This is a genomic window from Vibrio hepatarius, assembly GCF_018860525.1.
Lineage (GTDB): Bacteria > Pseudomonadota > Gammaproteobacteria > Enterobacterales > Vibrionaceae > Vibrio > Vibrio hepatarius_B.
Genome location: NZ_JAHKPM010000006.1, coordinates 1 through 56204 on the forward strand (window position 1 = coordinate 1; position 56204 = coordinate 56204).

67 protein-coding genes and 1 pseudogene (1 of these 68 running past the window's edge) are annotated in these 56204 nt (G+C 42.9%); 12 read left to right on the top strand and 56 right to left on the bottom strand.

The window, feature by feature from the left end; translation table 11 throughout:
* Window positions 1-544 precede the first annotated feature (544 nt).
* The 7 genes from KO511_RS00765 to dusA form a co-directional block, all read right to left on the bottom strand.
* Window positions 545-1315 carry a phosphoadenylyl-sulfate reductase gene (locus KO511_RS00765; protein WP_215985616.1) on the bottom strand — a complete coding sequence of 257 codons (771 nt, stop codon included), beginning with the start codon at window positions 1313-1315 and terminating at the stop codon, window positions 545-547.
* On the bottom strand, window positions 1308-3044 hold the full coding sequence (gene cysI, locus KO511_RS00770) for an assimilatory sulfite reductase (NADPH) hemoprotein subunit (protein WP_215985617.1): 1737 nt from the start codon (window positions 3042-3044) through the stop codon (window positions 1308-1310). Before cysI ends, KO511_RS00765 begins: the two co-directional genes overlap by 8 nt.
* A complete protein-coding gene (locus KO511_RS00775; RefSeq protein ID WP_252724199.1) occupies window positions 3044-4891 on the bottom strand; it encodes an assimilatory sulfite reductase (NADPH) flavoprotein subunit in 1848 nt (615 codons plus the stop codon). Before KO511_RS00775 ends, cysI begins: the two co-directional genes overlap by 1 nt.
* A 126-nt stretch (window positions 4892-5017) precedes the next feature.
* Complete coding sequence (locus KO511_RS00780; protein ID WP_125322373.1) at window positions 5018-5248, bottom strand: hypothetical protein; 231 nt, start codon at window positions 5246-5248, stop codon at window positions 5018-5020.
* 151 nt (window positions 5249-5399) lie between these two features.
* Complete coding sequence (locus tag KO511_RS00785; protein ID WP_215985619.1) at window positions 5400-6074, bottom strand: TIGR04219 family outer membrane beta-barrel protein; 675 nt, start codon at window positions 6072-6074, stop codon at window positions 5400-5402.
* A 90-nt stretch (window positions 6075-6164) separates the two neighbouring features.
* Window positions 6165-6374, bottom strand: a complete 210-nt coding sequence (gene pspG / locus KO511_RS00790) for an envelope stress response protein PspG (RefSeq protein ID WP_215985620.1) — start codon at window positions 6372-6374, stop codon at window positions 6165-6167.
* Between the two features lie 169 nt (window positions 6375-6543).
* The gene (gene dusA / locus KO511_RS00795; protein ID WP_215985621.1) at window positions 6544-7548 is read right to left on the bottom strand and encodes a tRNA dihydrouridine(20/20a) synthase DusA; all 1005 of its coding nucleotides are present in this window, start codon (window positions 7546-7548) and stop codon (window positions 6544-6546) included.
* Window positions 7549-7652: 104 nt separating this feature from the next.
* On the opposite strand from dusA, the gene KO511_RS00800 reads away from it, so the two are divergent.
* The gene (locus tag KO511_RS00800; RefSeq protein ID WP_215985622.1) at window positions 7653-8717 is read left to right on the top strand and encodes a site-specific integrase; all 1065 of its coding nucleotides are present in this window, start codon (window positions 7653-7655) and stop codon (window positions 8715-8717) included.
* A 47-nt stretch (window positions 8718-8764) separates the two neighbouring features.
* Here the strand turns inward: KO511_RS00800 and KO511_RS00805 are convergent, their stop codons facing one another.
* Entirely contained in the window at window positions 8765-9895 is a 1131-nt protein-coding gene (locus KO511_RS00805) for a hypothetical protein (RefSeq protein WP_215985623.1), read from the bottom strand.
* On the bottom strand, window positions 9896-10495 hold the full coding sequence (locus KO511_RS00810; RefSeq protein WP_061040022.1) for a hypothetical protein: 600 nt from the start codon (window positions 10493-10495) through the stop codon (window positions 9896-9898).
* A 248-nt stretch (window positions 10496-10743) separates the two neighbouring features.
* On the opposite strand from KO511_RS00810, the gene KO511_RS00815 reads away from it, so the two are divergent.
* Window positions 10744-11568 (top strand): transposase, encoded by an 825-nt coding sequence (locus KO511_RS00815; RefSeq protein WP_252724200.1) that lies wholly within the window; start codon window positions 10744-10746, stop codon window positions 11566-11568.
* Between the two features lie 81 nt (window positions 11569-11649).
* Window positions 11650-11982 carry a hypothetical protein gene (locus KO511_RS00820; protein ID WP_215985624.1) on the top strand — a complete coding sequence of 111 codons (333 nt, stop codon included), beginning with the start codon at window positions 11650-11652 and terminating at the stop codon, window positions 11980-11982.
* Here KO511_RS00820 and KO511_RS00825 read toward each other — a convergent pair.
* Together KO511_RS00825 and KO511_RS00830 are read right to left on the bottom strand one after the other, a co-directional pair.
* Window positions 11979-12350, bottom strand: a pseudogene (locus KO511_RS00825) (phage portal protein); the annotation flags it as partial. The gene KO511_RS00820 and the pseudogene KO511_RS00825 overlap by 4 nt on opposite strands.
* Before the next feature lie 142 nt (window positions 12351-12492).
* A complete protein-coding gene (locus tag KO511_RS00830) occupies window positions 12493-15282 on the bottom strand; it encodes a hypothetical protein (RefSeq protein ID WP_215985625.1) in 2790 nt (929 codons plus the stop codon).
* A 915-nt stretch (window positions 15283-16197) separates the two neighbouring features.
* Between KO511_RS00830 and KO511_RS00835 the strand changes: the two genes are divergently transcribed.
* The 3 genes from KO511_RS00835 (at window position 16198) to KO511_RS00845 (ending at window position 17881) form a co-directional block, all read left to right on the top strand.
* Window positions 16198-16602, top strand: a complete 405-nt coding sequence (locus KO511_RS00835) for a hypothetical protein (protein WP_215985626.1) — start codon at window positions 16198-16200, stop codon at window positions 16600-16602.
* Window positions 16603-16945: 343 nt separating this feature from the next.
* Complete coding sequence (gene zur / locus KO511_RS00840; RefSeq protein WP_215985627.1) at window positions 16946-17404, top strand: zinc uptake transcriptional repressor Zur; 459 nt, start codon at window positions 16946-16948, stop codon at window positions 17402-17404.
* A gap of 15 nt (window positions 17405-17419) precedes the next feature.
* The gene (locus tag KO511_RS00845) at window positions 17420-17881 is read left to right on the top strand and encodes a chemotaxis protein CheX (RefSeq protein WP_215985700.1); all 462 of its coding nucleotides are present in this window, start codon (window positions 17420-17422) and stop codon (window positions 17879-17881) included.
* A 44-nt stretch (window positions 17882-17925) separates the two neighbouring features.
* On the opposite strand, the gene cysC is transcribed toward KO511_RS00845, so the two are convergent.
* Genes cysC through cobA form a run of 5 tightly spaced genes read right to left on the bottom strand, consistent with a single transcriptional unit; the run spans window position 17926 to window position 23559 of the window.
* Window positions 17926-18543: an adenylyl-sulfate kinase gene (gene cysC, locus KO511_RS00850; RefSeq protein WP_215985628.1), complete on the bottom strand. Its 618-nt coding sequence runs from the start codon at window positions 18541-18543 to the stop codon at window positions 17926-17928.
* 11 nt (window positions 18544-18554) lie between these two features.
* On the bottom strand, window positions 18555-20279 hold the full coding sequence (locus tag KO511_RS00855) for an SLC13 family permease (protein WP_215985701.1): 1725 nt from the start codon (window positions 20277-20279) through the stop codon (window positions 18555-18557).
* A 21-nt stretch (window positions 20280-20300) separates the two neighbouring features.
* The gene (gene cysN / locus KO511_RS00860; RefSeq protein ID WP_215985629.1) at window positions 20301-21713 is read right to left on the bottom strand and encodes a sulfate adenylyltransferase subunit CysN; all 1413 of its coding nucleotides are present in this window, start codon (window positions 21711-21713) and stop codon (window positions 20301-20303) included.
* 19 nt (window positions 21714-21732) lie between these two features.
* Entirely contained in the window at window positions 21733-22665 is a 933-nt protein-coding gene (gene cysD, locus KO511_RS00865; protein ID WP_215985702.1) for a sulfate adenylyltransferase subunit CysD, read from the bottom strand.
* A gap of 30 nt (window positions 22666-22695) precedes the next feature.
* A complete protein-coding gene (gene cobA, locus KO511_RS00870) occupies window positions 22696-23559 on the bottom strand; it encodes a uroporphyrinogen-III C-methyltransferase (RefSeq protein WP_215985703.1) in 864 nt (287 codons plus the stop codon).
* 262 nt (window positions 23560-23821) lie between these two features.
* Between cobA and cpdB the strand changes: the two genes are divergently transcribed.
* From cpdB to KO511_RS00890, 4 genes are all read left to right on the top strand, one after another.
* Window positions 23822-25783, top strand: a complete 1962-nt coding sequence (gene cpdB, locus KO511_RS00875; RefSeq protein WP_215985630.1) for a 2',3'-cyclic-nucleotide 2'-phosphodiesterase — start codon at window positions 23822-23824, stop codon at window positions 25781-25783.
* A 103-nt stretch (window positions 25784-25886) separates the two neighbouring features.
* On the top strand, window positions 25887-26456 hold the full coding sequence (locus KO511_RS00880) for a Crp/Fnr family transcriptional regulator (RefSeq protein WP_215985631.1): 570 nt from the start codon (window positions 25887-25889) through the stop codon (window positions 26454-26456).
* 72 nt (window positions 26457-26528) lie between these two features.
* A complete protein-coding gene (locus KO511_RS00885) occupies window positions 26529-26987 on the top strand; it encodes a GNAT family N-acetyltransferase (protein WP_215985632.1) in 459 nt (152 codons plus the stop codon).
* Window positions 26988-26992: 5 nt separating this feature from the next.
* On the top strand, window positions 26993-27835 hold the full coding sequence (locus tag KO511_RS00890; RefSeq protein ID WP_215985704.1) for a DMT family transporter: 843 nt from the start codon (window positions 26993-26995) through the stop codon (window positions 27833-27835).
* 44 nt (window positions 27836-27879) lie between these two features.
* Here KO511_RS00890 and KO511_RS00895 read toward each other — a convergent pair whose 3' ends face one another.
* Window positions 27880-28455: a LysM-like peptidoglycan-binding domain-containing protein gene (locus KO511_RS00895; protein WP_215985633.1), complete on the bottom strand. Its 576-nt coding sequence runs from the start codon at window positions 28453-28455 to the stop codon at window positions 27880-27882.
* A 235-nt stretch (window positions 28456-28690) separates the two neighbouring features.
* Here KO511_RS00895 and KO511_RS00900 point away from each other — a divergent pair, with 235 nt between their 5' ends.
* Entirely contained in the window at window positions 28691-29311 is a 621-nt protein-coding gene (locus KO511_RS00900; protein WP_215985634.1) for an FKBP-type peptidyl-prolyl cis-trans isomerase, read from the top strand.
* A gap of 104 nt (window positions 29312-29415) precedes the next feature.
* Here the strand turns inward: KO511_RS00900 and rplQ are convergent, their stop codons facing one another.
* The 39 genes from rplQ to kefG all read right to left on the bottom strand — a co-directional run bounded on the left by rplQ (window position 29416) and on the right by kefG (window position 55157).
* Window positions 29416-29796, bottom strand: coding sequence for a 50S ribosomal protein L17 (gene rplQ, locus KO511_RS00905; protein WP_005383141.1), 381 nt, complete (start codon window positions 29794-29796; stop codon window positions 29416-29418).
* Between the two features lie 26 nt (window positions 29797-29822).
* Window positions 29823-30815 (bottom strand): DNA-directed RNA polymerase subunit alpha, encoded by a 993-nt coding sequence (locus KO511_RS00910; protein WP_215985635.1) that lies wholly within the window; start codon window positions 30813-30815, stop codon window positions 29823-29825.
* 23 nt (window positions 30816-30838) lie between these two features.
* The gene (gene rpsD, locus KO511_RS00915; RefSeq protein WP_215985636.1) at window positions 30839-31459 is read right to left on the bottom strand and encodes a 30S ribosomal protein S4; all 621 of its coding nucleotides are present in this window, start codon (window positions 31457-31459) and stop codon (window positions 30839-30841) included.
* Between the two features lie 27 nt (window positions 31460-31486).
* Window positions 31487-31876, bottom strand: coding sequence for a 30S ribosomal protein S11 (gene rpsK, locus KO511_RS00920; protein WP_001118870.1), 390 nt, complete (start codon window positions 31874-31876; stop codon window positions 31487-31489).
* An 18-nt stretch (window positions 31877-31894) separates the two neighbouring features.
* A complete protein-coding gene (gene rpsM / locus KO511_RS00925; RefSeq protein WP_053309509.1) occupies window positions 31895-32251 on the bottom strand; it encodes a 30S ribosomal protein S13 in 357 nt (118 codons plus the stop codon).
* A 149-nt stretch (window positions 32252-32400) separates the two neighbouring features.
* On the bottom strand, window positions 32401-32514 hold the full coding sequence (rpmJ, locus tag KO511_RS00930; RefSeq protein ID WP_000868186.1) for a 50S ribosomal protein L36: 114 nt from the start codon (window positions 32512-32514) through the stop codon (window positions 32401-32403).
* Window positions 32515-32541: 27 nt separating this feature from the next.
* Window positions 32542-33876, bottom strand: a complete 1335-nt coding sequence (gene secY / locus KO511_RS00935; protein WP_125320732.1) for a preprotein translocase subunit SecY — start codon at window positions 33874-33876, stop codon at window positions 32542-32544.
* Window positions 33877-33896: 20 nt separating this feature from the next.
* Window positions 33897-34331: a 50S ribosomal protein L15 gene (gene rplO / locus KO511_RS00940; protein ID WP_125320733.1), complete on the bottom strand. Its 435-nt coding sequence runs from the start codon at window positions 34329-34331 to the stop codon at window positions 33897-33899.
* A gap of 5 nt (window positions 34332-34336) precedes the next feature.
* Window positions 34337-34513, bottom strand: a complete 177-nt coding sequence (gene rpmD, locus KO511_RS00945) for a 50S ribosomal protein L30 (RefSeq protein WP_125320734.1) — start codon at window positions 34511-34513, stop codon at window positions 34337-34339.
* A gap of 7 nt (window positions 34514-34520) precedes the next feature.
* Window positions 34521-35024, bottom strand: coding sequence for a 30S ribosomal protein S5 (rpsE, locus tag KO511_RS00950; RefSeq protein WP_125320735.1), 504 nt, complete (start codon window positions 35022-35024; stop codon window positions 34521-34523).
* 14 nt (window positions 35025-35038) lie between these two features.
* Window positions 35039-35392 carry a 50S ribosomal protein L18 gene (gene rplR, locus KO511_RS00955; protein ID WP_215985637.1) on the bottom strand — a complete coding sequence of 118 codons (354 nt, stop codon included), beginning with the start codon at window positions 35390-35392 and terminating at the stop codon, window positions 35039-35041.
* Window positions 35393-35401: 9 nt separating this feature from the next.
* Window positions 35402-35935: a 50S ribosomal protein L6 gene (rplF, locus tag KO511_RS00960; RefSeq protein ID WP_215985638.1), complete on the bottom strand. Its 534-nt coding sequence runs from the start codon at window positions 35933-35935 to the stop codon at window positions 35402-35404.
* 12 nt (window positions 35936-35947) lie between these two features.
* A complete protein-coding gene (rpsH, locus tag KO511_RS00965; protein WP_215985639.1) occupies window positions 35948-36340 on the bottom strand; it encodes a 30S ribosomal protein S8 in 393 nt (130 codons plus the stop codon).
* A gap of 29 nt (window positions 36341-36369) precedes the next feature.
* Window positions 36370-36675 carry a 30S ribosomal protein S14 gene (gene rpsN, locus KO511_RS00970; protein ID WP_215985640.1) on the bottom strand — a complete coding sequence of 102 codons (306 nt, stop codon included), beginning with the start codon at window positions 36673-36675 and terminating at the stop codon, window positions 36370-36372.
* A 17-nt stretch (window positions 36676-36692) separates the two neighbouring features.
* Window positions 36693-37232 carry a 50S ribosomal protein L5 gene (gene rplE / locus KO511_RS00975; protein ID WP_215985641.1) on the bottom strand — a complete coding sequence of 180 codons (540 nt, stop codon included), beginning with the start codon at window positions 37230-37232 and terminating at the stop codon, window positions 36693-36695.
* 22 nt (window positions 37233-37254) lie between these two features.
* Complete coding sequence (gene rplX, locus KO511_RS00980) at window positions 37255-37572, bottom strand: 50S ribosomal protein L24 (RefSeq protein WP_171360120.1); 318 nt, start codon at window positions 37570-37572, stop codon at window positions 37255-37257.
* Window positions 37573-37585: 13 nt separating this feature from the next.
* Window positions 37586-37957: a 50S ribosomal protein L14 gene (gene rplN, locus KO511_RS00985; RefSeq protein ID WP_004410450.1), complete on the bottom strand. Its 372-nt coding sequence runs from the start codon at window positions 37955-37957 to the stop codon at window positions 37586-37588.
* 162 nt (window positions 37958-38119) lie between these two features.
* Window positions 38120-38374 carry a 30S ribosomal protein S17 gene (rpsQ, locus tag KO511_RS00990; RefSeq protein WP_125320742.1) on the bottom strand — a complete coding sequence of 85 codons (255 nt, stop codon included), beginning with the start codon at window positions 38372-38374 and terminating at the stop codon, window positions 38120-38122.
* Window positions 38374-38565 carry a 50S ribosomal protein L29 gene (rpmC, locus tag KO511_RS00995; RefSeq protein ID WP_125320743.1) on the bottom strand — a complete coding sequence of 64 codons (192 nt, stop codon included), beginning with the start codon at window positions 38563-38565 and terminating at the stop codon, window positions 38374-38376. Before rpmC ends, rpsQ begins: the two co-directional genes overlap by 1 nt.
* Window positions 38565-38975, bottom strand: coding sequence for a 50S ribosomal protein L16 (gene rplP, locus KO511_RS01000; RefSeq protein ID WP_114787360.1), 411 nt, complete (start codon window positions 38973-38975; stop codon window positions 38565-38567). Before rplP ends, rpmC begins: the two co-directional genes overlap by 1 nt.
* Before the next feature lie 11 nt (window positions 38976-38986).
* Complete coding sequence (rpsC, locus tag KO511_RS01005; protein WP_005471060.1) at window positions 38987-39685, bottom strand: 30S ribosomal protein S3; 699 nt, start codon at window positions 39683-39685, stop codon at window positions 38987-38989.
* 17 nt (window positions 39686-39702) lie between these two features.
* Complete coding sequence (rplV, locus tag KO511_RS01010; protein WP_125320773.1) at window positions 39703-40035, bottom strand: 50S ribosomal protein L22; 333 nt, start codon at window positions 40033-40035, stop codon at window positions 39703-39705.
* Window positions 40036-40045: 10 nt separating this feature from the next.
* Window positions 40046-40324: a 30S ribosomal protein S19 gene (rpsS, locus tag KO511_RS01015; RefSeq protein ID WP_042485188.1), complete on the bottom strand. Its 279-nt coding sequence runs from the start codon at window positions 40322-40324 to the stop codon at window positions 40046-40048.
* A 21-nt stretch (window positions 40325-40345) separates the two neighbouring features.
* On the bottom strand, window positions 40346-41170 hold the full coding sequence (gene rplB / locus KO511_RS01020) for a 50S ribosomal protein L2 (protein WP_215985642.1): 825 nt from the start codon (window positions 41168-41170) through the stop codon (window positions 40346-40348).
* 16 nt (window positions 41171-41186) lie between these two features.
* Complete coding sequence (gene rplW / locus KO511_RS01025) at window positions 41187-41489, bottom strand: 50S ribosomal protein L23 (protein ID WP_125320744.1); 303 nt, start codon at window positions 41487-41489, stop codon at window positions 41187-41189.
* Window positions 41486-42088 (bottom strand): 50S ribosomal protein L4, encoded by a 603-nt coding sequence (gene rplD / locus KO511_RS01030; RefSeq protein ID WP_215985643.1) that lies wholly within the window; start codon window positions 42086-42088, stop codon window positions 41486-41488. Before rplD ends, rplW begins: the two co-directional genes overlap by 4 nt.
* A gap of 17 nt (window positions 42089-42105) precedes the next feature.
* Window positions 42106-42735, bottom strand: a complete 630-nt coding sequence (gene rplC, locus KO511_RS01035; protein ID WP_215985644.1) for a 50S ribosomal protein L3 — start codon at window positions 42733-42735, stop codon at window positions 42106-42108.
* A gap of 14 nt (window positions 42736-42749) precedes the next feature.
* On the bottom strand, window positions 42750-43061 hold the full coding sequence (gene rpsJ / locus KO511_RS01040) for a 30S ribosomal protein S10 (protein ID WP_001181007.1): 312 nt from the start codon (window positions 43059-43061) through the stop codon (window positions 42750-42752).
* Between the two features lie 456 nt (window positions 43062-43517).
* Window positions 43518-44255, bottom strand: coding sequence for a 23S rRNA (guanosine(2251)-2'-O)-methyltransferase RlmB (gene rlmB / locus KO511_RS01045; protein WP_215985645.1), 738 nt, complete (start codon window positions 44253-44255; stop codon window positions 43518-43520).
* A 15-nt stretch (window positions 44256-44270) separates the two neighbouring features.
* Complete coding sequence (gene rnr, locus KO511_RS01050) at window positions 44271-46733, bottom strand: ribonuclease R (RefSeq protein ID WP_215985646.1); 2463 nt, start codon at window positions 46731-46733, stop codon at window positions 44271-44273.
* 295 nt (window positions 46734-47028) lie between these two features.
* Window positions 47029-47772 (bottom strand): methyl-accepting chemotaxis protein, encoded by a 744-nt coding sequence (locus KO511_RS01055; RefSeq protein ID WP_215985647.1) that lies wholly within the window; start codon window positions 47770-47772, stop codon window positions 47029-47031.
* Window positions 47773-47812: 40 nt separating this feature from the next.
* Window positions 47813-48103, bottom strand: a complete 291-nt coding sequence (locus KO511_RS01060) for a hypothetical protein (protein ID WP_215985648.1) — start codon at window positions 48101-48103, stop codon at window positions 47813-47815.
* Window positions 48104-48455: 352 nt separating this feature from the next.
* On the bottom strand, window positions 48456-49094 hold the full coding sequence (gene motX, locus KO511_RS01065) for a flagellar protein MotX (RefSeq protein WP_215985705.1): 639 nt from the start codon (window positions 49092-49094) through the stop codon (window positions 48456-48458).
* Between the two features lie 240 nt (window positions 49095-49334).
* Window positions 49335-50651, bottom strand: coding sequence for an adenylosuccinate synthase (locus tag KO511_RS01070; RefSeq protein WP_215985649.1), 1317 nt, complete (start codon window positions 50649-50651; stop codon window positions 49335-49337).
* A 133-nt stretch (window positions 50652-50784) separates the two neighbouring features.
* Window positions 50785-51726 carry an isoaspartyl peptidase/L-asparaginase family protein gene (locus KO511_RS01075; RefSeq protein WP_215985650.1) on the bottom strand — a complete coding sequence of 314 codons (942 nt, stop codon included), beginning with the start codon at window positions 51724-51726 and terminating at the stop codon, window positions 50785-50787.
* A gap of 125 nt (window positions 51727-51851) precedes the next feature.
* Window positions 51852-52397 carry a peptidylprolyl isomerase gene (gene slyD / locus KO511_RS01080; protein ID WP_215985651.1) on the bottom strand — a complete coding sequence of 182 codons (546 nt, stop codon included), beginning with the start codon at window positions 52395-52397 and terminating at the stop codon, window positions 51852-51854.
* Between the two features lie 94 nt (window positions 52398-52491).
* Window positions 52492-52686: a YheV family putative zinc ribbon protein gene (locus tag KO511_RS01085; protein WP_125320754.1), complete on the bottom strand. Its 195-nt coding sequence runs from the start codon at window positions 52684-52686 to the stop codon at window positions 52492-52494.
* Between the two features lie 76 nt (window positions 52687-52762).
* Window positions 52763-54559, bottom strand: a complete 1797-nt coding sequence (gene kefB, locus KO511_RS01090; RefSeq protein WP_215985653.1) for a glutathione-regulated potassium-efflux system protein KefB — start codon at window positions 54557-54559, stop codon at window positions 52763-52765.
* Window positions 54549-55157 (bottom strand): glutathione-regulated potassium-efflux system ancillary protein KefG, encoded by a 609-nt coding sequence (kefG, locus tag KO511_RS01095; protein ID WP_215985654.1) that lies wholly within the window; start codon window positions 55155-55157, stop codon window positions 54549-54551. Before kefG ends, kefB begins: the two co-directional genes overlap by 11 nt.
* A 170-nt stretch (window positions 55158-55327) precedes the next feature.
* Here kefG and KO511_RS01100 point away from each other — a divergent pair, with 170 nt between their 5' ends.
* Window positions 55328-56204, top strand: partial view of an ABC transporter ATP-binding protein gene (locus KO511_RS01100; RefSeq protein ID WP_215985655.1) — the start only. The gene runs 1046 nt beyond the window's last position; the window shows 877 of its 1923 coding nt (coding positions 1-877); its start codon is at window positions 55328-55330; the stop codon falls past the right edge of the window.

Here is a 56204-nt window from a genome sequence, read left to right on the forward strand (position 1 = left end):
AATAGGAACAGAACGATAATGAATTGACTGTGCCAAATAATGCCTTTCTACAAGAGAAAGTCGTTATTTGTATTGGTCACTCAGTTCATTGATACCTAAAGTGATTCAATAGAATCATTTTTGGATTATCATCAACGAGTGCCCACACAGATTGATAGGTTTATATTGTTAAAGAGCAATTCTTCTTTGGTTTAGTTAACTCTCAAAGAAGAGGCGGCTATTCTAGCGATATAAAATATAGTGTCAAACACTTTTTTAAATTATTTTATATTTCTTTTTTTGCCTATCGACATTGCTAATTGAGCTTGTGAGCCCTTGCCCTGTCGACGAGGAAGCATTATAGAGATCGCTATCACATTAGCAAGAGGTAAATTAAAAAAAACGCAAAAACAATGGTTAAGCGCCTAATATTCATTCAAACTTCTATTTATTCAAGTTTACCCATAGAATTTCAAGCTGATATTCACAGAGTTATCCACAATTTCAGCTGCGGCACATAAAAAAGACCGCCGTAGCAGCCTTTCATTCATATATAAATACTTACTTATATGCCTGAACCGTCACTCTCATCATAATGAAGACCACATTCCCGCTTAAGACCAAAAAATCGAGTCTGTTCTTCGCTCATTCCAGGCGACCATTTCTGAGTGGTATGTGTATCCCCAACAGATAGATAACCTTCATCTCTCAAAGGGTGGTACTCCAAATGATACTGCTCTAGGTAATAGTGCACATCTTTATTCGTCCAATCGATAATAGGTAGAAACTTAAAAACCCCATTTTGGACAGATAATATTGGTAAGTGCGCACGTGAGTGTGATTGTTCACGGCGCAACCCTGAAAACCATACTTTAACATTTAGATCATTGAGTGCTCGACGCATAGGTTCAACCTTATTAATGCGGTTATACTTTTCAATACCTTCCAGCCCTTGTTCCCACAATTTACCGTAGCGAGCTTCTTGCCAAGCTGTACCTTGCTGCGAACGGTATATCTTGAGATTGAGACTTAACTTATCAGTCAGCTCATCGATAAATTGATAGGTTTCAGCAAATAAATAGCCAGTATCGGTGAGTATTACTGGGATATTGGGTTTTATTTGGGTAACAAGATGCAGCATTACTGCCGCTTGGACACCAAAACTCGATGAAACCACATGCGCGCCTTCAAGATGCTCCAAAGCCCAACTTACCCTTTCCTGAGCAGTTTGCTTTTCGAGTTGAACGTTTATTTTCGCCAACTTCAGCGTTTGCTCAGTTTTTGTTGCACTGAGCAAATAATCCAAATCTGGTTTTTCAATGACCGAATCATTCATAAAAATCTCTCTTAGACACTATGACTTCATTGATAATGCCTGCACGAATCGTAAAATCTCCGAAATGCTCACCTTCTTCGCGCTCATTCGACCAGCGCCCAACTAGATGATCGATATCTTCTAAAATCTGTTTTTCTGTGATGTTTTCTTTGTACATCTTAGGTACTCGCGTTCCACCACGATTTCCTCCTAAGTGCAAATTATATCGACCTGGCGCCTTACCCACTAAACCAATCTCTGCCAGCATAGCTCGGCCACATCCATTCGGACATCCTGTAACACGTAAGATAATGTTGTCTTGATCAGGCAATTCATGTTTCTCAAGTATATTTTCTACATCAGTAACAAATTGGGGTAGGAAACGCTCTGCTTCTGCCATTGCTAAAGGGCAAGTTGGAAATGCCACACACGCCATGGAGTTCTTACGTTGCTCACTAACCGTTTTATCCATCAAACCATGTGTCTGTGCAATTTGCTCAATTTGGGCTTTATCTTTATTCGATATGCCTGCAACAATAAGATTTTGGTTGGCCGTCATACGAAAATCGCCTTGGTGAACCTTAGCAATCTCTGCCACACCTGATTTGAGCGGCTTATTTGGATAGTCCTGTAGGCGACCATTTTCGATAAAGAGCGTCAAGTGGTGCTTACCATCAATGCCTTCAGCCCAGCCGATTCGATCCCCTCGTTCGGTAAATTCGTAAGGTCGACTCTTTTCAAACTGCACTCTGGCACGCTTTTCTACTTCTGCCTTAAATACATCACTGCCAACGCGATCTAGCGTGTATTTAGTTTTGGCATTTTTACGATTTGATCGGTTCCCCCAATCTCGCTGAGTCGTCACTACCGCAGTAGCAACATCAAGGGTTTTGTCTAGTGGAATATAACCAAAGTCATCGGCTCGCCTAGGATAAGTCGATGTATCGCCATGCGTCATGGCCAAACCGCCGCCCACAAGAACATTAAAGCCCACCAGCTTGCCTGATTTAGCTATAGCAACAAAATTTAGGTCATTGGCATGAACATCTACATCATTTTGTGGCGGTATGACGACTGTCGTTTTAAACTTTCGGGGTAAATAATGATTACCTAAAATTGGCTCATCGTCTTCCGTTGTTTCTACCTTTTCCCCATCAAGCCAGATTTCTGCATAAGCTTTGGTCTTGGGTAATAGATGCTCACTGATCTTTTTAGCCCATTGATAAGCCTGTTGGTGAAGTTCTGATTCTACCGGATTAGTAGTACATAACACATTGCGGTTCACATCCCCCGCTGTAGCAATAGAATCAATACCGATACTATTTAACGTCTGGTGCATAAGTTTAATATTGGGTTTCAATACACCATGAAATTGAAACGTCTGACGTGTGGTTAAGCGAATACTGCCATACAGAGAATGTTCCGTCGCAAACTTATCGATCGCTAGCCACTGTAGCGGCGAAATAATCCCCCCAGGCATACGCGCCCGAAGCATCACATTATGCAAAGGCTCGAGTTTTTGTTTTACGCGTTCATTACGAATATCACGATCATCTTGCTGATACATACCGTGGAACCGGATAAGTTGGAAGTTATCTGCCGTAAAACCACCAGTGATCGGATCTTGCAGATCCTGCTCTATCGTACCACGCAGAAAATTACTCTCTTTTTTTAAACGTTCATTGTCCGCCAATGGGCCAAGCGCTTCCCCTAATAAAGGTTGAGTATTATTGATTATTGAAGTGCTCATTAGTAGACATCCTTTTGATAACGTTTTTCTTTGCGTAGCTGATTAATAAATTCTTCGGCATCATCTCGAGATCGTTTGCCATGTTGTTCGACGACATGGATCAAGGCTTGATGAACATCTTTTGCCATACGTAAGGCATCACCACAAACATAGATATAAGCGCCTTGCTCAAGCCAGCGCCACACTTCTTCACCTTTATCCAAAATACGATGTTGAACGTATACTTTTTCACCCTGATCGCGACTAAATGCCACATCAAGACGGTTGAGCACGCCAGACTTAAGATACTTTTGCCACTCAGCTTGGTAGAGAAAATCTTGAGTAAATGTGCGATCGCCAAAAAATAGCCAATTCTTACCTTGCGCATCACGAGCATCACGCTCTTGAATAAAGCTGCGAAACGGAGCAATACCTGTCCCGGGCCCTATCATAATAATGGGAGTACTATCATCTGCTGGAAGCTTGAAGTTGTTATTACTCTCAACAAACACTTTTACCTCGGCGCCTTCATCAAGTCGACAACTGAGAAAACTCGATGCGCCACCAAAACGTTGCTCACCTCCTTGCTGATATTCAACCAAACCCACCGTTAAGTGCACCTCTTCATCCACCTCACTTTGACTCGATGCAATCGAATATAAACGTGGCGTAAGACGACGCAGCATGCTCACCAATTCTTGCGCTGATAATTGAGTTTTCTTCTCATCGAGCACATCAACAATCTGGGTCTGGTTGGCGTACTCACGTAGCTTGTCTTTATTTTCTGCCAGTTTGAGTAATTTTTTACTCCCTGAAAGCTCGGCAAACTTAGTGACAAATTGTGGATTAGCCGCGGTGACTTCGAACTGGCTCACCAATGCGCTATGAATAGATAGGCTTTTGCCATCAAGCTCGATGCTTTCAACTCCAGATAGTGACACCTTGGACAATATGGCATTGGCTAAGTCAGAGCTATTTTCAAACCACACACCAAGTGCATCTCCCGGCTGGTAACTTAAACTCGAACCCTCTAAATCAATCTCAATATGACGTACATCCTTGCCAGATTCGCGACCTGTTATTTTCTGATTTGTCAGTAAGGTGGCAGGGTAAGGATGTTTTTTATTGTAAGGCGATGGTGAGGACTGACCAATTGGCAACTGCACGACTTGAGCTTCGCTGTTGGTCAATGCTAGGTCTTGTTTTACCTGCTCTAATGCTTTCTGGCTCCAGTTGACTGCGTCGGCTTCGTAATCAACGTCACAATCAATGCGCTCGATAAATGACTTAGCGCCAAGTTTTGCAAGACAAGAGTCAAAATCTTTTCCTGTCTGGCAGAAAAATTCGTAGCTCGAATCACCCAGCGCAATTACGCCATATTGTAAATTGGGCAATTTAGGCGCTTTCTTCGATTGAAGAAACTCGTGTAGCTCAATAGCATTATCTGGCGCCTCACCTTCACCATTGGTCGAAGCAACAATAATTACATGGGTTTCTTTGGCTAGCTGCTTACCTTTGTAGTCACTGGCGTCGTATAGCTGAACGGCAATACCTTGAGAAGCTGCCTCACTTTCTAGCGCTTCAGCCACACCTTTAGCATTACCAGTTTGAGAAGCAAAAATAATACTCAACTTCCCAGCAGGCTTGGCAGCCAACGCAACTTGAACACTTGATGCTACTTGCTCAGAGGCTGGCATCTGAGCTTGAGATAATCCCCATAAATAACCACTGACCCACGACAATTGTTGTGGTGACAGTTCTGAAATAGTTTGCTGAAGCGAGTTCAACTGTTGGTCATTTAAAGGGGGAGAGATTGGCGGTAATTCTGGCGGTAGCCCAGAAGGTGGCACCTTGTTATTTAAAGACATGGTTTCGACATCCCTATTCATTGCATTATGTTAGATTAACCACTCCCTTTAATAACAAGAAAGAATAGAAATGAATGTTTTATAACTTTTTGAATTAAAGAAAGCTTGTTTTTTCATCACAAGCGATCAATCTACCTCTACACGAACTTGAGTAAAACCAACAGCCATGGCAGATTTCGACGCTAGATCTAAGTCTGGATAATGGCATTCTTCGCCATGAACATCGGTGAGTAAAACAAACCCACCACGGGCATGACGAAATTCAACTATCCAAGTACCTTCCTGAGCAGAGGGTTCAATAATGGCTTCAACGAGCTGTTCTTCTCGGTAAAGATTTCTAAGTTCATTTATCGTCATAAGAATCCTTCCCATAACTAATGACAATCATCATTATTAATCATGGTCTACGGGACAAAGAACTGCTAATAAAAACCATGGCGTTATAACTAATGGGAATAAAAAAACGCCGCGATATTACGCAGCGTTTTCTTGTGTATCTTAATAATGGCTAGAAGCTGTATTCTGCTCCGATAAAGAAGCCATTAGCCATGATGAAAGGCTTGCCCAATATTGTATTAGTTGTCGTCGCTTTAAACTCGTCAGATTCAAGGTCAATGACACGATAACCACCACGAAAAGTTAATGTCGAGTCTTTAATCGGCATGCGATACTGCATCCCTGCCATAAGATCGGTACTCTTAATGCCGCTGCTATCACCAAAATTCATTTCACCAATAATATCAAAGTTAGTGTCTGGCACCGTTATTTCTGCATAACCATAAAAGGCCCATAGCAACTCATTAAAATCTTTGGTTTGGCTATTATCAGCATTTTTGTATTTGGTGTTACTTAGGTCACTGAACGTAATACCCGCATCAAAATGCAATAAGTCATGTTCCAAGACAGGGTAGTACAGAGTTAAGTCCAGCTTATCAAACGCCATATATTCGTTATCAACACCAGTGGTTCTTAATCTAGCATTGGGGACATAGTTCAGGTCGTGCTCAATAGCGACATAAATAGAGGGCGTCACTTCTTTATCGCGATCAATCTCATTGACTTCAGTTTGTATCCACCAGGCTTCAGCACCCACTTTTGCCACCACAGAATCCTCTGCTATCGCTGCAGAACTTACCATTGACATTGCAACTGCAGTCATCGCTGCCAGTGCTGTTTTGTTCATTATTTGAACTCCTGAGCCTATCTACAAAAAAGATGTTGCAGCGATAATAACACATTCTGTAGGCAGGGAATTGTCAAATTCTTGCGCGAATTAGCGGTGTTTACATACGTAATTTTTGAAAAACCAAATACCTATTGCAATGACAATAAGGTATGGAATGAGCTTAAACACAGCGCCGACCATTCCAAATAAGGCCATCACTAATAAACCGAAACCGGCAGCAGTGAAGACCGTTAGCATGGTAAAGCCAGTCACGAGCAAGGTGGCAATAAAAACCAATATAAAGATCAGTTCTAGCATCGTTTTCTCCTTTGTTAGCAGTAACACTGCAGAAACTACGCCAAGTTTAAGGTTTAAAGTTAATTCACTGATTTATATGAAAATAAAAAGAGCACTGAATACAGTGCCCTTTATATAAACAATCGTAATTGGTGAAATTTACCAAGTTATAGTCATCAATAGGTAATATTTACACATTCAGTTCTTGGGGGATCTTACTCAAAGCGGTTTCTACGACTTCCACACCAGAACCAGGCTTGTGAGCATTTTCACTAATATAACGACGCCACTGGCGCGCGCCGGGCATGTTTTGGAACAGGCCCAACATATGACGAGTGATATGACCAAGGTAAGCGCCGTTTGATAACTGCTTCTCAATATACGGGTACATCTCTTCCACCACTTGAGTGCGCTTTTTCACCGGCGTATCCAAACCAAAAATGTCTTGGTCAACCTGAGCGAGTAGGTAAGGATTTTGGTACGCTTCACGGCCAACCATAACACCATCTAAATACTTAAGATGTTCTTTTGCCTCTTCAAGCGTTTTTACACCACCATTAATGGCAATGTTGAGATCGGCAAAGTCTTGTTTAAGCTGATAGGCACGTGGATAGTCCAGCGGTGGGATCTCTCGGTTTTGCTTTGGGCTTAAGCCAGATAACCATGCTTTGCGAGCATGAATAGTAAACTGCTCACAGCCACCTTTTTCAGCGACAATCGATACAAAGTCGCTCAAAAATTGATAAGAGTCCTGCTCATCGATACCAATGCGAGTTTTCACTGTCACTGGGATATCTACCACCTCTCGCATTGCCGCAATACAGTCTGCCACCAGCTGAGGCTCAGCCATTAAACAAGCACCAAAACGACCGTTTTGCACTCTATCTGATGGGCAACCAACATTAAGGTTAACCTCATCGTAGCCTCTTTGCTGCGCAAGCTTAGCGCAAGTGGCCAAGTCTTGTGGGTTTGAACCACCAAGCTGAAGCGCAACCGGATGCTCTTCTTGGTTATGGGCCAAAAAGTCACCTTTACCGTGAATAATCGCCCCTGTCGTGATCATCTCGGTATACAGCAAAGCCTCACTGGTCAGCAATCGATGAAAGTAGCGACAATGACGATCCGTCCAATCGAGCATAGGTGCAACAGAAAGTCGGTTACTAGCGTATTTACTGGTTTTATTAGTGTTTGTCATGATTCAGTCTCAATTAATACTGTACAAACATACAGTTAATTACCTAGAATTAAACGGAATTACTTCCTGTAGTACCCCTCAAGTACCCCTTTAGGAGTTGGACAATGGCAAGTTATACCATCGAGACCAGAAAGCTAAAAAGCGGTGAACCAAGGTTCAAGGTAACAATCATCGTTAAAAAGAATTCGCGCATTATACACAGGGAAAGCAAAACTCTAAAAAAGAAAGCACTCGCTAAAGCTTTCGGTAAAAAAAGGGTAGCTGAACTAGAAGCTCAAGGGGTACTCAATCAGCCAAAAACAGTCCCCCTTTCGGTACTCCTCGATTTATTCATGGTCGAACGAGATCTTTGGGACAATACAGGCCGCACCAAACGCTATGTGATTAAGATTCTTAGGGATTGCGACATCGCCCAAGTTGAGAGTAATCAGTTACGAACTAGCGACTTAATCGAGCACTGTAAAAACAGAAGAGGTGCAGGAGCCAAACCCGCAACGATTTATCATGATATTGCTTACCTACGTTCTGTAATGAAAAAGTCTAAGCCTGTCTTCAACATCGACACCAATCACCAGATATTTGATGAAGCCGTTCCCGTACTTATTGATATGGGATTAATCGGAAAGAGCCAAAAGCGAACTCGTCGCCCAACTTCCGAAGAACTAAAGCGCTTGAAGCTTGGATTAGAACAGCGTGAGTCTTTCAGGCCAAACGGCAAAACTCGAATCCCGTTCACCGATATTCTTGAGTTCAGCATTCTCACATGTATGCGTATCGATGAAGTTTGTAAGCTTCGTTGGGAAGACCTCAACCAAGAACATAAAACAATACTCGTTAGAGATAGAAAAGACCCAAGGAAGAAAGAAGGTAACCACATGATAGTGCCGTTGCTTGGCGAGTCATTTGAGATCGCACTAAAACAACCGAACAAGGGTGAACTTATTTTTCCCTACAACTCGCGAAGTGTTAGCGCAGGCTTTCAGCGAGTAAGGAACGAATTGGGTATTGAAGACTTGAGGTATCACGATTTACGAAGAGAGGGAGCAAGTAGGTTGTTTGAAAAAGGCTACTTTATAGAGGAAGTTGCGCTAGTAACAGGTCATAGAAACTTAAACATCCTATGGCAAGTCTACACTCAACTTAATCCAAAACAACTCCACCAAAAATAAAGGACACTATAACGTGTCCTATAGTAGAAACTGGAGGTAAATAAGCCTTAAAGTGCAATAACCTTTTCATTCAGAACTTTAGAGTCATAAGTATGAAGTACTCCTGGAACCAAATCTTTATAAATGGCTCTAGACAACGCCGAAATTTCATCGTGAAAAATTGCTAATGCTTCGAGCTTCTTGTCAGAATTAAAAACTTTTCGTGAACCATCTGGAACACTAATGTCCCTTAACACTTCAATATAACGAAGATTACCCAATTGAGTTTCAATGGCGGCAACTAAAGCTAAAGGGGTATAAGCATTCACGTTCAACAAGTCGTTCATATGATAAACAATTGCGACTAAATCGAAGCTGGATAACTCTTTCGCTTTAACCTTCTTATAATCAGGCATATCAGCAACAAGTGTTTTAAGTAGACGCACACACTTTTTTAAGTTCCCACGGTAAATTTTGTCTTTCTCATCTACGAGCTTGATATGTTTAAATGGAGCATTCCCTAGAAGAATATGAGATTTTTTATCATAGATCTTCACGCCACGTTCCGATTCATCATTTGTATTCTGATACTCGGCTGTATCGAGCCAGCACGATGGTACAATATCAATTTTTCTTTGAAGGCTTCCGCCACTCATAGCGATGCTTTTAGCATTATCGCAATCAACTTCTACTTCATGATAACGAGTTGTAAGTTTTTCTTCACTTACCTCTCTGAGCCTTTTAATAATCTCAACCATTGGCCTTTTATCCGTAGGCTCTGAATATCGAAAAGTATCAACTACTGGATTTTGGACGAGGATTGTACTTTCCTCAAGAATTAACATGTCTACATCTGAATGCCCCTTAATATGGATATTTAAAGGCACTGAACCTTGCATTCTATACGTAGTATTAATTCCAGCTGTTTTTAACAAACCACTTAAAGTTTCGGCAACTCGTTCACCTTCTCGAATAGACACTTGCGTAGATGCATCATCAACAGCACTCATAGCTCCGATCGCATATTTAATTGAAGCACTCTGTCCTAGTTTTTCATATGCTTCTCTTTCCCGATTATCAAGATGTGAAGAGAAAGAACCAGCTTTCTCCAAAATCATCATGCTATCGGGGGTTGCTCTCTCTAATGCACCTTGACGTCTATCTTTTAACTTAGCTAATCGCTTTTCAAAATCAATCATTTAGGCTTCCTTTTTAGTTAGATACATTTTACCAAACGTTCGTCGACCATTACTGTTAAAGTAAGCTGCCTCACCAGACTTAGCATCTTGATCAAACTTGATTTCACAGTAGCCAGTATGATTTTGTAACTCAGTGAATTCGCCAGTCTTTGGAGTGTTTTTGTAGCTATAATGCAGAATGCTTCCCCCTTTAGTGGTGTTTCTTTTCTCAAGTGTTGCTGTGTAGCTGTTACTACAACTTTGTGTTGTTTCCTGAGAAATAAGTATCTTCTCCCACTTCTGACTTATATCTAGTTCACTTTCCCAATGATATTTGACAGTACCATCTTCATTTAGTGTTTCTCCCCTAACCTCCCAAAGACCATTGATATCCGGAATTTCAAACCATTTAAGACGCCAAAATTGTTGGTTGAAAACCCAATGCAAGCCAATATAAACAAGAGCAGAGGTAATACCTGCTCCGGCAAAAATTGTAGTTCCCGTTGCGGCTGTCAATACAGCGAAACCTGAAGTAAGGCCGGAAGCCAAAACAAATGATGCTACTCCAAGGAACCTTCCTATCGTAGACCTTGAATGATTAAATATTGCATAGTCATGCATTATAAACGCCCCTGTTGTTAGAAATACCGATTAATATGCAAGCCATTGCTTTACAACATAATATATGAGGGTAAAAGCCATACATTCAAGGTGGTTATAGACAATTGTTTTTAATCGATAATAAGTTCAGCGAGGACACACACCTAAAGTATGAAATAAGTGTGGTTATCCCCTAAGCACTTGTTGCACCACAACTCTTTCAATTAGCTTTTACTATATTTTCTTACTCGTTGAGTGAGGAAAAGCCAATGACCACCGCCAGAAAACAACTCGTTTCTCCTGACGTCACGTCCTACTATCATTGCGTTTCACGTTGCGTAAGGCGCAGTTTTCTATGCGGGGAAGATGCAGTTACTCAAAAAAGCTACGAACATCGAAGAGATTGGATAGTACAGAAAATATATGCCCTATCTAGTGTCTATTGTATTGATATTTGTGCTTATGCCATCATGAGTAATCACTACCATCTGGTTGTAAATATTAACAAAGATAGAGCGTTCACATTGTCCGCTCATGAGGTGGTTGCACGCTGGGGTCAATTACATAAGTTGCCTCACTTAATCCACCGCTGGATGAATAGTGAATTAACCAGCGAGTCTGAGACAGAGAAATGCTTTGAAATTATTGAGCAATGGAGAGGGCGACTCTGGAATTTAAGTTGGTACATGAAAGGGCTCAACTTTGATATCGCTTGCCGAGCAAATCGTGAAGATAAGTGCACTGGCCATTTCTGGGAAAGTCGATTTAAAAGCCAAGCCTTATTGGATGAGAAAGCACTCGCAGCAGCCATGATTTATGTGGACTTAAACCCCATACGGGCTGGTATCGCCGACACACCCGAGACCTCAGATTATACCTCTGTAAAAGCTCGTATTGATGCATTAAAGCAACCGTTATCCACCGCTCCGTGCCTACATCCTTTTATCGGCAATCCAACCAATGCTATGCAAGAAGAGTTCAGCGAGGACACACACCTAAAGTATGCGTTAATCGTTGTTAATCGTTTGCCCGTTAATCGTTTAAAACAGCTCTTGTCGCTCCAAATCTGGATAAAAGCCAATATGCATAAATAGAGAAAACATAACCAATTAAAATCTTACTATTGAATTTATCTAAATTAACAATACAATCAAACTCCTTTTTTAAACGCTTTTATGAAAATGAAAAAAAACATACCAATAATGGCTCTATTGTTACTTTCTGGCTGTGTATCAAAATATGAATCTTCACCTCCAGCAGAGAAGAGTGTGTGGGTAAAAAGACCGGACGCAGTCGTGGCAACGTCTGAAGAGTTGAAAGCCGCGAAAGATAAATGTGACTATCATAATCGCTTGTCAGCCGTAGTAAGCTCTTTTAAATACAACATGCAAGAATTGAATGAAGACTTAAAGAGGTATGCTAAGGTCAAAATTGAGGTTTCAGACTGCATGTACGATCTTGGTTACTACAAAAAAAAGGTTAAGGTTTCTAACAACGAAAAAAGCTAAGTATAGTCAAGTTGCTTATATTCATTCGGGGTAATAACCTCTTGCCCCGCAAAATCATTCAACTCTTGCATCATATCAATCAGCGGTAAAAGTTCATTCTTGTGAAATAGCCAATCAACCTTATTAAGGTCAAGTGACGTAATACTCTCGCGGCGAACGCTCATTAACTCAATTGGTACATGATGAAGGGGCAATACATCCGCTATGGTCTGATTCTTCACATCCTTAAACGCATCTTTCGCTTCAACCTGCCCTATCGCTTTTAATTCCGGTGCTTTGGTATCTTTTCCTTTCGCATTAACAAACAGGTTCTTAAAGGCCATGCCTTCTTGTGCCTGAAGCTGTTTCTTGATCTCTTCTTCCTGCTTAATACTTGCCCATGTTTATGGTCAATACAGTTTGAGGGTTAAGTTTGATATAGAGAAACACGAAGTACTAATTCTTGGTGACATAGGAATAACCCACTTAACCTCTCTCAAGGTTAAGTGGGTTTTACTTTATGGTACTACATTACTGAAGGCTTTCGATTTGGTCGGCGAGTTTGATTTGCTCAGACGCGCCGTGGACGATTGGGCGCAGTACATTATCACGTAGTGTTTGCTTGCCTATCTTGCGCATCGATTCTTCAAACACGTGGCGGTTGTCTTTGCCGACCCAGTTTTTAACCTCACTGGTCATTTGCGGGGTGAAAATAGCGCGGCACACATCGTCTACATGAGCGCTATTATCACTTGAGCTTTCTAAATCTGCTAAAAACTTATCACGATTAAATACGTAAACCGAGGTATCTTTATGGCCCCAGTTTCCCGGGATATTGATCGCTGACGACATAAACTCTCGTCCAACAATAGGCTTAATCAATTGTTTAGCTAAACGATATAAATTCACCGCAGGCGCAATTGGGTTAGGAATTTGCCAAGGCTTTTTAGATTTGTTGGCTTCAATCACACTGATATAATCACTCGAGTCAACTTTGCCCTCTTTCTTACCAAGGTAACCGTTTTTGCTGGTTAATCTTTTTACAATTCGACGTTCAAAATCATTGGCAAAGCCCTGCTCTTCGGCGAACTTAAACAAAGAATCAATCTGATCAAATCGCTCGTTTTTATTTTGCGGCTGAATATCAATATTTTGCTGCTTGGCAATATGCTGCGCTACAAAGGCTGAAAAGCCAGTGTAGTTATCTTGCTTATTGAGCGCCTGTTTTGCTTTTTCTATCACATCAAGCGTCGAGTTATCGGCATTGATCTTATCAAAGGCTTCGCGGTACAGCTTTCTGTAGTGCCCAGAATGCTCTTCACCGTATTTGAGTAAAGGCTTACCCGCAGCTTGTAAAATTTCACTGGCGTTTTTGTCTGGGTTTTTAACAGCGGTTTGGAAGATGTTTAACCACACTTTTGGTAGCGCTTGATCTTGGCTCAGTTCATAGAGCTTTTTGATCCTGCGTTGAATGACTTCGAATGGGGTTTTACCGGGCTCAGACCAGCGGCCGATCTCTTTCTCTTTGTCTGACTTCTCATCAGAGACTTCAAATACCTTGTTGGAATACTGAGCAGCGATTTGACTTAATCCAACCCCTCCAATAGTCGCGCCAACGCCAGCATAAAGCACAGGCGCAATGCCTGTCCCAAGAGGCCCACCAAGTATCATACCTAGCTGTCCGAGAGTAAGCACTGAGTTACCGAGCGTTTCTGCAATTACGACATTACGTTGATGGCGATTAAATTGACTTAGAATTCCTTTAACTTCGGTTAGGTCTTTATCAGAGCTATCTAATACTTTTGAGTCACGGATCTGATCTAACCAATCGTTTAAAGACTTAGCTTCATGGATTCCAAGCGCTGTTTTAGTTAAACCAGCCACCACCATTTGTGCTTGGCCTACCACATTAAACGCATCACCAACTTGAGACAAAGCATTCGTCAAAGTTTGCACTGAAGTACCTGCCAACGCCTCTATCGTTGCTCTAGCCTCAAAAGAGATCATGCCCCAATACATGCCACTTAGACCAGATTCGGTAAATGCTGAGGCCACATAAGCATCAGCAAATTTGGCCACTTTGTCATCCTGATTGGCTTTAAATTTCGCAACTTGCTGAAGAAATTCATGACATTCTGGTGAGGACGGATCAAATAACTGGCTTTGGTTATTAGTCGTTAACAGCTTTTGCACATTCTCGGGAAGGACAGTGATATCAAGGTCCGCCTTAGTGCTCATCACCTGATTATGGTTAGCTACTTCTTCCTTAAGCTGTTTTAGCGTGGCAATACTATCAGTGAGTGTTTTAAGGTTACCGTCAGCTTGCTTACCTGATTTTAAAATGGGTTGGACCGATTCTAGTACATTGGCCTTAAATTTGAGCTGTTCAAGTAACGCACTCTGGATATTTTCTATTTGGTTTTTATCAATGGCATTAATCAATTGCTCTTTTAGTACTAACTCATCACTCAGCGCTTTCATTACCGCGCCGCCAATATCTTCTCTCAGTGTGTTTTGCTCAGCTTTAAGATCGGAATACGCTTCACGAGTCTCATCAGATTCTTCCTTAGCCCCTTTCCAACCGGTAAACACTACACCTGCAAATACGGGGTATAAAAGAGTACTTTGCGCAGCTAAAACCAAAGAGCGTGGTAGACCTGAATTCTCCAAACTTACAGCAAGGTCGTCACCGCCATCAATAACCAGTACTGGTCCCGACTCGTTTGGAGTAAAAGAGGTCACATTATGAACATCTCGCCCTCTTATCATTCTCTCCATAGCGACCATATGTTTTGCTCTGTGTTTCAAAAAACCACCTTGCAGAGCTTGCTTCATTTTTTCCAATGATGGGAAACGAAAGCTTTGCTCCAGCGCACCGCCGCTAACTTTCCATGGGTAGTTTGTATTTGATGAACGAGTGATTTCTACACCCCATGCTTGCTCTATGTTTGATGCCAGCGCTTTATCACTAGAATAGTTATCTTGTAAATAGTCTTTGAGTGACTTCAGAGAATCAAATACCCGTACCTTGCTATATAAATCACTGGTTAACTCCCATGAGAAAAAACCACGACGTGCTATTTGCACATCAAATTCTTTGCTCAAGGATTGTATTTCATTTTTCAATAATGCTCGGTCATCCAGACGCACCACATTGGCTCTATTTTTTTTTCTATCGCTATTAAAAACTGGCGCTTGGGGGGGCTTTAACTCTCGCTTGGAATTTTCCACCTTTGCAATAGAGATGACCTCTCTACTTTCATTTTTTTGATTAGCCGTGTCAAATGACGTTTCTTGGGACTGTTTTACAACTGATAACATTTTGGACCTATAAATCAATTACTATTATTCCGTGAGCACTAGGTTCACGCCTTCCCCAGACATACGGGGATGCATAATATAAATGATAACAATTACCATTTCTATTTGAGATTGCCTTTTAATTACAATAAGTTGAAAAATTTAATTAGATAAATTATTTGGTTAGCGATTGAATATTTAAGGCCTTAAAAACAACTATCTCAGCTCCAAAGAAAATAGGGATTAGGGATAAAGCGTGATTGATTCTTAGCTCTAGTCTTTAGATAAGACCCCAAATTTCAGGCAAAAAAAAGCTGGCACGGAGAAGCCAGCTAAAGTCTCATTAACAACCCATTACATACTAATTACCTTGAGGCAAAGTAAGCATAGCCAATATTGGTTTGTGGATAAAAATGTGTCGCTTATTTCAGCTTTTTCATAAACCTTTTGCGTATCACTTCCCGAATTAAAGTAAATACTCAAGGCTAAGCAACTGCTTTATGTGACTGATATCGAATCTTGCGGTTTACCAAACTTTCAGTGTACTTAAATAAAAAAGCTGACCGTAATCAATACGGTCAGCGAAGTTGTACAGAGTTAAAAGACAAACATGAATGCATATTTAGTGCATATATCCCGATTAAGGATGAGCAAAACATACGGCAAAAATAATAAGCACTCAAGCTCATATTTGTTTTCTTTGTTTGCTAACTGTTTCTTTTGTTATTTTTTATATATAACGCACAAAGAGAAACACTATAAGTGATTGATTTGTAATATTTAGATTCGAAGTTTCACAAGATTTCACGCAAGAATCCAACCAAGATTAAAATCTAGAATAGACACTCCATTTTGATAATGCCCCTCAATATAAAACCAAGATAGTATCCAATGTAATTTCTGATAACGGTAATAACTATTAATTGGTCTTATATAATGAAAATACAACAATTCCTTATTTGTATCACAGCACTTTTGGCCATGTCAGCTCAGGCCCAAATCTCAACTTATGTCTATTGTGGTTTAGCCGATGGTAGTGATTGGGAATGGCATTTAGATCACAATGATAACTACTCTGTCATTTATGGTCACTGGGCGAGGGTGGCTGAAGCTAACGGGCGATACTTCAACGTATTTAGAGTGAATGAGTCAGACTTACAAGCTTTGGCACTGAACTGCCCTTCTGGTTATCAACCACAACCAGCTGATAGTGGTACATCCTATTGGGAGGTCTTTGAAGTATTACGAGCCGATGGTTCAAAATTTATTATTAACTCTTATCGAACTTACTACATCCATGGCACCTCTAGAATTGAGTCAAACTTTCAGCTCCGTGTATAGTGTTATTCATACATCTTCCTCAAGATTATCCCTTCAGGCAAAAAAGGAAATAGAAAAAGGGATGAAATATCACCCAATAAGATCAGCAAGCCTCAACGATAGAAAATTATCTAAACAAGTTTTTGTGCCATAACATGACATATGCCTAAACCCAATCTACAAAGTTAGTGCTCCCTTCCGCTTCTAGCAGTATCGTTTTACATCGGAATAAGGTAACGTATAGAGTTAAAAGCAGTTCTAGAAACTCAAAATGGACTCTAACCATTGACTGCTTTATCAGAAATACTGTTTGATAAACGATATTCATCTAGAAATGGTATATTATTACTATGTCCAATGATGATTGGTGAAAAATTTGGACCACAAGTTAATAAAACAAATTGAAGAGATGTGTGCAGCACGAGGAGTGAGACTTACTCCGCAGCGGAAAAGGGTTTTCGAATTAATCTGTGCTAGCCCGAAAGCATCAAGTGCATACGAGTTACTGGAACAGCTAAAGGCGAGTGAACCACAAGCGAAACCACCCACTGTATATCGCGCACTCGACTTTCTTTTAGAGCAAGGATTTATCCACCGTGTTGAATCAACAAATAGCTTTATCCAATGTAACTCATGTAATGCTCACAAACACTATTCACATTTGTTGATATGTGATAAATGCAGCAGTGTTATTGAACTTCAAGAGGATAGTTTGATAACTTTACTGACAAATAATGCTAAAAAACATGGATTTAAGATCACAAATCATGTGATAGAGTCCCATGGTATTTGTCAGTCATGTTCAACTGGACAGACGGAATAATATTACACCATGATAATGCGCGCCGAATTTATAAACCCGTTTTTAGCTTCTTTAATGAATGTGCTAAAAACGATGGCTTCTCTCGAATTGAAGCCTCAAAAACCTCGAGTTAAGAAAGACGAGATTGCTCGAGGTGATGTTTCTGGTTTAATTGGTATGGTTGGTCAGCCGACTCGCGGCTCAATGTCAATCACATTTGATGAAGCTCTTGCCCTAGAGATTATGCAAAATATGCTCGGCGAACGTCCCAACGGCCTAAATGATGAAGTCACCGATATGGTTGGTGAGATAACCAACATGGTGGCAGGCGGCGCTAAACGCATTCTTTCTGAAAGTGGCTTTGATTTTGATATGGCGACACCTATTGTCGTATCTGGAAAAGGACATACTATTCGCCACAAATGTGAAGGCGCTATCATAATCATGCCTTTCACATCTGAATGGGGTAACGCCTTTATAGAGATCTGCTTCGAGTAATTATTGGCTGTACAAAAAGCTTCCCCAGATGGAAGCTTTTTTATTTAAACGATAATATCACGTGCTTTTAGTACCTGTAAGCACTCTGCCACTAGTACCTCAATCGATTTTTCTCCAGCCAGTAAATCAATATCCGGCGCGCTGGGCGTTTGATAGTCAGAATCAATACCTGTGAAGTTGGTGATTTGACCTGCTCGGGCTTTTTTATATAATCCCTTAGGATCTCGCTGCTCACATACTTGCAAAGAAGTATTAATATATACTTCCAGAAACTCGCCATCAGGAAGCAACTCTTTGACAAGCTGACGCTCTTCTCGATAGGGCGATATGAAAGCAGATAATACGATTAAGCCGGCATCTGTCATCAGTTTTGCCAACTCACCAATACGACGAATATTCTCACGCCTATCTTGCTGCGAAAAACCAAGATCACTACATAGCCCGTGTCGGACATTATCACCATCCAAAAGATAAGTGTGATAACCCTGTTCAGCAAGCGTCTTTTCTAAAGCCCCAGCTACGGTTGATTTTCCCGCGCCTGACAAGCCGGTAAACCAGAGTACTACCGGCTTTTGTTGCTTGATTTGAGATCTAAATACTTTATCAATCTTGTGTTGGTGCCAAGTAATATCAAGAGCTTGGGGTTGCAACTGGGTTGTCATTATCACGTCCTTTAAAATGGAAAAAATTTAGGAATTAAAACCAATACTAAGAATGAGTACACCAAAGAAACTGGTAGTCCAACTCTGATATAGTCAGAAAATTTGTAGTGACCTAGTCTGTAAACCAGTAAGTTCGTCTGATAGCCATAAGGAGAAACAAAACTCGCACTGGCACCAAACAATACCGCCATAATAAAAGGCATAGGATCGACCCCATAACCTAACGCCATGCTATAACCAAGAGGAAAAGCCAGTGCGGCCGCAGCATTATTGGTAACCAGCTCCGTCAGTATCAAGGTAAAAAAATAAGTCGCAGCTAAAGCACCAAACGCTCCCCAACCATTAAATGTAGCGATAAACATACTACCCAAGGAAGCTGAAAGACCCGAAGAAAGCATAAGTTGCGCAATTGAAAGCGCAGAGCCAACAATGACAACAATGTCGAGTGGGAAACGCCGCCTCAGCTCACCTAATTGAATAACGCCACTCAGTAGCGAGACCATTAAAAATAAAGATAGTCCTTTAATAAGTGAGAATTCACCTAATAAAGCTGCAACTATCACTCCAGAAAATCCAAGTAATACCATCCTGGATTTATGGCTATCAAGACGGGCGCTAGAGTCAAGATCATTAACCAATACAAACTCTTTATTCTGCATTTGACGCTCTTGCTCAAACCGCTTGCCTGGTACCAGAACTAAAGTATCACCAGCATTAAGTTCGATATTGCCAAGTCCACCACGCAATCGCTCATGACCACGACGAATAGCGACGACAACCGCATCAAAATGCTCGCGAAACTGGCTAGATTTTAGGGTTTGATTACATACGCTGGCCGATGAGCTAACGACTACTTCAACTAGGCTTTGTCCATTAAGGTAACGCTGACCAAATAATCTAAGACCGGGAATTTCTTGCAAAGTAGTAACACTTTCAATATCCCCACAAAAAAGTAGCCTGTCTTTTGCGTGCAACACAAAATCCGGCTCAACGGAAGGCATGGTTTCCCCCCCTCTTATAACTTCAGCAAGAAATAGTTTACGCAAATGTCGTAGTTTATTATCACTTATACTGTTGCCAACTAAGTGTGAATGGGGTTCAACAATCGCTTCGAGAAAATAAGGTAACTCGTCCTCTTGCTGCGCGTCATTGGCAGGTAAAAAGTAACTCAGCGGAATGATTATCATGAGACCAGCACCCAGCACAGCCAACCCAATGACTGTTGGTGCAAAAAAGCCAAGACTTGGTAGTCCTGCATCTTCAACAAAGCTATTAATAATAAGATTGGTTGAAGTACCAATCAGAGTGAGTGTACCGCCAAGTATCGCAGTATAAGATAAAGGGATCAGTAGCTTAGATGGAGCATGAGTGGGGTTACGTTTGATAGCTCCAATCAAGGCAACCACTACAGCCGTATTATTGGTAAAAGACGATAAAAATGCTGTCGACAGACCAAGCTTAGCGATAACTGTACCCAGTTGACCTGAGGACAATAAACGACTAACCCAACTTATCAAGCGGGTTTTTTCAAGCGCACTCGATGCAAGTATCAACAAAACTAAGGTTAACAGCGAAGAGTTTGTAAAGTTTGTCGCTACATCACTTAGCTCTATCATCCCTGCTAGGAAAGCAATAAAAGCCGCTCCTGCAAAAATAAAGCTCGGCTTGATACGTGTGGCAATAAGGCAAGTGATTATGCCTAGTAATAAAGCGAACACAAATCCTTGTTGCCACATCATACTTTCCTACTTATTGAGTTAAATTTTGGCATCCCACTCAGGGAAGTGCTTAAGGATTAAGGCTTTAAGCTCATTTTCAAATGCACCCATTCGCTCATTTGGAGAAGATTTTCGCTCACTTAGGGCGCCACGAATCAAGCCAGCACCTACTGTTACGTTGGTTAAACGATCAATGATGATAAAACCACCGCTATCTTGCACTGTATCGTAAGCATCGACCACAATCGACTCGTTCAATCTCCATTCACAAAGGCCAATGCCATTAAGTGGTAATGACTGAGCTTCATGCTTGGACAAGTGATTAATATCGTATTGGTGACGAATAGTCTCTACATGACCAATGGTTTTCTTACCAGCAATTTTAATGTCATAATCTCGCCCAGACACCAAAGGTTGTTCTGTCATCCACACAACGTCTGCCGATAAACGCTGGCTAAGCTCAACCTTGTCATTCTCCAGTACAATCAAATCACCACGGCTAATATCAATCTCGTCTTCAAGTGTGAGCGTGACGGCTAAACCTGCTTGTGCCTGTGGTAAGTCACCATCGAAAGTCACAATACGTGTAACCTGAGACGTTTTACCTGATGGTAGAACTTTGATGATGTCACCAACTTTTACGCACCCCGATGCGACCGTACCGGAGAAACCACGAAAATCGAGATTAGGTCGATTGACATACTGCACCGGGAAACGAAATATACTGCGCCCTTTTGCCTGATTCACGTCGACACTTTGCAAAAGTGCTAATAAAGAAGGGCCGTCAAACCAACTGAGGTTTTTACTGGCTTCAACCACATTGTCCCCTTCCAATGCAGAAAGCGGTAAGATGTTTATGTCTGTTTCACCTTGTAGCTTATCGGCAAATGCTAAGTAGTCATCACGAATTTCTTCAAAGCGCTGCTGTGAGTATTCGACCAAATCCATTTTGTTGACAGCAACAATAAAGTGTTTCAATCCCAGTAAATTGGCGATAAAAGAGTGGCGGCGAGTTTGATCCAGTACACCTTTACGTGCATCAATCAATATTATGGCTAGGTCACAAGTAGAAGCACCCGTCGCCATATTACGTGTGTACTGTTCATGTCCAGGTGTATCAGCAATAATAAATTTACGTTTTTGGGTCGAGAAGTAACGATAAGCCACATCGATAGTGATGCCCTGCTCTCGCTCTGCCTGCAAGCCATCAACCAACAAAGCTAAATCTGGCCGTTCTCCAGTCGTACCAACCCTCTGACTATCTGCATGAACCGCTGCTAACTGATCTTCATAAATTTGCTTTGAATCATGGAGCAAGCGGCCAATTAAAGTACTTTTTCCATCATCAACCGAACCACAGGTTAAGAATCTGAGTAATGACTTCTGCTGATGCTGAGTCAGGTAGCCTTCTATACCCAACTCTGCCAATTGAGTTTCCACTGCACTGTTCATAATCTTTCCTTCGATCGTTTTAGAAATAACCTTGGCGTTTTTTTAGCTCCATCGATCCCGATTGATCGCGATCGATCGCACGTCCCTGCCTTTCACTGGATGTTGCAACCAGCATTTCTTCAATAATGTCAGTTAACGTTTTAGCTTCAGACTCAATTGCCCCAGTCAGTGGATAACATCCCAGAGTACGAAAGCGAACATTTTTCTCTTCAACCACTTCACCAGAATCAAGCTTCATTCGCTCATCATCCACCATGATCAACATACCATCACGCTCCACAACAGGACGTTTGTTAGAAAAATACAGAGGGACTATGTCAATATTTTCTAGATAGATATATTGCCAGATATCAAGTTCAGTCCAGTTAGAAAGAGGGAACACACGTATGCTTTCTCCTTTATTGATCTGACCGTTATAGGTACGCCATAACTCTGGGCGTTGGTTTTTCGGATCCCACGTATGGTTCTTATCGCGGAAAGAATAAACTCTTTCTTTGGCTCGTGATTTTTCCTCATCGCGTCTTGCACCGCCAAAAGCTGCATCAAAGCCGTAGTGATTAAGCGCCTGCTTGAGGCCCTGTGTTTTCATAATATCGGTGTGCTTAGATGAACCATGCTCAAATGGACTAATACCCATGGCTAAACCTTCGGGGTTCTTATGAACCAAAAGCTCAAATCCATATTTTTCGGCCGTTTTATCACGAAACTTGATCATTTCCTTAAACTTCCAGTCAGTGTCGACATGGAGTAAAGGGAAGGGGATTTTTCCTGGGTAAAAAGCCTTGCGGGCAAAATGAAGCATGACTGAAGAATCTTTACCAATAGAGTACATCATTACCGGGTTATCAAACTCTGCTGCCACTTCTCGAATGATATGAATGCTCTCGGCTTCGAGCTGCCTAAGATGAGTTAAACCTTGTTGGTCCATAGTAGTGCTTCCTTTGCAGCTCATCATGAGCAGCTGATAGAGGTTAAATAATCGTTATGCGAATTGTCGCTGTGGCAGCGAACTTTCTTGCTCACCAAACCATGCCAGTTTTCGTGACAAAGAGACGACCTCACCAACAACAATCAAAGAAGGCGACTGCGCGTCTTGAGCAAGGGTCGCTAACTCAGACAGTTGGCCCGTAAAGACTTTCTGACAGACTTGAGTACCACGTTCAATAATCGCTATAGGTGTGTTAGGTGCACGGCCATGATTTATCAATTGGCCTTGAATATATTCCGACTTCATCAACCCCATATAAATCACTAAGGTTTGATTGCCACGAGCCAATGTAGACCAGTCCATACCATCCCGATCAGCCTTAAGATGGCCAGTGATAAACATCGCACTCTGAGCATAATCACGATGAGTAAGGGGAATTCCTGCATAGGCCGTAGCACCAGAAGCAGCCGTAATACCAGGCACAACTTGAAAAGCAACACCTGCATCAGCCAGCACTTCTAACTCCTCACCTCCACGGCCAAAAACAAACGGGTCTCCCCCTTTTATCCGTGCAACGCGATACCCTTGCTGGGAAAAATCAACCAAGAGTTGATTGGTCTTTTCCTGAGAAACACTGTGATGGCCAGCGCGTTTACCAACACACACCAATATAGTATTACTCGGGATAAGAGCCAGAATGTCGTCGGAAACCAGATAGTCGTACAACACGACATCGGCCTGCTGTATAAAACGCAGCGCTTTGAGGGTCAGAAGCTCAGGATCCCCAGGGCCAGCACCTATAAGCGCGACCTCTCCGGCACGCAAAGTACTCTGCCCAGCGCCATAAAGAGCCTTTGGGCCACTCGACTTTCTTACGCTGTTAATGGGAAATTGAGAAATAGTATCCTTACTAGCCATCATGCTGTTCCTTGCCTGTCTTTGAACGCATTATGGCCTCATATACATATTACTTGAAATTCTAAAAGTTTATTTTTTATATCTTTTTGAAATAAGAAGTCCATGTCTTTGTCCTAGTCTAGGATCTAGATGCGATCTAACTGACAAAACACAGTAAAACTCCTGACTCCACATCACACTTCGCTAGTGATTGAAACATCCATTGCACAAGCTTTTGCTAAATTATGCTTGGTTTAAATTAACGCTACTGGAGCTAATATCAATGAAAGTCGCAGTCAATCCCCTTGCGGTGGCCGTACTGAGCGGCATGCTGGCTATCTCAGGCCCAGCTATGGCCAGCACCATAAAATTACGTATTGTAGAAACCACCGATATCCATACCAATTTAATGGACTACGATTATTACAAGGATAAACCGAGCCAAAAAATTGGTCTAACTCGCGTAGCGACTTTAGTGAAACAAGCTCAGGCGGAAGTAGAGAATAGTGTCCTAGTCGATAATGGAGATTTACTCCAAGGCAGCCCAATGGGCGACTATATGGCTGCAAAAGGTATAAAGCCCGGCGATATTCACCCTGCCTACAAAGCAATGAATTTACTCGATTATGATGTCGGTAATATTGGCAATCATGAGTTTAACTATGGTCTTAATTTTTTAAAAGAAGCCATCAACGATGCTGACTTCCCTTATATTAGCGCTAACGTATTTAATAAAAAAACAGGCCAGCACTACTTCACACCCTACATCATAAAATCTCATACTTTTAAAGATATCGATGGTGCAGAACATCAAATAAAAGTCGGGTATATTGGCTTCGTTCCACCCCAAATCATGGTTTGGGATAAGAAAAACTTAGAGGAAAAGGTCTTTACCAAAGACATCAAACAAACTGCCCAAACACTTATCCCAGAAATGAAAAAACAAGGTGCAGATGTCATTGTTGCCATACCTCATTCAGGTATTTCTTCCGACCCTTACAAACAAGGCGCAGAGAACTCAACTTATTACCTAGCGGAAGTAGAAGGTATTGACGCCATTGCTTTCGGCCATTCACATGCTGTTTTCCCCGGTAAAGGCTTTGATAATATTCCAGGAGTGGATAACCAAAAAGGCACAATTAATGGTGTCGCTTCAGTTATGCCAGGGCGTTGGGGTAGCCATGTTGGGATCATTGATATTGAACTTAAACAACAAAATGGCCAGTGGCAGGTTGTTAAAGGTGAGACACAAGCTCGCCCTATTTTCGACCCGAACAAGAATAATGCGCTCGTCAAAGCGGATCCAGAGATGATCAAAGTACTAAAATCCGACCACAAAGGGACCCGTGATTTTGTTAACCAACCCATTGGTCAAGCCAGCGATGTAATGTATAGCTATCTTGCGCTGGTGCAAGACGACCCAACGATACAAATTGTCAATTTGGCACAACAAGATTATGTAGAACGCTTTATCCAAGGTGATCCTGATTTAGCCGATCTCCCCGTTCTTTCTGCTGCTGCTCCGTTTAAAGCTGGCGGACGCAAAAATGATCCAGCTAACTTCACCGAGGTAGAATCAGGGCAACTCACTTTCCGTAATGCCGCCGATCTATACCTCTACCCAAACACCTTGGTCGCAATGAAAGTCAAAGGTCAGCAAGTTAAAGATTGGCTTGAATGCAGCGCGGGGCAATTTAACCAAATCAATCCCCAGTCCAGTCAACCTCAGCAATTGATTAACTGGGATGAATTTCGTACTTACAATTTCGATGTCATTGATGGCGTTAACTATCAGATTGATGTAAGTCAGCCTGCTAAATATGATGGCGAATGTAAACTACTAAACCCTGAGGCACAGCGTATTACTGGCTTAACCTTCCAAGGCAAGCCATTAGACATGGACCAAGACTTCCTTATTGCGACCAATAACTACCGTGCCTATAGCAATAAATTCCCAGGAACAGGCAGCAAGTTCATTGCCTTTGACTCACCAGATGAAAATCGTTCTATCATGGCCAACTACATTACTCGCGTGAGTAGGGAACAAGGCGAGTTTAAACCCAATGCGGATAACAATTGGCGGTTTGCGCCCATTAAGTCAGATAAAGCGCTCGATATTCGCTTTGAAACATCCCCCAGTGAAAAAGCAGAAGTATTTATTAAAAGCAATGGGCAATACCCAATGAAGCTAGTCGCGAAAGATGATGTCGGTTTTGCCGTTTATCAGATTGATATACAGCGCTAAATTCATAGATTAAAATACGCGACTAAGGTCGCGGATTTTACTTCACCACACAAACTTGCCAATAGAGTAGAATGAAGGAAATAGCATTAATATAGTCAACCCAATGGATCCGACTAAGAATTTCAAACAGCAACTTGCCCAAACCGACTTTAGCCAACAAGATATTAACCAACTCATTGCCTGTGCCAAATTGATTGAGTTGCCAACTCGCCATATATTGCTTAATCAAGGCCAAGTCGCTGAAGACATTTTTTTCTTGATCGAAGGAGTGTGCCATTCCGCCTATTTAACTGACAAAGGCAAAGAATTCAGCAAAGAGTTTTATTGGGAGGAAGATTGGATCATTGGCTTTGAAGGCTTAATCAAGCGACAACCTTCTCCTTATTTACTTGAATCTCTTACGCCATGCGTCTTATTTTCCCTGCCAATTAAAACGCTGAATGACTGGAGAGATAACAGACATGCTATTTACGTAAAACTGTTAGAAACGCAATTAATGTATAAGGAAAACAAAGAACGGTTTATGTTGCTGTATACTCCTGAAGAGCGCTACGAACTTTTCTGCCAGCATTACCCTCATTTATCGCATAGGCTGACCGACTACTATATCGCCGCCTATTTGGGTATTACCCCAATTAGCTTAAGCCGGATAAAGAAACGTCTACAAAATTAACAATAGTTAATGTGACTTTTAGTTACACCTTGTAAGCTCAGTTTTCACACCGATATCTAGATAAGGCAGATTATGATTTCTTGGCAGCTCCTAACTTTTGAACACTTGACTACCACCCAACTTTATCAGCTCCTTAAATTAAGAGTTGATGTGTTTGTTGTTGAACAAACGTGTCCGTATCCCGAATTGGATGAGAAAGATTGTTTTAGACATGTCCATCATCTACTGGGCTATGTAAATGGCGAACTAATCGCATACGCACGATTACTTCCCCAAAATACTGGTTACCCTTCAGTAAGCATTGGTAGAGTCGCAACAGCGAAAACTCACCGCGGTTCGGGTCTAGGACATACTCTGATTAAAAAAGCCATCACAGAGAGTCATCGACTGTGGCCGAGTGAAGATATTGAAATAGGCGCTCAGGCCCACTTGGAAAATTATTATAAACAACATGGTTTTGAACGCACATCTGACACTTACCTCGAAGATGGCATTCCCCATATAGATATGAAGCTTAGTCAAAAAAGGTGAACACAATATCACCACAAGCGTTCGCACTTTGGCTTTTAATCGCGGGTAACCTAAGCGCGTCATTATCAGATGTAATGGTGAAGATCCTTGATGGCAGTGTTCAACCTCTGCAATACATCTTTATTCGTCAACTGATTTCGGTAGCAATCATTTATCCTTTTTGGCGAAGGGAAAGCGCTCAATCACGTCAATTGCATGCACCGTGGTTAAATCTATTTCGTGCTCATCTAGTGTTAATTGGTAGTGGTTGTATGGTCGTTGCCATTACTAAAATGACTTTGGCCAGCGCCAATGCGGTCTTTTATGCTGCGCCACTACTTATGCTACCCATTTCGGTTCTGATGATGAAAGAAACACCTCCCAAAAGTAAAGTTTTAGCAACGTTACTGGGCTTTATAGGCGTTTTGATAGTTCTCAGACCTTCCCAATTTCATTGGGCAGCCCTATTTGCACTCACAACTGCAACCACACTGGCGTTATTCAATGTTTCTGCCCGAAAGCTACCAAATCAACAATCAATGATCAGTACACTATTTTGGACCTCACTTTTCTCACTTCCCGTTGCCGCAATACTCGCCGCCATATTTTGGCAACCTATCAGCATAAAGGAACTTAACCTCATTGCCGCCAGTGCGATTCTAATCCTTGTCTACAATGGATTAGCCGTACTAGCGTACCGAAAAGCACCTGTGGGAGAAATAGGTGTGGCAGAGTATTCAGGCTTAATTTTTGTTACTGTATTTGGAGCTTGGTGGTTTGACGAGATCCCTGATTGGCTGACAACTATTGGAATTCTATGCATCATTCTGCCTTTATTGCCTATTAAACGCAGATCGCTACCTACTTAATTAACTAGCCTAAGTTAAAATGCTTATCAACAGGTAAACCGACACTATTTGCTGCGGCCAAAACCACCATCAGATAGACGGAAAAACATCACAGACTTGGATCTTTTCTCCAGTTGTAGAATATCCAGCTTACCATCTTCAGCCAGTTTAAATCTAACCCGTTGTCCAGCTTTAATCTGGCTCAATGGCTTGTCATTTCCTTCTACACGAACCAGAGCGTTAAGATCAGCCATGGCTAAATCGTTATTACGAAAAACTTGAGCTAGTGTATCGCCCTTTTCTACCGTGTATTCTTGCCACGTCTCGGACTTTACACCTTTCTGTTGCTGGGAATATTGTTCACTAAGTCCCGTCGTATTAATATTTACCTGTACACGTTGCTTGGCACTTGATACTTCATTAACCGACTCAGACATAGATGGCGATTCAGATGTTGGAATGACAAATAAGATAAAAACAACCGGCACAAGTACCATCAAAGCGCGCTGATGAAGCTTGGGCAAAGCGAGCCAAAGTTCTTTGATACAACCAACCTTAACCTTCCAATCAACCTGTAAAATCTTTTGTTGGGCTAATTCAATATAATCTACCTGTTTAGGCTTTTTCTTTCTGCGGTTCATTGTGCGGGATCTCCATAAGGTCCTCGGCCATAAGTATAAAAACGAAGCGCGTTCTAGTATAGAGATTTTCAATCTGTTAGGTGATGTACAGGTTAAAATTGCTATTTGAGACAAAAAAATAAGACTTAACTCCCACATTATGGGCATTCTTCTCATCAAATTCTAGCATCATTTCATCCCGTGCCTATTACTGGTATCCTGTGGCCCTTAAATAAACTAAATATAGAGAGACACCATGTCTGAGGTTACATTTGAAACAGTAGAGCAAAAAGCAAGTTACGGCATTGGTCTACAAATGGGTCAGCAACTAGCCACTTCTGGCCTAGAAGGTCTAAGCGTAGATGCAATTGCAGTTGGAATTGCAACAGCACTTGTTGGTGATATGCCAGCGATTGAAATTGACGATATTAACTCTGCCCTTCAAGACATGCACCAGCGCGCTGAATCTGCACGTGAAGAAGCGGCTAAAGTAGCAGCTGCTGACGGTGAAGTTTTCCTGAAAGATAATGCCCTACGCCCAGAAATCACTGTATTAGATTCAGGCCTACAATATGAGATCATGACTGAAGGCACTGGTGAAATTCCAACTTCAGACAAGCAAGTTCGCGTTCACTACCACGGTGAGTTAACAGACGGCACTGTATTTGACAGCTCAGTATCTCGCGGTCAACCTGCCGAATTCCCTGTAACTGGCGTAATTAAAGGGTGGGTTGAAGCTCTTCAAATGATGCCTGTGGGCTCTAAGTGGAAACTCTACATTCCTCAAGATCTTGCTTATGGTGAGCGTGGCGCAGGCGCTGCTATTCCTCCATATGCTGCTCTAGTATTTGAAGTAGAATTATTGGATATCCTTTAAATCCAGTAGAACTAACTAGAAGGCGGCTCAAAGGTCGCTTTTTTATATTGTTTTAAAAACAAAAAAGCCGAGCAAATGCTCGGCTTTTCATTACTACGAACTGATTACTCAGCAGCTTCTTCAGCAGCTGGGCGATCTACAAGCTCAATGTAAGCCATTGGAGCTTTGTCACCAGCACGGAAGCCAGCTTTTAGGATACGAGTGTAACCGCCCTGACGAGCAGCAAAACGTGGACCTAGTTCGTTAAATAGTTTTGCAACTACTTCGTTGTCACGAGTACGTGCAAATGCAAGACGACGGTTAGCAACGCTGTCAGTCTTAGCTAGTGTAATCAAAGGCTCAACGACGCGACGCAGCTCTTTTGCTTTTGGCAAAGTAGTCTTGATAACTTCATGACGTACTAGAGAGCTAGCCATGTTGCTGAACATCGCTTTGCGATGTGAGCTGTTGCGGTTGAGTTGACGACCACTCTTACGATGGCGCATGACCTAATCCTTCTAACTAGTATCGATTAATCTTCAGCGATAGACGCTGGTGGCCAATTTTCTAGGCGCATACCTAGAGACAGGCCACGTGATGCAAGTACGTCTTTAATCTCTGTAAGAGATTTTTTACCAAGGTTAGGCGTTTTAAGTAGCTCAACCTCAGTACGCTGTACAAGATCACCGATGTAGTGAATCGCTTCTGCTTTCAAACAGTTAGCAGAGCGAACTGTTAGTTCAAGATCGTCTACAGGACGCAGTAGGATCGGATCGAATTCTGGCTTCTCTTCTTTCTCTTCAGGAACTCGTACATCACGTAGATCTACGAATGCATCCAATTGCTCAGCTAAAATTGTAGCTGCGCGACGGATAGCTTCCTCAGGGTCCAAAGTACCGTTCGTTTCCATATCGATGACAAGCTTATCTAAATCTGTACGCTGCTCTACACGAGCGGCATCAACAGAATAAGCTATCTTGTCTACTGGGCTGTACGTAGCGTCAACCAGTAGGCGACCAATAGGGCGCTCATCTTCTTCAGTATGGATACGAGCTGAAGCTGGAACGTAACCACGACCACGTTCTACCTTGATACGCATTGCGATCTCAGCATTGCCATCCGTTAGGTGACAAATAACGTGTTCTGGGTTAGTGATCTCTACATCACCATCATGGGTGATGTCACCTGCAACCACAGGGCCCGAGCCTGATTTATTCAGCGTAATAAACACTTCATCTTTGCCTTCGGCAACGCGTACAGCCAAACCTTTTAGGTTAAGAAGAATCTCAAGAATATCTTCTTGAACACCTTCTTTAGTACTGTATTCGTGTAGAACGCCTTCAATCTCAACTTCTGTTACAGCACAACCTGGCATAGAAGATAAAAGAATACGGCGAAGTGCATTACCTAGAGTGTGACCAAAGCCACGCTCCAATGGCTCAAGAGTTACTTTTGCGTGTGTCGTGCTAACTTGTTCGATGTCAACAAGACGTGGCTTAAGAAATTCTGTTACAGAACCCTGCATTGTGTCCTCTCTTTAGTTTAACCTTACTTAGAGTAAAGCTCGACGATCAGTTGTTCGTTGATGTCAGCAGATAGATCTGAACGCTCAGGCATACGCTTGAACATACCTTCCATCTTACCACCATCTACTTCAATCCAAGTTGGTTTTTCGCGTTGTTCAGCAACTTCAAGAGCTGCCTTAATACGAGATTGCTGTTTAGCTTTCTCGCGGATAGAAACAACGTCATCAGCCGCAACTTTGAAAGAAGGAACGTTTACAACTTTACCGTTAACTAGGATAGCTTTATGGCTAACTAGCTGACGAGCTTCTGCGCGAGTTGCACCAAAGCCCATGCGGTAAACTACGTTATCAAGACGACCTTCAAGAAGCTGAAGTAGGTTTTCACCAGTGTTGCCTTTAAGGCGCGCTGCTTCTTTGTAGTAGTTACGGAATTGTTTTTCTAAAACGCCATACATACGACGTACTTTTTGCTTCTCACGAAGCTGAACGCCATACTCAGATAGACGACCGCGACGAGCGCCGTGTACACCTGGTGCGTTATCAATTTTACACTTGGTATCGATCGCACGAACACCAGACTTAAGAAATAAGTCAGTGCCTTCACGACGGCTAAGCTTCAGCTTAGGACCCAAATATCTTGCCATGATCTTTCTCCAGTAATCTAAAAAACGTTATACACGACGTTTCTTAGGTGGACGACAACCGTTATGAGGGATTGGTGTAGCATCAACAATATTTGTGATGCGGAAACCAGCAGCGTTCAGTGCGCGAACCGTAGATTCACGACCTGGACCTGGACCCTTAACCATAACTTCCAAGTTCTTTAGACCGTATTCTTTCGCCATTTCAGCACAACGCTCTGCAGCTACCTGTGCCGCGAACGGAGTAGATTTACGAGAACCACGGAAACCTGAACCACCTGCGGTAGCCCATGCGAGAGCATTACCTTGACGGTCAGTTATAGTTACTATTGTGTTGTTGAAAGAAGCATGGATGTGCGCAACGCCATCGGCAACTTGCTTGCGTACGCGCTTACGAGCGCGAGTTGGTTGTTTAGCCATTGTACTCTACCTTCCCGATTATTTCTTGATCGGCTTACGCGGACCCTTACGGGTGCGAGCGTTGGTTTTAGTACGCTGTCCACGTAGTGGTAGACTGCGACGATGACGAAGACCTCTGTAACAACCAAGGTCCATTAGACGCTTGATGTTCATTGATACTTCACGACGAAGATCACCTTCTACAGTGTACTTAGCTACACCATCACGCAGTTGATCGATCTGCTCTTCAGTTAGTTCACTGATCTTAACACTTTCAGCAATACCCAAATCAGCTAAGATAGCTTGAGATCGAGTTTTGCCGATTCCGTAGATCGCGGTTAAGGCGATTACAGCATGTTTTTGATCAGGAATGTTAATGCCTGCTATACGGGCCATTATTCACTCCTAAGTGTTTCTATAAAAGAATTAGCCGCAGCAAAGCCCGTTATGGATACGCTGCGGAATACTACTTCTTTTGCACGCAAAAGGTAGGTCGAGCAATATACTCAACGCTACCTTATATTTCAAGTAAAAATTTCTGCTTATTAGCCTTGGCGCTGTTTGTGCTTTGGCTCACTGCAAATCACGCGAACGACACCGTTACGCTTGATAACTTTACAGTTACGGCAGATTTTTTTAACGGAAGCACGAACTTTCATTGCTAAACTCCGTAAATAAAACCTGATTTAACGGCCGTAGCCTTTCAGGTTTGCCTTTTTCAACACAGAATCATACTGCTGAGACATCAGATGAGTCTGTACCTGTGCCATAAAGTCCATGATAACCACTACAACAATCAGTAGTGATGTACCGCCGAAGTAGAAACGTACGTTCCACGCGACCATCATAAACTCTGGAATCAGACAGATAAAGGTAATGTATAACGCACCCGCGAGGGTTAAACGCGTCATTACTTTATCTATATATTTAGCTGTCTGCTCACCTGGGCGGATGCCGGGTACGAATGCACCAGACTTCTTCAGGTTATCTGCTGTTTCTCTTGGGTTGAATACCAACGCCGTATAGAAGAAACAGAAGAAAATAATCGCCGCTGCATAAAGCATTACATATAAAGGCTGACCTGGGCTAAGAGCCAAAGACACGTCAGTTAACCAACCAAGCGTGCTACTCTCACCATTTTGACCAAACCACTGCGCCAGTGTTCCTGGAAACAGTATAATACTAGATGCAAAGATTGCTGGAATAACACCTGCCATATTAATTTTAAGTGGCAAGTGTGTGCTTTGTGCAGCAAAGACCTTACGACCTTGTTGACGTTTCGCATAGTTAACAACGATACGACGTTGACCACGCTCCATGAAAACAACGAAGTAGATCACTGCAAAAGACAGTACAACAATCAACAGCAGAAGAAGTACATGCAATTCACCTTGACGCGCTTGCTCGATTGTTTGACCGATTGCTGAAGGCAATCCAGCAACAATACCTGCAAATATCAGTATCGAAATACCGTTACCAATCCCGCGCTCTGTAATTTGTTCACCTAACCACATCAAAAACATGGTACCGGTTACTAAACTTACGGTAGCAATTAGCGTAAACATGGTTTGGTTGATAACAACCAGATTATCGACCATGTTTGGTAGGCCAGTTGCAATACCAATTGCTTGGAATGTTGCAAGTACAAGCGTGCCATACCGCGTATATTGGCTTATCTTACGACGGCCTGCTTCACCCTCTTTCTTGAGTTCAGCTAACGCTGGATGAACTACAGTTAGCAGTTGGACAACAATTGATGCCGATATATACGGCATGATGCCCAACGCTAATATAGATGCACGCTCAAGGGCACCACCGGAAAACATGTTAAACATTTCCACGATGGTACCTTTTTGCTGTTCGAACAAATCGGCAAGTACAGCCGCGTCAATACCAGGAATCGGCACAAAAGAGCCCGCTCGGAATACTAAAAGTGCACCAATTACGAATAATAAGCGCGACTTCAGTTCACTTAAGCCGCTCTGAGCACTACGAAAATCTTGTCCTGGTTTCTTAGCCATCTGTACCTCGTTCCTCGAGATTATTCCTCGATTTTACCGCCTGCAGCTTCGATTGCAGCTTTAGCGCCTTTAGTCACACGTAGACCTTTAACAGTTACAGCTTTCTTAACATCACCAGAAAGAACAATTTTAACAAATTCAATGTTCTTAGTGATAACGTTAGCCGCTTTAAGGCTGTTTAGATCAACGACGTCACCTGTTACTTTCGCTAGCTCAGCTAGACGAACTTCAGCAGACACTAGGCTCTTACGAGAAGTGAAACCGAACTTAGGTAGACGTTGTTTAAGAGGCATTTGACCGCCTTCAAAACCTGGACGAACACTGCCGCCAGAACGTGACTTTTGACCTTTGTGGCCACGACCACCGGTTTTACCAAGGCCAGAACCGATACCACGACCTACGCGCTTCGCAGAAGGCTTAGAACCCGCAGCCGGTGATAGAGTATTCAAACGCATTCTGATTACTCCTCAACTTTAACCATGTAGAAAACTTTGTTGATCATACCGCGTATACACGGCGTATCTTCAAGTTCTACTGTATGGTTGATTTTACGAAGGCCCAAACCCTTTAAGCACGCTCTGTGCTTAGGTAGGCGACCGATTGAGCTTTTAGTTTGAGTAACTTTAATAGTTGCCATTGTGTTCTTACTCCGAAATAGATTCAACAGTTAGACCACGTTTAGCAGCAACCATGTCTGGCGACTTCATGCTACCTAGCGCATCGATCGTAGCACGAACGATGTTGATAGGGTTCGTAGAACCATATGCTTTAGATAGTACGTTATGTACACCTGCTACTTCTAGTACTGCACGCATCGCACCACCTGCGATAACACCCGTACCTTCTGCAGCCTGCTGCATGTAAACTTTAGAGCCCGAGTGGCGACCTTTTACCGGGTGGAAAAGGGTGCCTTCGTTTAAAGCGATCGTCGTCATATTGCGACGCGCTTTTTCCATTGCTTTTTGAATCGCTGCAGGTACTTCACGAGCTTTGCCGTAACCGAAACCTACGCGACCGTTACCGTCACCAACTACTGTTAGTGCAGTAAAGCTCATGATTCGACCACCTTTAACCGTTTTTGAAACACGGTTAACGGCGATTAGCTTTTCTTGCAAATCATTCGCTTGAACTTGTTGTTCTTTAGCCATCTTCCAACCCTACCTTAGAATTTCAGACCAGCTTCGCGAGCAGATTCTGCTAGCGCCGCTACTCGACCGTGGTATTGGAAACCAGAGCGATCAAATGCAACTGAATCTACGCCTTTTGCAAGAGCGCGTTCTGCAATAGCTTTACCTATTGCTTTTGATGCATCGATGTTACCAGTGTTCTTAATTTGCTCACGGATCGCTTTTTCTACAGTAGAAGCTGCTGCGATAACCTCAGAGCCGTTTGATGCGATAACCTGAGCGTACACGTGACGAGGAGTACGGTGTACTACTAGGCGAGTTGCACCCAGTTCTGCAATCTTACGACGTGCGCGTGTAGCACGACGGATGCGAGATGCTTTCTTATCCATAGTGTTACCTTACTTCTTCTTAGCTTCTTTAGTACGCACATTTTCATCTGCGTAACGAACACCTTTGCCTTTATAAGGCTCAGGCTCACGATAAGAACGAATGTCAGCCGCAACCTGACCAACAAGTTGTTTGTCACAACCAGTGATCACAATTTCAGTTTGGCTTGGACACTCGGCTTTAATACCCGCTGGCAGCTCGTGCTCAACTGGGTGTGAGAAGCCTAGTGTTAGACCTACAGCGTTGCCTTTCATAGCAGCACGGTAACCAACACCTTTAAGAGTCAGCTTCTTAGTAAAGCCTTCAGTAACACCAACAACCATGTTGTTAACTAGAGCACGAGCAGTACCTGCTTGAGCCCAACCGTTAGCAACACCATCGCGTGGACCGAAAGTAAGATTATTTTCTTCCTGAGCTACAACTACCGCAGCGTTAAGGACGCGTGATAGTTCGCCTTTCGCACTTTTTACAGTGATTTCTTGGCCGTTTAGTTTCACCTCTACGCCAGCTGGAATAGCGACAGGTGCCTTAGCAACACGAGACATATTCTACTCCTATTAGGCTACGTAGCAGATGATTTCACCGCCAAGACCTGCTTTACGTGCAGCACGGTCTGACATCAGACCCTTGGAAGTTGAAACGACAGCAACACCAAGACCACCCATTACAGAAGGAAGATTATCTTTCTTCTTGTAAACACGTAGACCTGGACGAGAAACACGCTTAAGTTGCTCAATTACTGGTTTAGCTTGGAAGTACTTAAGAGTAACTTCTAGCTCAGGTTTTACTTCGCCTTCGACAGCGAATTCAGTGATGTAACCTTCAGCTTTCAGTAGTGCAGCAATTGCAACTTTAAGCTTTGAAGAAGGCATTTTAACAGCAACTTTGTTTGCTGCCTGACCGTTACGAACGCGGGTCAGCATATCCGAAATCGGATCTTGCATGCTCATATGATTTACTCCAAATGATTAAGTGGCAATTACCAGCTAGCCTTACGAAGTCCAGGAATCTCGCCTTTCATGCAAGCTTCACGAACTTTGATACGGCTTAGACCGAACTTACGTAGGTAACCATGTGGACGACCAGTTTGGTTACAACGGTTGCGCTGACGTGATGCACTTGAATCACGTGGAAGAGTTTGCAATTTTAGAACTGCGTTCCAACGATCTTCTTCAGATGCGTTTACATCGCTGATGATAGCTTTTAGCGCTGCACGCTTTTCAGCGAACTTAGCTACAAGCTTTGCACGTTTTACTTCACGTGCCTTCATAGAATTTTTAGCCATAACAGTAACCCTTCACCTTACTTACGGAATGGGAAGTTAAAGGCAGCCAGCAGAGCACGGCCTTCCTCATCAGTACCAGCAGACGTCGTAATAGTGATGTCTAAACCGCGTACTCTATCAACTTTATCAAAGTCGATTTCCGGGAAGATGATTTGCTCGCGAACGCCCATGCTGTAGTTACCGCGGCCGTCAAAAGACTTAGCGCTAACACCACGGAAGTCACGTACTCGTGGAAGAGCGATCGAAATTAGACGCTCAAGAAAATCCCACATACGTTCGCCACGCAAGGTTACTTTACAACCGATAGGGTAGCCTTCGCGGATTTTGAAACCTGCAACAGATTTGCGCGCTTTAGTGACAAGTGGCTTTTGACCAGAGATCGTTGCCATGTCTGACGCTGCATTTTCTAGCAGTTTCTTATCGTTGATTGCTTCACCAACACCCATATTAAGGGTGATTTTCTCGATTCTAGGGACTTGCATGACGCTTGTGTAGCTGAACTCTTTGGTAAGCTCAGCGACTACAGACGACTTGTAGTAATCATGCAGTTTCGCCATAGTAGAACTCCAAATTACTCTATTAGTTAGAAACAGTTTCGCCATTAGATTTAAAGAAACGAACTTTCTTACCATCTTCAAAACGGAAACCGATACGGTCTGCTTTTCCAGTAGCTGCATTGAAAACTGCCACGTTAGAAACATCGATTGCTGCTTCCTGCTCGACAATACCACCTTGGATACTTAGAGCTGGAACAGGTTTTTGATGCTTCTTAACAAGGTTAATGCCTTCAACGAAAACTTTACCAGTTGCCAGAACCTTAGTTACTTTACCTTTCTTGCCTTTATCTTTACCAGCAAGAACGATTACTTCGTCATTACGACGGATTTTAGCTGCCATTTCTACGTGCTCCTTACAGAACTTCTGGAGCCAGTGAAACGATCTTCATGAACTTATCGCCACGAAGTTCGCGTGTCACAGGACCAAAGATACGTGTACCGATTGGTTGCTCAGTGTTATCATTCAACAATACGCAAGCATTTCGGTCGAAGCGAATGACAGAACCGTCAGGACGACGTACGCCTTTACGGGTGCGAACTACCACCGCCTTCAGAACGTCACCTTTTTTAACTTTACCGCGAGGAATTGCTTCCTTAACAGTAACTTTGATAACGTCACCGATGTGTGCATAACGGCGATGAGAGCCACCCAGAACCTTAATACACATTACGCTGCGTGCGCCTGAGTTATCAGCTGCGTCCAGCATACTTTGCATTTGGATCATGTTAGTGCTCCGCTAAATATAAAAAAAACTAGACCCTCACGGGTCGGGCTGCCTCTTTAAAAGGGACGCGAATTGTACCACCCTTTTGTGTCGTTGGGTAGTCAAAAAATAAACGGCCCCAAAATATTTCTTGGAGCCGTTTTATTTATAGAATCAACGAAGTTAAACCTTCGCCTTTTCTACAACTTTTACCAATGCCCAAGACTTAGTCTTAGACAGTGGACGGCACTCTGCGATTTCAACTTTGTCGCCTAGGCCACAAACGTTGTTTTCGTCATGTGCGTGTACTTTAGTCGTGCGCTTTACGAACTTGCCGTAAATTGGGTGTTTAACCATGCGCTCGATAGCAACAGTGATAGACTTATCCATCTTGTCACTAACAACACGACCTTGTTGAGTACGTTTTACTTCGCTCATTATGCGTCTGCCTTCTCAGTCAAAACAGTTTTCACACGTGCGATATCACGGCGTACAGCTTTCAGAGTATGAGTCTGCTGTAGCTGACCAGTTGCAGCCTGCATGCGCAAGTTGAACTGTTCGCGTAGCAAACCCAAAAGCTCAGAATTAAGCTCTTCAACGCTCTTTTCGCGTAGATCTAGTGCTTTCATCACATCACCTGCTTAGTTACAAATGTAGTCTTGAAAGGCAGCTTACGAGCCGCTAAGCGGAACGCTTCACGTGCCAATTCTTCAGGTATACCACCCATTTCGTACATTACCTTTCCAGGTTGGATTTGGGCTACCCAGTACTCAACGTTACCTTTACCCTTACCCTGACGAACTTCAAGTGGTTTTTCTGTGATAGGCTTATCTGGGAACACACGGATCCAGATTTTACCTTGACGCTTAACGTGACGTGTCATTGCACGACGTGCCGCTTCGATCTGACGAGCAGTTAGACGACCACGGCCAGTTGCTTTAAGGCCGAATTCGCCGAAGCTTACTTCAGTACCTTTAGCTAGACCACGGTTACGACCTGTCTGAACCTTACGGAACTTAGTACGTTTAGGTTGTAGCATCTGTCGACTCCTTACTTACGGCCTTTGCGCTGCTTCTTAGGCTTATCGCCTTTAGGCTCTACAGCGTTAGCTGCTGGCATACCGCCTAGGATCTCACCTTTGAAGATCCAAACTTTAATGCCGATTACACCGTATTGAGTGTGAGCCGAAGAAGTTGCGTAATCAATGTCAGCACGTAGAGTGTGTAGAGGCACACGGCCTTCACGATACCACTCTGAACGTGCAATTTCAGCGCCGCCAAGACGACCACTTACTTCCACTTTGATACCTTTAGCACCTAGGCGCATTGCATTTTGAACCGCGCGCTTCATCGCACGACGGAACATAACACGACGCTCTAGTTGAGACGCGATACTGTCACCAACAAGTTGTGCATCTAGTTCAGGCTTACGTACTTCAGCGATGTTAATTTGCGCTGGTACACCTGCAATTTTAGCTACAGCTGCGCGTAGCTTCTCAACGTCTTCACCTTTCTTACCAATTACAACACCTGGGCGAGCAGTGTGAATAGTCACACGAATACTCTTAGCAGGGCGTTCGATAACGATGCGTGATAGAGACGCTTTTTTCAGTTCACTTGTAAGGAACTGACGTACCTTGAAGTCGCCGTCTAGGTTGTCAGCGAAATCTTTGGTATTAGCAAACCATGTAGCATTCCAAGGCTTAACGATGCCAAGACGAATACCATTTGGATGTACTTTCTGACCCATTGCTTACTCTCCTAGTCTCAAGCGTCTGCTACAATAACAGTGATGTGGCTTGAACGCTTCAAGATACGATCCGCACGACCTTTAGCACGAGGCATAATGCGCTTCATGATAGGGCCTTCATCTACGAAGATCTTTGCGACACTTAGGTCGTCAACATCTGCACCTTCGTTGTGCTCCGCGTTCGCGATAGCTGACTCAAGAACTTTCTTCACTAAATCAGCCGCTTTTTTGTTGCTGAAAGTTAAAATTTCTAGAGCTTGGTCAACTGATTTACCACGGATTTGATCCGCGACTAAGCGAGCTTTCTGAGGCGAAATGCGAGCAAAGTTATGTTTAGCTAGTGCTTCCATCATCTACTCCTTAACGCTTCTTAGCTTTCTTATCCACGACATGACCGCGGTAAGTGCGAGTTGGTGCAAATTCGCCCAGTTTGTGGCCGATCATTTCGTCGGTTACAAATACTGGTACGTGCTGACGACCATTATGGACAGCGATGGTCAAACCGATCATCGTAGGGATGATCATTGAACGACGGGACCAAGTCTTAATAGGCTTTTTGTCTCCGCTTTCCACCGCTTTCTCTACCTTCTTCAGCAAGTGCAGGTCAATAAATGGACCTTTCTTGAGAGAACGTGGCATGGCGATTCCTCTTTAAATAGATTACTTATTACGACGACGTACGATGTACTTGTCAGTGCGTTTGTTCTTACGAGTCTTGAAGCCTTTAGTTGGCTGACCCCATGGTGAAACTGGGTGACGGCCACCAGAAGTACGACCTTCACCACCACCGTGTGGGTGGTCTACTGGGTTCATCACAACACCACGAACGGTTGGACGAACACCACGCCAGCGGCTAGCACCAGCTTTACCAAGTTCACGTAGCATGTGCTCAGAGTTACCAACTTCACCGATTGTTGCACGGCCTTCAGAAAGTACTTTGCGCATTTCGCCAGAACGTAAACGGAGAGTAACGTATGCACCGTCGCGAGCGACGATTTGAGCATAAGCACCAGCCGAACGAGCTAGCTGACCACCTTTACCAGGTTTAAGCTCAACGTTGTGTACTGTTGAACCTACTGGAATGTTACGCATTGGAAGTGCATTACCAGCTTTAATTGGCGCATCTGCACCAGACTGGATTGCATCACCAGCAGCAACACCTTTAGGTGCTAGGATGTAACGACGCTCACCGTCTGCGTACAGAACTAGAGCGATGTTAGCGCTACGATTTGGATCGTATTCTAGACGTTCAACTTTCGCTGGAATACCGTCTTTAGTACGTCTGAAATCAATAACACGGTAATGGTGTTTATGACCACCACCGATGTGACGTACTGTAATACGACCGTTGTTGTTACGACCACCATTTTTAGAGTTTTTCTCTAAAAGAGGTGCGTACGGCTTGCCCTTGTGTAGGTCAGCGTTAACAACTTTAACAACGTGACGACGACCAGGGGAAGTCGGCTTACATTTAACAATAGCCATTTCTCAACTACTCCTGTTATTCCGCGCCGCCAGCAAAGTCAAGATCTTGACCTTCTTTCAAGGTAACGTACGCTTTTTTAACGTCGCTGCGGCGACCTTGGCGTAGACCTTGACGTTTGGTCTTACCCTTATTAATAAGAGTATTCACAGACTTAACTTCAACTTCAAATAGCTTTTCTACAGCTGCTTTGATCTCTTTTTTAGTTGCATCTTTAGCGACTTTAAAAACGATAGTGTTCGCTTTTTCAGCTGCCATAGTTGCTTTTTCAGAGACATGTGGAGCGCGTAGAACTTTTAGGATACGCTCTTCAGTAATCATGCTAGCATCTCCTCTACTTGCTTAACTGCTGCTGCAGTCATTACAACTTTGTCGAACGCGATTAGAGAAACTGGATCAATGCCAGCTGCATCACGTGCGTCAACTTTGTATAGGTTACGAGCAGCTAGGAATAGATTCTCATCTACTTCGCTAGTCACGATAAGCGCGTCAGTTAGCTCAAGCTCTTTAAGCTTAGCTACAAGCTCTTTTGTCTTTGGCGCTTCAACTGAGAAGTTATCAACAACGATTAAACGCTCTTGACGAACAAGCTCAGAAAGAATGCTTTTCATAGCACCGCGGTACATTTTCTTGTTTACTTTTTGGCTGTGATCTTGTGGTTTCGCAGCAAAAGTAACACCACCTGTACGCCAGATTGGGCTACGAATTGTACCAGCACGTGCACGGCCAGTACCTTTTTGACGCCATGGCTTAGCGCCACCGCCAGCAACTTCTGAACGTGTTTTTTGAGCACGTGTACCTTGACGAGCACCTGCTGCATATGCAACAACTACTTGGTGTACAAGAGCTTCGTTAAACTCACGTCCGAAAGTAGTTTCGGAAACAGTTAGTGCATCAGCACCTTTAACTATTAGTTCCATTACTTACTCCTGAGACGTTATGCTTTAATAGCTGGTTTAACGATCACGTTACCGCCAGTTGAGCCAGGGACTGCACCTTTAATAAGAAGCAGGTTGCGCTCAGCGTCGACACGTACGATCTCTAGGTTTTGAGTCGTTACACGCTCAGCACCCATATGACCTGCCATTTTCTTGCCTTTAAATACGCGACCTGGAGTCTGACATTGACCGATAGAACCAGGAGCACGGTGAGACAATGAGTTACCGTGAGTCATATCTTGAGTAGAGAAGTTCCAACGCTTGATAACGCCTTGGAAGCCTTTACCTTTAGAAGTACCAGTAACGTCTACTTTCTTAGTTTCGTTGAATAGTTCAACAGTTAGTTCAGTACCAACTTCAAACTCTTCACCGTTTTCCAAACGGAATTCCCAAAGACCACGACCAGCTTCTACACCTGCTTTAGCAAAGTGACCAGCTTCTGGCTTAGTTACGCGGTTAGCTTTCTTAGCACCAGTTGTTACCTGAATTGCTGCATAACCATCTGTTTCAAGTGTACGTACTTGAGAAACGCGGTTAGCTTCAACTTCAACAACAGTTACTGGGATAGAAACGCCTTCTTCAGTAAATACGCGGGTCATACCCACTTTACGACCGATTAGACCAATCATTCTTCTAATCTCCCTTAACCTAGGCTAATTTGTACGTCAACGCCCGCAGCAAGGTCTAGACGCATCAGAGCATCAACAGTTTTATCTGTTGGCTCAACAATGTCGATTAGACGTTTGTGAGTACGGATTTCGTACTGATCACGAGCATCTTTGTTAACGTGTGGAGAGATAAGAACTGTGAAACGCTCTTTACGAGTAGGTAGTGGAATAGGACCACGAACCTGAGCGCCAGTGCGCTTGGCTGTTTCAACGATTTCCGCTGTAGAAGCGTCGATTAGTTTATAATCGAAAGCTTTTAGGCGGATACGGATACGTTGGTTCTGCATGAGACAGAGCTCCAAAATTAAATATTACACAAACAATATCGCCACTCTTACTCGAATAGCCGAGAGAATGTCGATTGATTTATGTGAAACCGTAGCATCCAAGATTAGGACGCATTGTCAGTTAATTTTCGATTAACTACCCCTACATATCAGAGTCACCTCTGAGGATAGTTTTTCCAAAGAAAAGATAGTTAATTGTATTAACTGCGAACATAAGCTGAGTTTACATTACCTGAAAAATCTTAAAGATAATTCAGCTCCTCGTTACTCATTGGTTCACAACTGGATTAACCAGTGCGACGCATTATACAGATCGCAATTTTACATGCAAGTGTTGTTTGAAAAATAAACGGGTTTGAACTCAAATGGGGATACTCATTTTTACTCGCAAAACCAAAACGCAGAAGGTTGAGCCTTCTGCGTTTTGTGTATTTCCTCTAATTAAGAAGTGACTCGTTAAGACAACCTTTGGCGAACCGCTTCAAACAAACAGACCCCAGAGGCCACTGACACATTCAAACTAGACACACTTCCCGCCATCGGGATTTTTATTAGATCATCACAGGTTTCACGGGTCAAACGTCGCATCCCATCACCTTCAGCGCCCATCACAATAGCGAGTGGACCGGTTAATTTAGCTTGGTAAATATCATGCCTAGCTTCACCTGCTGTACCGACAAACCAAACCCCGTGTTCTTGCAAAGCTCGCATGGTACGCGCTAAGTTAGTAACGCGAACGAGTGGCACACTTTCAGCGGCGCCACATGCCACTTTACTCACTGTTGCGGTAATATTTGCTGACTTATCTTTCGGCACAATCACCGCAGCTACTCCAGCAGCATCGGCATTACGTAGACAAGCGCCTAAGTTATGCGGATCGGTAACGCCATCTAAAACCAACAGCAGTGGATTATCTTGCTGAGTAATAATATCGTCTAAATCATGTTCATTGAGCTGTTTGGCTGGTTTAACTTTTGCCATAATCCCCTGATGATTTGCCCCACAAGCTTTATCATCCAGCGTCTTACGTGTCATTTGCTGAATAGAGACTCCACAGATCTGCAGCTGATTGATAATAGGCATTAGCCGATCGTCTTGGCGACCTTTTAAAACAAAGGCTTCTACAAAACGTTCTGGCTCTTTTTCAAGCACCGCTTTTACGGCATGAATACCGTAAATAAATTCATTACTCATTAACTTTTCCGATTATTATTTCTTAGCCCGTGTCTTTTTGGCTTTGTTACGTGGCTTTTTCTTGGCTGCTTTATTTGCAGGTTTCTTCGATGCTTTGCTGCCTTTCCCTTCACTATTAACTTCATCCGGTCTTTTTGTCGGCTCAACGGCAGGCTTAGCTTTACTTCCGCTGCGCCGACCCTTTTCGGCAGCACTCTTTTTAGCCTTGGCTTTCTGCTGAGCTTCTGCTGCACGCTTCTTGGTCGTTTTACCTTTTCCGCGTAGCTTACGACTTGTTTCAACTAATTCAAAGTCTATTTGTCTATCATCAAGGTTTACCGACAGCACTTTGACTTTAACCGCATCGCCAAGGCGATAAATTGCGCCAAAACTTTCACCGATAAGTCTTTGACCAATCGGATCAAATTGGTAGTAGTCATTTGCAAGATTCGAAATATGCACTAGGCCATCTATGTGTAGCTCAGTCAAACGCACAAAAAAACCAAAACCTGTTACGTTAGCTATAACACCTTCAAGCTCTTCACCGACATGATCTTGCATGTATTCACATTTCAACCAGTCAGAAACTTCTCGGGTTGCATCATCGGCGCGGCGTTCAGTCATAGAGCACTGTTCACCATAAAATTCCATATCATCGAACGAATAATGATAGCCACCGGTCGGTGTCCAGCGATCTTTAAGCGTGCCATTTTCCTTTGCAATAAGGTATTTGATCGCACGATGCAACAAAAGGTCAGGGTAGCGACGAATTGGTGAGGTAAAGTGCGCGTAACGTTTAAGGGCCAACCCGAAGTGACCACGGTTATCGGCGTTGTAAACCGCTTGTTTCATCGACCGCAGTAACATGGTCTGAATAAGCTCTTTGTCTTGGCGCTCACCAATCTGGCGGATCAATTCTGCATAATCGGTTGGTGAAGGTTCAAGACCACCTTTTAAATCAAGGCCAAGCTCACTTAAAAAATCACGAAAGCCCATTAAGCGTTCTTCACCGGGAGACTCATGGATTCGGTATAAAGCCGCCTCTTTGGCTTTTTCGACTAAAGACGCAGATGCAATATTAGCCAAAATCATACATTCTTCGATGATTTTATGCGCATCATTACGAATCACAGGTTCGATACTGTCTATTTTACGTTCTGCATTAAAAATAAATTTGGTTTCAACAGTTTCAAACTCAATCGCACCTCGGTGATCACGCGTTTTCTTCAGCACCTTATACATTTTGTGCAGCTCTTCAAGGTGAGGCACCAAAGGCTCATACCTTTGACGCAACTCTTCATCACCTTCCAGAATATGATGCACCTTGTTATAAGTCAGTCGCGCATGAGAATTCATAACCGCTTCATAATGCGTATAACCCGACAGGCTGCCTGACTCAGAAACCGTCATCTCACACACCATACACAGGCGATCCACCTGAGGGTTTAGTGAACAAAGGCCATTAGACAGCACTTCAGGTAACATAGGTACGACTTGTGAAGGAAAGTAAACCGAGTTACCACGGTTGATAGCTTCTTTATCTAACGCCGAATCAGTACGCACATAATAACTAACATCAGCAATCGCTACCCAGAGACGCCAACCACCACTTTTTTTCGCCTCACAGTAGACAGCATCATCAAAATCTCGCGCATCCTCGCCATCGATAGTGACTAGCGGTAACTCTCTCAGATCCACTCGTCCTTGCTTGGCCTCTTCCGGCACCTCTTCCCCCAAACCCGAGATTTGTTCATCAACTTCTTCTGGCCACTGATGAGGGATTTGGTGGGTACGAATGGCAATCTGAGTTTCCATACCGGGTGCCATATTCTCACCTAGTACTTCAACCACCTTACCTGTCATGCCACGAGCGCGAGAGTCACGGTCAGTAATTTCAATCACCACCACATTACCCATACGAGCACCAGCACGTAATTCGTTGGGGATTAAAATATCTTGGCTGAGCCTTGAATCATCAGGTACCACATAAGAATACCCATATTCCATAAAGAAGCGGCCAACGATTTGCCCTTGCTTTTCTTCCAGTACGCGTATTAAACGACATTCAGTTTTACCTCGTTTTGAGTTTTGCGTTGGTTGCACCAATACAAAGTCGCCATGAAGCACGTTTTTCATCTGATGATGAGGCAGTAAAACATCCTTTTCTTTACCAACACTGCCTTCAGGGCGAACCCAGCCATGACCGTCTTTATGACCTATCACATAGCCTTTAATCATTTCCAATTTTTCAGGCACGGCATAGCATTGGCGACGAGTAAACACCAACTGACCATCTCTTTCCATCGCTCTGAGTCGGCGGCGCAATCCTTCATATTGCTCTTCACCTTTTAAATGCAGGGCTTCAAACAAATCGTTACGATTGAGTGGCGTGCCTGCTTTCTCAAGAAACTCGAGAATAAATTCACGGCTGGGGACCGGATTGTCGTATTTCTCGGATTCGCGTTCGGCAAAAGGGTCGTTTGGAGTCTGTTCTGACATAGGCACGCCTAATTCTACAAGGGAGGTATTTAAAGCTAGTATATCCGACTCACTTACTAAGCTACAGGAGAGTTAGGTCAAAATGCTAAATTGTCATGCTATTTTCATAGCTTAAAGCGTGCAGGTCGAAGTTTTTCGGATAGTAACAGAATGAACTGAGGATAACTTTTGAACGCCCCCATTCAAACCATGAGAGAAACCTTAGGATTGAATATCAAAATAATCATTGAAGTACCTAAGAGTCGATTAATAAAAAGTAAACTGACTCTTGGCGTTCATCTGTCTTGCTGAAAATCTACTCTAGGCACAATAGAAAATAGTTATAAATATTGCCGCAGTGCCCTGTATCCCCTTGACTTAATTTTGTTAATGTCTTTTTTACATCTTGCCTAATCGATATAGACCCAGTGGCTATATCGGGTATTTCTTTCTTTTGTTCCTCAGCATCTTTTGCAACTTTTTCTCCTAACTTGGCCAAACAAGAGATGGAATTAAGGACTTCTGATACTTCACAAATAAAATTGACCACCTGATCTTCATTTAAAAAGTCATTCTGATGATTCTTTATGGAATCGGTTATTGAACGAGTCTCATTAGATAACCGTGTTACTTTCCGTGCTAAAAAGCTTACATCATTGGCCACATTCGAAAAGCTGTTACCTTTTTCTCCAGAACGTGCAACATCCATCGCCACGTTTAGAGCTAATAAATTGGTCTGCTCACTGATATCATTAAGCACAGTAATAATATCAATGACCCCATCGTAGTTAATATTTTTTGTTAATTGTATTAAAGATTTTAAACGCTCTTTGAGGCATGAAGTAGAGTCTTCGGCACTTACAAAAGTATTGCCTTCGAGGTCTACATTCTGTTTGGGCCCCTCATCACCCAAAATAGTATGTTTTATTTGATCATTTAGCTGCTTATTTTTTAGGTGTGCTTTATGCAGGTTATTAATCAACATAGTAACTTCATTCTCAAGCTCTAAATCTTTCTCATGCTTTTTATGCCAAACATCAAAGTATGCATATAATCCCATAGCGCATACACCTATAAAAGGGATTAGCATATATGCGATATCACTGAGCATTATCTTGCCTCAAGATATGTATAGCAGCATTCATTCGTGAAAGCTTTATTGTTATCTCTTGCCCTTTTAGGTAATAAAAAATTGATACACACGTCAGGATGACTATACCCATAAAGGCAAAAATAGCGTAAACACTACCTCCATCTTTAATCGCTTCAGTAAGGTATAGAGCAAACCAAGCTATTAACGACGCAATGAGGGTATTATTTTTTGCACTTGCATCATTTCTTTGATATTCAAGTAACGCTTTCATTCTGTAAAACTTTTCAATGTCGTTCATCTGCATTTCCAACTTACGAAATCCATGTAAGTATAGACTGCATAACAATTTATAAGATTGAAAAGAAACTCACTGTGCGCTCCAATAATGTAAAAACTCGATTGGATAATCACTAAAGCTCAGCAATTTGTGACAACGTTTATGGATAACGCTGAACCAATATAAGAAGTGTTACCGCTTGTCTGTTCGGTGCTCTGCGGTTAAATCGGATATTTCATTTTTGCCGTATATTGTTAGTAATAACTAGAGATATCTTCATTAAGCAAAACCATTAATAGCAAAAATCACCCTAGTGGGTGATTCTATGTGAGTCCAACCTGAGTGCAGTCAGGTGTCAGTTAAATCAGGTGGCCTACCAAAGCGTTTCGCGTTTCTTTGCTCTGGCAATAATATTTTGCGGCATGCGCCGTTCAAGGCCTTGACGCAAAATGAAAATTCGTTTGTGGATTCGCTGATCAGCGGTGACTGATACGTAGAGCCAGCGATAAGCATCTTCATAGTCAAGCGGGCTGCCATAATCTCGCAGCAATAATTCCGCTAAGTGAATTCTAGCTTTTAAGTTACCCATCGCTGCAGCTTCTCTTAGGTAAGGGATCGCCCGCTCTTTGTCTTGTTGCACCAACGTACCACGGGAATAGTAACGCCCTAATTGCTCAAGGGCGGCAGGCAAGCCTTGATGAGCCGCATTTTCGATGTAGTACAAACCAAGTTCAACATCTTGCTCAACACAGACTCCCCACGCCAGCATATCACCATACAAAAACTCATATGAAGGTAAACTGATCCGAGTTGCTCGGGCAACAATGTCTTCAACGATCTGACAATTATCGGCCTTAATTTGCTCTAGGTGCTTATTTTCATTAATTAGTTTTATTAGTTCAGCTTCGGTATATATGGGTATCGGGTTACCAATATCGGTATACTCATTGGCAACGGCCGCAGAAGTCCCAAACAGTAATACCATCGAAGCAGCTAACTTTCTTAGCTTCATTGTCTGCACTCTTTGACTTCGATAATGTGTTTGACGCTGCTTAGCGTCTATGAACTCAAGATTGACTTTGTAATCAGCCATCTTAAATCCTGTATCGGCAACAGCAGATAAGTCTTTAATCAAAATCACCGAAGACTGGCAAAAATTTGCCACACCTAAGTATAGATAATCACCACCTATCAAACACAAAAAAACCAGCACTCGCATGCTGGTTTTTATAATCCTTTATATCGCGCAAATTTAAGCTTGGTATGGATGAACCTTAATAATGGTTTCGTTGCGATCTGGTCCTGTAGAAATGATATCTACGGGCACACCTGTTAGGTCTTCAATACGCTTGATGTAATCCAGAGCTGCTTTCGGGAGTGCTTCTAAGGATTTAGCACCAAAGGTAGTTTCAGACCAACCTGACATGGTTTCGTAAATTGGTGTTGCTGCTTCAAAAGATTCAGCTGCCATTGGCGACACTTCTAATATAGAGCCATCTTTCATCTTATAACCGGTACAAATCTTGATTTCTTTAAGGCCATCAAGAACATCTAGCTTAGTCAAGCATATACCCGTTAGAGAGTTAATTTGGATCGCACGGCGCATAGCAACAGCATCAAACCAACCTGTGCGGCGAAGACGACCAGTCGTCGCGCCAAACTCATGGCCCACATCACCTAAATGCTTACCAATAGGATCCTGTTTGTCTTGACCATCGTAAAGCTCGGTTGGGAATGGACCAGAACCAACCCGAGTACAGTAAGCTTTAGTAATACCAAGAATGTAGCCTATGTGACGAGGACCAAAACCAGATCCTGCAGCCACACCACCAGCGGTAGTATTTGAGGAAGTTACGTATGGATATGTACCGTGGTCAATATCTAGCAACGTACCTTGTGCACCTTCAAACATGATCTTATCACCACGTTTACGGGCCGCATCAAGTTCGTCAGTTACGTCCATCACCATTGAAGTCAGTAATTCAGCGTAACCCATACATTGTTCAAAAACGGCTTCGTAGCTTACAGTGTCTACTTTGTAGAAATGCTCTAACTGGAAGTTATGGAATTCCATCACTTCTTTAAGTTTCTCAGCAAAGACATCTTTATCGAAAAGATCACCAACACGCAAACCGCGACGAGCAACTTTATCTTCGTAAGCCGGGCCGATACCACGACCTGTTGTACCAATTGCTTTTTTACCACGAGCAATTTCACGCGCGTTGTCAATAGCAATGTGGTAAGGAAGAATGAGAGGACAAGCTTCAGAAACGAAAAGACGCTCGCGTACTGGAATGCCACGCTCTTCAAGTGGTTTCATTTCTTTCAATAATGCTTCTGGCGACAAAACGACGCCGTTGCCGATAACACACTTTACGTTATCGCGAAGAATACCGGATGGAATTAAATGAAGAACGGTTTTTTCACCGTCAATGACAAGAGTGTGACCTGCGTTGTGACCGCCTTGATAGCGAACCACATATTTTGCATCTTCAGTTAAAAGGTCTACAATTTTACCTTTACCTTCGTCACCCCATTGGGTGCCCAGAACGACAACGTTATTTCCCATCTTTCCAAGTCTGATAGCTAGTTAAAAATGGATTCTAGCACCGAATTACATTCGTTGCAGTCATTTTTTAATTACAGGCAGGTTATCAAGCGTTAACCCCTTGTGAGCACTAGCATTAAACATAATTTAAGACCTATTCGTCAGCGTAGATCTTGACCACTAATGCACCATCAAGGCCGATACTTGCGCGATACATTCCACTGCTGTTCATGGCGAAGTGAATGGCTCCCTTACTATCAATAGCAATCACGCCACCTTCTCCTCCAATCAGCTTTAATTCACCTTGGATTACAGCTTCACTTGCAGTGCGCACATCTTCTTTTAGATAACGCATACGAGCCGCAATATCACTGGCTACAGTTTTACGAATAAAGTATTCACCCATGCCTGTCGCTGACAGGGCAACATTACCATTTTCTGCAAATGTACCTGCGCCAATGATGGAAGAATCCCCTACTCGACCATATTTTTTATTGGTAACCCCTCCAGTGCTAGTTGCGGCAGCGAGATTACCGAGTTGATCTAACGCAACAGCACCCACAGTGCCATGTTTGTTATCATCAGGATACTTAGATTCAGATAAGGCGAATAAACCCTTTTGTTTCATCGACTGCAATTGGTCATAGCGACGGTCGGTAAAAAAATAGTCTTGTTCTGTGTATTGATGATTATGCTCAAATGCAAACTCTTCTGCACCATCACCAATAAGTAACACATGCGCACTGTGTTCCATCACATCGCGCGCCAGCTCAACCGGATTACGAATATGACGCACGCCAGCCACTGCGCCAGCATTAGCCTCTTTACCATGCATTACAGAGGCATCCATCTCAACGATTTCTTTATCGGTCAATACTGAACCACGCCCTGCATTAAAATGAACTGAATCTTCTAGCACCTTAACAGCGGCAACCACTGCGTCCATTGCATCACCGCCATGAGTAAGAATCTCATGACCAACGCGAACCGACTTTTCGAGTTCATAACGAATAGCTAAGTTTAATTCTTCACTCATTTGTTCACGTAAAATAGTGCCAGCACCAGCGTGAATCGCCATTGCGAACGGTTTAGTCACGTTTAACTCCTGTTATTTTTTGTTTGCTTTTCGTCACATCTGAGATAAACAAAAAGCGCAAGTTAATCTCTTAATCTTGCGCTTAACATTGGCTACCTAAACACATGGTTCAGGAAATTATGCTACTAGCTACTACAGCTACCGCCGCTACAGCAGTCATCATGATCTTCACCATGATCGTGATCATGACTGCCACAGCTACCGTCCTCTTGATGAACATGGCCATGTTCGATTTCTTCTGCTGTCGCTTCACGCACTGCCACTACTTCAACATCAAACGTCAGTGTTTGTCCAGCGAGCATATGGTTGCCATCAACCACGACATCATCACCATCAACTTCTGTCACTTCTACTGGGATCGGACCTTGGTCAGTATCCGCTAAAAAACGCATGCCTACTTCAATTTGATCCACACCTTGGAATACGTTTGCAGGTACACGCTGCACAAGTCCATCGTTATGCTCACCGTAAGCCTCTTCAGGGGAAACGGTTACCGAAAACTGAGCGCCCGCTTCTCTTCCTTCAAGAGCCGTTTCAAGTCCTGTGATCAGGTTACTGTTGCCGTGCAAGTAATCGAGTGGCGCTTCCGTTGTCGACTGATCAACAACTACACCATCTTCTAGCTTTACTTGATAAGCTAGGCTCACTACCACATTCTTTTCAATTTTCATAATGACTCCAAGGAGATAAAGAAACGGAGCAAATAATCGCTCCGATTTAACATTTTATATGCCGCTATTATGGGGATCAATTACAGAAACTCAATTAATCTGGCTTAAAAATTCCGATCATCTCTTGTTGCGCGTGTTCAGTTTTTTCCACAACCTGTGGCTTACGTTGTTCTTGATATTCACATTCAACGCATTCGACTAATTCAATATTATTTTCTATCCACCAGCGTAAAGTATCCTGCTGTGAACATTTAGGGCAGCTAGCGCCTGCAATAAATCTTTTTTTCATTGTTTTCATTCCAATACATCACCCATAGCTACCTTTAACAATACTTTTACGTTAATGGGGCAAAGAGGGTTTGGAGTTAATCCCAAAAGTTCTTTGATTGTTGATCTCTTTCCATTTCCCGACCAAAAATTTCTTCCAATTCTTTGCGGGCTTCTTTAGCTCTCATCGCCAATTGCTTATCTTCATGGTGTTGAGGAAGTAGTTCTTTCAGCATACCATGATCAAGCTTTTTAAAGTGGGCTTCCGCTCGTTTAGCCTGATAAGGATGCATACCAAGCTCAACCAAGGCTTGACGCCCTAAATCTAATGCACCTAAGAAAGTTTCTCGAGAGTAATTTTCGACACCATGGCCGATCAACTGGTAGGCCTCGACTCGGCTTCTCGCACGAGCAAACAGCTTAAGATTCGGGAAGTGATATTTACATAACTCAACAATTTTCATGATCTCTTCTGGCGAGTCAGTGCATATCACCATGGCTTCCGCTTTATTCGCTCCTGCCGCTCTTAACAAATCAAGCTGGGTTGCGTCACCATAAAATACTTTATATCCATATTTTCTCAACAAGTGAATCTGGCTGGCATCGCTTTCCAATACCGTGACCCGTATTTTATTGGCATACATTAAACGACCAATAATCTGACCAAAGCGACCGAAGCCAGCAATAATAACGCGAGGCTGTCGATTAACAACATCACTGCGCTTTAGCCCTGACTCGTCAAAGTTTAATCCCCGCGCATACCACTTACTTTGCGCCATCAAAAGAAGCGGCGTAGTCACCATAGATAAACTCACCACTACCAACAAGAAAGCATTTTGCTCAGGAGCAATCAGCCCCTCTTTGCTCGCCGCAGTAAAAATAACAAACGCAAATTCACCACCTTGGCTCAAAATAGCTGCCATTTTGCTGCGCACTTTAGGCCGCCCGCCTGATAATCTTGCAAGGAAGTACAAAATCAGACCTTTAATCAAAACCAGACCAAATACTGCTGCCAATACGCTTAGTGGTTCTAGCGCTAACAAGCCCAAATTAACCGCCATACCAACAGCGATAAAGAACAGACCAAGCAGCAAACCTTTAAAAGGTTCAATCGCAATTTCTAGCTCATGTCGATATTCACTTTCAGCCAGCAGAACGCCGGCAAGGAAGGTACCTAATGCCATTGATAATCCAAGATGCTTCATCAATAAAGCAATGCCAATGACTAGCAATAAAGCAGCAACAGTGAATAACTCTCGTACACCACTTAAAACGACATAGCGAAACAAAGGGCGCAGCAGGAAATGCCCCCCAACCAGTAGACCTATTACGCCGCATAGCATCCAAATAGCATCCGACCAGTTACCTGCTGTATTACCCGCCAGAATAGGCAAAATCGCCAACATGGGAATAACAGCAATATCTTGAAACAAAAGCACAGCAAAACCTGACTGACCCGTCTCACTACCAGCAAGCCCTTGTTCTTCTATCACTTTTAAGGCGATAGCCGTCGAGGAAAGCGCCAGCCCCATACCTATGACTAAGCTTGTTTGCCAACTGAGCCCAAAAAAATAGGCTACCGCACCTATAGCTGCGGTAGAGATAACAACCTGAGCACCACCAAGTCCTAAAATTGGGCCTTTCATTTGCAGCAGCTTTTTGGGGTTTAGCTCCAAACCTATCAAAAATAGCAGCAGTACAACGCCAAATTCGGCAAAGTGTAAAATAGCCTCAACATCACTGATTAAGCTAAAGCCCCAAGGGCCAATGACTACCCCAGCCAATAAATAACCAAGGACTGAGCCCAGCCCTAATCGCTGAGCAAGAGGCACCGCAATGACAGCGGCGGTCAAAAAAATCACGCTGCTTTGTAAGAAATCACTTTCAAGTGCCAAGCGGGTCTCCTTCTACATCGAAACTGGTAGCAGAACCTGTAGTAAGATTAAGTAGCCATCTATGATAGTTTTCAGCATGTTGTGAACGGTCCGCCTCAGAGATGTTCCTTGCCCAATAAAGAACTAAAGGTTCAATCCAATGCATTTGACACAAGGCCGCTGATAATTCAAAAGGTTGCAGTATTTCAGACAAGGGATATCGGTTATAACCTTCACTACAAAAAGCTTCTTCATTACCCCCAGTGGTAATTATGCTTCGCCAATATTTACCTTTCAGTGCTTCTCCCTTGCCATAGGCAAACCCTTTTGCCAATACTCTATCCATCCACTCTTTAAGTAACGCTGGGCAAGAATACATGTATAGTGGATGCTGGAATACGATCACATCGTGCTCTAGAAGAAGTTGCTGCTCTGAATCAACATCGATGAAAAAGTCAGGGTAGTATGCGTATAAGTCACGCACAGTGACCTGTTCAAGCGAAGCGATCTTTTTGAGCATAACTTGGTTAGCAACCGAGCTATGTGATTCGGGATGAGCATAAATCACCAGAACTTTTGCGCTTTCAGGAAAGTCAGTGTTTAAATCAGTTACCGCCATGTTTTAAGCAGCCATCCTTTTATTCTCAAGACATAAGAGCGTTTTTATCAGTATGAGTTTGTTATACGTTGTTGTTAAGCATAACGCAATGATCGACATTTTATCTCATTCCTCCTACTATTCGACGCGATAAGAGAACTATTAAATAATAAACAATAAAGCATAAAATTATGATTACCTTTTCTGATATCCAACTACTTCGGGGTGGTAAAGCCTTACTGGATAATACCTCAGCAACCATTCACCCAGGCGATAAAATTGGCTTAGTGGGTAAAAATGGGTGCGGCAAATCAACCCTATTTGCGCTGATTAAAAACGAACTCTCTACTGATGCCGGTAACTTCAGTTGCCCTTCTCATTGGGAATTAGCGTGGGTCGCTCAAGAAACTCCTGCAATAGAACGACAAGCTTTGGATTACGTCATTGACGGTGATCGTGAATACCGCAGCTTGGAAACCAAGCTTGTCAAAGCCGAACAAGACGATAATGGTACACTGGTTGCCGAACTGCATGGGAAAATTGAAACGATTGGCGGCTACAGCATCCGCGCCCGCGCCGCTGAGCTACTCGACGGTCTTGGATTTTCTCAGCAGCAGATGAACTGGAGCCTAACCCAATTTTCCGGTGGTTGGCGGATGCGTTTAAACCTCGCACAAGCCCTGTTGTGCCGCTCAGATCTATTATTACTTGATGAGCCGACCAACCATTTAGATCTGGATGCTGTAATGTGGCTAGAACGCTGGTTGCAGAACTACCCTGGAACTCTAATCTTAATTTCCCATGACAGAGACTTTTTAGACCCTATCGTTAACCGTATTATTCATGTTGAAAATCAGCACCTCAATGAATACACAGGTAACTATTCTTCCTTTGAAACACAACGGGCGCAAAAGTTGATCCTCCAGCAAGCCATGTATCAGAAGCAACAAAAGCAAATGGCGCACATGCAAAGTTATATTGACCGTTTTCGCTACAAAGCCTCGAAAGCACGGCAAGCACAAAGCCGAATTAAAGCTCTAGAGAAAATGGAGCAGGTCTTGCCAGCAC

Coding starts and splice junctions, on each gene's coding strand:
- cobA (WP_215985703.1), bottom strand. CDS start 23,559: ATGGCTAGTAAGGATACTATTTCTCAATTTCCCATTAACAGCGTAAGA.
- rplV (WP_125320773.1), bottom strand. CDS start 40,035: ATGGAAGCACTAGCTAAACATAACTTTGCTCGCATTTCGCCTCAGAAA.
- KO511_RS00910 (WP_215985635.1), bottom strand. CDS start 30,815: ATGCAGGGTTCTGTAACAGAATTTCTTAAGCCACGTCTTGTTGACATC.
- rpsH (WP_215985639.1), bottom strand. CDS start 36,340: ATGAGCATGCAAGATCCGATTTCGGATATGCTGACCCGCGTTCGTAAC.
- rplC (WP_215985644.1), bottom strand. CDS start 42,735: ATGATTGGTCTAATCGGTCGTAAAGTGGGTATGACCCGCGTATTTACT.
- KO511_RS00775 (WP_252724199.1), bottom strand. CDS start 4,891: ATGTCTTTAAATAACAAGGTGCCACCTTCTGGGCTACCGCCAGAATTA.
- KO511_RS00765 (WP_215985616.1), bottom strand. CDS start 1,315: ATGAATGATTCGGTCATTGAAAAACCAGATTTGGATTATTTGCTCAGT.
- rpmJ (WP_000868186.1), bottom strand. CDS start 32,514: ATGAAAGTTCGTGCTTCCGTTAAAAAAATCTGCCGTAACTGTAAAGTT.
- kefG (WP_215985654.1), bottom strand. CDS start 55,157: ATGGCGGTAACTGATTTAAACACTGACTTTCCTGAAAGCGCAAAAGTT.
- rpsC (WP_005471060.1), bottom strand. CDS start 39,685: ATGGGTCAGAAAGTACATCCAAATGGTATTCGTCTTGGCATCGTTAAG.
- rplN (WP_004410450.1), bottom strand. CDS start 37,957: ATGATCCAAATGCAAAGTATGCTGGACGCAGCTGATAACTCAGGCGCA.
- KO511_RS00845 (WP_215985700.1), top strand. CDS start 17,420: ATGCGCGCCGAATTTATAAACCCGTTTTTAGCTTCTTTAATGAATGTG.
- rpsD (WP_215985636.1), bottom strand. CDS start 31,459: ATGGCAAGATATTTGGGTCCTAAGCTGAAGCTTAGCCGTCGTGAAGGC.
- rplW (WP_125320744.1), bottom strand. CDS start 41,489: ATGATTACTGAAGAGCGTATCCTAAAAGTTCTACGCGCTCCACATGTC.
- KO511_RS00830 (WP_215985625.1), bottom strand. CDS start 15,282: ATGTTATCAGTTGTAAAACAGTCCCAAGAAACGTCATTTGACACGGCT.
- cysD (WP_215985702.1), bottom strand. CDS start 22,665: ATGAGCTGCAAAGGAAGCACTACTATGGACCAACAAGGTTTAACTCAT.
- KO511_RS00880 (WP_215985631.1), top strand. CDS start 25,887: ATGGATCCGACTAAGAATTTCAAACAGCAACTTGCCCAAACCGACTTT.
- pspG (WP_215985620.1), bottom strand. CDS start 6,374: ATGCTAGAACTGATCTTTATATTGGTTTTTATTGCCACCTTGCTCGTG.
- rpsJ (WP_001181007.1), bottom strand. CDS start 43,061: ATGCAGAACCAACGTATCCGTATCCGCCTAAAAGCTTTCGATTATAAA.
- KO511_RS01060 (WP_215985648.1), bottom strand. CDS start 48,103: ATGAACGACATTGAAAAGTTTTACAGAATGAAAGCGTTACTTGAATAT.
- rlmB (WP_215985645.1), bottom strand. CDS start 44,255: ATGAGTAATGAATTTATTTACGGTATTCATGCCGTAAAAGCGGTGCTT.
- rpmD (WP_125320734.1), bottom strand. CDS start 34,513: ATGGCAACTATTAAAGTTACTCAAACTAAAAGCTCAATCGGTCGCCTA.
- secY (WP_125320732.1), bottom strand. CDS start 33,876: ATGGCTAAGAAACCAGGACAAGATTTTCGTAGTGCTCAGAGCGGCTTA.
- KO511_RS01055 (WP_215985647.1), bottom strand. CDS start 47,772: ATGGGATTATATGCATACTTTGATGTTTGGCATAAAAAGCATGAGAAA.
- KO511_RS00835 (WP_215985626.1), top strand. CDS start 16,198: ATGAAAATACAACAATTCCTTATTTGTATCACAGCACTTTTGGCCATG.
- rpsQ (WP_125320742.1), bottom strand. CDS start 38,374: ATGAGCGAAGTAAAACGTACTCAACAAGGTCGTGTTGTTAGTGACAAG.
- rpsN (WP_215985640.1), bottom strand. CDS start 36,675: ATGGCTAAAAATTCTATGAAGGCACGTGAAGTAAAACGTGCAAAGCTT.
- cysI (WP_215985617.1), bottom strand. CDS start 3,044: ATGAGCACTTCAATAATCAATAATACTCAACCTTTATTAGGGGAAGCG.
- rnr (WP_215985646.1), bottom strand. CDS start 46,733: ATGTCAGAACAGACTCCAAACGACCCTTTTGCCGAACGCGAATCCGAG.
- rplF (WP_215985638.1), bottom strand. CDS start 35,935: ATGTCTCGTGTTGCTAAGGCACCTGTCGCTATTCCAGCTGGCGTAGAG.
- slyD (WP_215985651.1), bottom strand. CDS start 52,397: ATGAAAATTGAAAAGAATGTGGTAGTGAGCCTAGCTTATCAAGTAAAG.
- KO511_RS00815 (WP_252724200.1), top strand. CDS start 10,744: ATGACCACCGCCAGAAAACAACTCGTTTCTCCTGACGTCACGTCCTAC.
- rplX (WP_171360120.1), bottom strand. CDS start 37,572: ATGGCAGCTAAAATCCGTCGTAATGACGAAGTAATCGTTCTTGCTGGT.
- rplQ (WP_005383141.1), bottom strand. CDS start 29,796: ATGCGCCATCGTAAGAGTGGTCGTCAACTCAACCGCAACAGCTCACAT.
- KO511_RS00820 (WP_215985624.1), top strand. CDS start 11,650: ATGAAAATGAAAAAAAACATACCAATAATGGCTCTATTGTTACTTTCT.
- rpsS (WP_042485188.1), bottom strand. CDS start 40,324: ATGCCACGTTCTCTCAAGAAAGGTCCATTTATTGACCTGCACTTGCTG.
- KO511_RS00805 (WP_215985623.1), bottom strand. CDS start 9,895: ATGATTGATTTTGAAAAGCGATTAGCTAAGTTAAAAGATAGACGTCAA.
- rplR (WP_215985637.1), bottom strand. CDS start 35,392: ATGGATAAGAAAGCATCTCGCATCCGTCGTGCTACACGCGCACGTCGT.
- cpdB (WP_215985630.1), top strand. CDS start 23,822: ATGAAAGTCGCAGTCAATCCCCTTGCGGTGGCCGTACTGAGCGGCATG.
- rplO (WP_125320733.1), bottom strand. CDS start 34,331: ATGCGTTTGAATACTCTATCACCGGCTGCGGGTTCTAAGCCTTCTGCG.
- KO511_RS00895 (WP_215985633.1), bottom strand. CDS start 28,455: ATGAACCGCAGAAAGAAAAAGCCTAAACAGGTAGATTATATTGAATTA.
- cysC (WP_215985628.1), bottom strand. CDS start 18,543: ATGACAACCCAGTTGCAACCCCAAGCTCTTGATATTACTTGGCACCAA.
- KO511_RS00780 (WP_125322373.1), bottom strand. CDS start 5,248: ATGACGATAAATGAACTTAGAAATCTTTACCGAGAAGAACAGCTCGTT.
- rplP (WP_114787360.1), bottom strand. CDS start 38,975: ATGCTACAACCTAAACGTACTAAGTTCCGTAAGGTTCAGACAGGTCGT.
- KO511_RS00855 (WP_215985701.1), bottom strand. CDS start 20,279: ATGTGGCAACAAGGATTTGTGTTCGCTTTATTACTAGGCATAATCACT.
- rpsE (WP_125320735.1), bottom strand. CDS start 35,024: ATGGCTAAAGAACAACAAGTTCAAGCGAATGATTTGCAAGAAAAGCTA.
- KO511_RS00885 (WP_215985632.1), top strand. CDS start 26,529: ATGATTTCTTGGCAGCTCCTAACTTTTGAACACTTGACTACCACCCAA.
- rpmC (WP_125320743.1), bottom strand. CDS start 38,565: ATGAAAGCACTAGATCTACGCGAAAAGAGCGTTGAAGAGCTTAATTCT.
- rplD (WP_215985643.1), bottom strand. CDS start 42,088: ATGGAACTAATAGTTAAAGGTGCTGATGCACTAACTGTTTCCGAAACT.
- KO511_RS01070 (WP_215985649.1), bottom strand. CDS start 50,651: ATGGGAAATAACGTTGTCGTTCTGGGCACCCAATGGGGTGACGAAGGT.
- cysN (WP_215985629.1), bottom strand. CDS start 21,713: ATGAACAGTGCAGTGGAAACTCAATTGGCAGAGTTGGGTATAGAAGGC.
- KO511_RS00785 (WP_215985619.1), bottom strand. CDS start 6,074: ATGAACAAAACAGCACTGGCAGCGATGACTGCAGTTGCAATGTCAATG.
- rplB (WP_215985642.1), bottom strand. CDS start 41,170: ATGGCTATTGTTAAATGTAAGCCGACTTCCCCTGGTCGTCGTCACGTT.
- dusA (WP_215985621.1), bottom strand. CDS start 7,548: ATGACAAACACTAATAAAACCAGTAAATACGCTAGTAACCGACTTTCT.
- motX (WP_215985705.1), bottom strand. CDS start 49,094: ATGAAGCTAAGAAAGTTAGCTGCTTCGATGGTATTACTGTTTGGGACT.
- KO511_RS00800 (WP_215985622.1), top strand. CDS start 7,653: ATGGCAAGTTATACCATCGAGACCAGAAAGCTAAAAAGCGGTGAACCA.
- KO511_RS00810 (WP_061040022.1), bottom strand. CDS start 10,495: ATGCATGACTATGCAATATTTAATCATTCAAGGTCTACGATAGGAAGG.
- KO511_RS00900 (WP_215985634.1), top strand. CDS start 28,691: ATGTCTGAGGTTACATTTGAAACAGTAGAGCAAAAAGCAAGTTACGGC.
- rpsM (WP_053309509.1), bottom strand. CDS start 32,251: ATGGCCCGTATAGCAGGCATTAACATTCCTGATCAAAAACATGCTGTA.
- rpsK (WP_001118870.1), bottom strand. CDS start 31,876: ATGGCTAAACAACCAACTCGCGCTCGTAAGCGCGTACGCAAGCAAGTT.
- rplE (WP_215985641.1), bottom strand. CDS start 37,232: ATGGCGAAACTGCATGATTACTACAAGTCGTCTGTAGTCGCTGAGCTT.
- KO511_RS01085 (WP_125320754.1), bottom strand. CDS start 52,686: ATGAAAAAAAGATTTATTGCAGGCGCTAGCTGCCCTAAATGTTCACAG.